The organism is Hydrocarboniphaga daqingensis (assembly GCF_900129825.1).
GTDB classification, from domain to species: Bacteria; Pseudomonadota; Gammaproteobacteria; order Nevskiales; family Nevskiaceae; genus Hydrocarboniphaga; species Hydrocarboniphaga daqingensis.
Genome location: NZ_FQWZ01000004.1, coordinates 262,650 through 317,115, shown reverse-complemented (window position 1 = coordinate 317,115; position 54,466 = coordinate 262,650). Strand labels below are relative to the sequence as shown.

Sequence of the window (54,466 nt, the reverse complement as noted above, 5' to 3'; positions counted from 1 at the left end):
AAACCCTGCTCGTATCTCAGAGGCCCTCACCCCTGCCCCTCTCCCGGTGGGAGAGGGGTTCCACATCAGAGGCCCTGCTTCAAGCTCGCTTCGATGTACGGATCGAGATGGCCGTCGAGCACCTTCTGCGTGTCGGCGATTTCCACGCCGGTGCGCAGGTCCTTGATCCGCGACTGGTCGAGCACGTAGGACCGGATCTGGCTGCCCCACTCGATATCGGCCTTGGCATCCTCGACCTTCTGCGCGGCCGCGTTGCGCTTCTGCAGTTCCTGCTCGTAGAGCTTGGCGCGCAGCATCTTCATCGCCTTGTCGCGGTTGGCGTGCTGGCTGCGCTGCGTCTGGCAGGCGACGACGATGCCGCTGGGCACGTGCTTGATCCGGATCGCCGACTCGGTCTTGTTGACGTGCTGGCCACCGGCACCGGAGCTGCGGAACGTATCCACTTCGAGGTCGGCCGGATTGATGTCGATCTGGATGTTGTCGTCGACTTCGGGCGACACGAACACGCCAGCGAAGCTGGTGTGACGACGATTGCCCGAGTCGAACGGCGACTTGCGCACCAGGCGATGGACGCCGGTCTCGGTGCGCAGCCAGCCGTAGGCATACGGACCTTCGACGCTGATGCTGGCGCCCTTGATGCCCGCCACTTCGCCGTCGGAGCGCTCCAGCAACTCGACCTTGAAGCCCTTGCCTTCGGCCCAGCGCATGTACATGCGCAGCAGCATCTCGGCCCAGTCCTGCGCCTCGGTACCGCCGGAGCCGGCCTGTACGTCGAGATAGGCGTTACTCCCGTCCTGCTCGCCAGAGAACATGCGCCGGAACTCCATCTGTTCGGCAATCGCGACGTAGCTGAGCACGTCGCGTTCGACGCCGGCATACAAGCTGGCGTCGTTCTCCATTTCGGCAAGCTCGAGCAGTTCCTCGGCGTCTGCCAGGCCGCGCGTGACCTTGTCGATCGGCTCGATCACATCGGCGAGCTTGGCGCGCTCGCGGCCTAGCTCCTGCGCGTAGGCCGGCTTGTTCCAGACGTCGGCACTTTCCAACTCGGCGTTGACCTCGACCAGCCGGTCCAGCTTGACGTCGTAGTCAAAGATAGCCCCGGAGCGCCGTAAAGCGCGCTCGCAGGGCCGTAATCTCACTTTTGATCTGATGGGGTTCCATTGAACCGGGCGCCACTTTGAAGGGCGCGCAGTATAGCGGCGCGCCTCCGCCACCTGCGAGGGGATCGTCTCTTTGCGTGGTTGAAGCGCCACCGGTCGCGTGCTACAAGCCGATAAAGACAGATGATCGGCCGCTCACCTCGGTCCAGATCGCTGCGAATCAACATCAATTCGACGTAAAAGGGAGAGCAACACGATGCTACGCAATTCGATGCTGGGCAGCCTGCTGGCACTGGGACTGATCGCGCCGGCCCAGGCGCAGGACGATGCACCGCCGCCGAGCTTCAGCTCGGTCAGCGAGGATGGCAGCACCAGCACCGCCAGCAGCGTGGCCAGCGATCCGATCGCGGGTCGCTTTTACCTGGCGCCGATGATGTCCTACGGCTTCGCCGACAACAGCCGCAACACCGACGACGGTTACGGCGGCACGCTGTCTCTGGGCAAGAAGTTCGGGGCAACGTTGGCCATCGAAGCGACCGGCTTCTATCACCGCTATAGCGACAACGTGCCCGGTGGCGACGAGACGATGGAGTCATTCGGCGGCGGTCTGGCCGCGCTGTTGTCGCCGCTGCCGGCGCTGCGCCAGCTGTATGCGATCGGCAGCGTGCAGTATGGCGTCACCAAGGAACTGCCCAACGCCGCCGACGACGAGTACGACTCGCTGCTGTACAGCGCCGGCCTCGGCTACCTGTTTCCGATTGCCGACAACGGCACCTCGCTGCGAATCGAAGCGCTGTATCGCTATGACGATTTCGACCGCGACGACGCCAATGGCGCCAAGCGCTTCGAGGACACCGTGGTCAATCTCGGCGTGTTGATTCCGCTCGGCGCCGCACCGCAGCCGGAAGTCAGCGCGGTCAACACGCAAGCCGAAGTGGTGCCGGTAATCGCCCCGGCCGATGGCGACGAGGACGGCGATGGCGTCGCCGACAGCCTCGACCGCTGCCCGGGCACGCCAGCCGGCACCGCCGTTGATGCCGACGGCTGCCCGCTGCCCAAGCCGGCCTGCCAGAAGCCGGAGCCCGGCCAGGCCATCACGCTCGAAGGCTGCTCAGCCGGCGACACGATCGTGCTGCAGGGCGTGACGTTCGACTTCAACCAGGCACGGCTGACGCCCAACGCCAAGGTGATCCTCGACGGCGTCGCCGACGCGCTGATCGCCAAAGCCGACATCAAGGTCGAAGTCGGCGGCCACACCGACGCTAAGGGCACCGACGACTACAACGTCAAGTTGTCGCAGCGGCGCGCCGAATCGGTCGTGCAGTACCTGGTCGGCCGCGGCGTCGATACGGCCCGGATGTCGTCGCAGGGCTATGGCGAGACGATGCCGGTTGCCGACAACGAGACCGACGAGGGTCGCGAGCTGAACCGGCGCGTCGAACTCAAGATCGTCCCGTAAGCGGTCCGCAAACGCGCTCGTGATTGACCCGGCGTGCCGGCGACGCGGATAATCCGCCGCCGGCCACGCCGGGCTTCGAATCGTGTCGGGGTATAGCGCAGTCTGGTAGCGCGCCTGCTTTGGGTGCAGGATGTCGGGAGTTCGAATCTCTCTACCCCGACCACTTTTCGACCGCTGCATCGGGCGCCGCAACGGCGCTTGCCAACCGCTGCTGTCTTTTGCATGTCACATCCGGCTGCTGCAATCGGCGTTTGTACTGCGCCTTGCCCCGCTTCGGTGAACGGCACGCCGTACCCCGTCCACCGCGACGACGGTTCACTTCTTCATCCTGCATGACTCCGACCATGACGCCTTTGTCCCGCGCTGCGGCGCTGCTGCTGTCTCTGTCCGCGGTTCTGGCCGCCTGCAGCAACGGCGACGATGCCAAAACCCAGGCTCCCCCGGCGCTCGGCGCCAACCGACTGACCGTGGTCGTTGCCGTCGTTGACAGCTTGATGCCGGACGAAATCACGGCGGCCACCCCCAACCTGCTGCAACTCAAGACCGAAGGAACGTTCTACGCCGAAAGCCGGGCTGTGTTTTCGGCCGAAACGATCCCGAATCACGTGGCGATGATGACCGGCGTGTATCCACAGCGCAGCGGCATCGCAACCAACAACTTTCTGGACTTCTACGACGCGCCGCAGCCGGTCGAGCGCGACTTGTCGCTGCCGGAAGAGCTGACCGCGAACACGTTATTTACCTGGGTCGACCGCCAGTGTCGCCGGACGGGCATCAACCCGCAGATCCGCACGGGCGCGACGCTGTCGAAGAAGTATCTGTTCGAGATCTTTCAGGGCGACGCCGCGAACGCCAACCGGCCCAACCGCAATGAGCGCGTGTTCAACGTCGCGCCCGACAACCTGTGGGACCCGACCACGAGCCCGGCCTACGTCGGACCCGGCTTCGAGTACACGCCAGACCCGCCGACCGGTCAGCAGGCGCTGGTGCAGTTGCCGGAGGCTGACCTTCTGTTCATCAATCTGGGCGACGTCGATCGCCTGGCGCATGCGTTCGGCAACATCGGCCGTCTGGCCGGACTTGCAGGCGCCGACGCGCAGATCGGTCGCTTGCGTCAGGCGCTCGAAGATCAAGGCCGCTGGCAGAACACGGTGATGATCATCGCCAGCGATCACGGCATGGACGTGGCACTGAACCCGCTGACCAATGGCATCACCACGCAACCGACGCTCGACGCGCTCGGCGCGTGTTTCGCTCCGATGCGCGCCGTGCAAAACGGCGGTAGTGACAGCTTGTACGTGCTGGATCGCAGTCTGCCGCTGGCGCAGCGCCAAGCCTCGCTGCGTGTCGCCCGCGCCTGCCTGACCGGTTCGCAGGACTGCGCTGCACTGTGCGCCGGCGCGTCGCGGCCTGCCAACGCGGATCAAATCGATGGTGCGTGGTACACCGTCGACGATGGCGCCGATCCGGCCGGCAAGATGCCGGCGTCGCTGCAGTCACAGCATCCGAATCTGGGGGACTTGGTGCTCGTGTCCAAGGAAGGCTTCAAGTTCAGCGAGCCCAATGCGCTGGGCAATCCGATCCCCGGCAACCACGGGCATCCAGCGACGTTTCACAACACGATGCTGATCAGCGGCGGCTCGCCCTGGGTCAAGAAGAACCAAGTCATTGCCGCGTCGCAGCCCAACCCCGGCCCGTTCGACCACTTGCCCGAACAGGCCGAGAACATCGACATCGCGCCGACCGTGGCCTGGTTGCTGGGGCTCAACATCAAGACCGGCGACTTTCCGGACGGCAAGGGCTTCGACGGCCGCGTGCTCAGCGAAGCCTTCACGATGTTCGACAGCCAATCTCAAGCCGCCGCGCCGACGCTGTGCGGCCGCTTCGACTGAGACGTCGGGCGCGAGCGGCGTTCAGGCCGCCGCTCGCTGCTCCAGCGGCGGTCCGGGCAGCAGTTTGGCGGTGACCTTGCCGCGCGTTACCGGTAGCTTGCTCAGCGCTGACGTCAACTCCTGCTTGAGGGTCAGCATTCGGGCACCCACGGCGCGCAAGTCAAGGTCGCTGCCGCGCAGTTTCGGGAAGTATTCTTTTTCTTCCTCCTTGACGTGGTGCTGGACATATTCCTTCAGCACCGTCACGTAAGCCTTGAACAACGCATCGCTCGGCTTCATGCCGTCGAGCCGCATCATCAGGCCCTTTAGGCTCGCGTGTTCGACGAACGCTTCGTCGACCAAGTCCTGATCGTCGCCGCGCAGCATGTCGCGGGACGCTGGGTACAGCAGCTTTTCTTCCAGCTCGGCATGGACCGTCAGTTCGCGACAGATCCGCGTCACGATTTCGGCTTGCTCGTCGGCGTGATCGGCTTCGTCGAATGCATCGAACAAGGCGTCGACGCGACGATGATCGTCAATCAGTAATTCAGTCGCGGGCGGCGGGTTGCTGCGGGTCGGCGTACTCATGGCGGGCTTCCTTGCTGGCTACAGAGTGAAACCCAGACTAATCAACGCGCCTGAACCACGCCTGTCACCCGGCGACAACCGCTCGTTGCCGATTACCTTCAGTTCGACAGGGCCTGGCCGATATCGAAGCGGGCACCGCTGATCGGTGGCCATCGAACCGCCACGAAGGCAATCCGATTCCACTCAATCAGACGAGACGATCTCAACATGATTCCCAGCAAATCCCATCCAAGCTGGGCGGCCTTGGTCAAGGGCGAGCTCAAGCCGCAGTTCAAAGTCTTCGCGGGCAACATGATGCTCAGCCAGTGCAGTCGCAAGCTCAAGCTCGACACCTCGCCCGAAGCACTTCGCGCCTGCATTGATGAAGCCCACAGCTTCTTCGTCAAGTACTCGGCCTTGTATGCCGAGGACCTGAACCGCCACTTCCGCTAGAACGGACCCTGGAGCACCGATATGTTGATGAAACCCGAAGACGTCGCCCGCCGCATCAATGCAGGTGCGACCCTGTTCCTGGCCGGGGACGAAGCCCTGCTCGCAGCCCTGCCACGCGGCAATTGGATCGGCGGCAGCAGCCCGTACTTCATGGATTCCAACGGCGGCAAGCACAGCCGCGATCTGATCTTCGTCCAAGAACAAAGCACCGCCGTCAGCGCGACGCAGATCCGCTGGTACGCTGCCGACGCACTCGCCGGCATCGCGGCCGACTCGCCCGGCAATGGCTACAGCTTGGTGATCATTCCTGCCACCAGTCCGGCCCACGTGCGCTACGCCGAAGATGCACCGGGATACAGCGGCTTGTTCATGAAGAACATCGTCGGCTGGATCGCCGGCGTTGATCTGAATGATCTGGGAAAAGTACTGCCGCGCGTCTTCGACGGAACCACAGGCGAGTCATCAAGCCAAGCCGCAGTGGTGCTGCATGCAACGCTGCCTGACAACAAGCTGGCATCGGTCGGTATCGTCAACTGCATGGAACAGGGCGACGGCGATCGACTGCAATTCGATCATGACGGCTTTTTCGTCGAGCAATGTCTCGTCAATGGCGAGCCGCACAACTTCGCGGAATACTTGGTGCAAACTCAGGCCGACACGCGGCTTCCACTGGTGGCCGACTATAACGGCGAAATGATCAACGTGAGCTTCCAGTCGGTCGAGGCCGACCACGGCAAGGTCACGCTGTATGCACCGGTATTTCGTGGCGTCGAGTATCGAATGGCACGGCCGATCGACAACTATGTCGCGCGCTTCATGTCGCAGATTCCAACGCAACTGACGCAGCCCGAGTTCTGCTGCAATTGCATCCTGAACTATCTATATTCCGAGTTGGAAGGAAAGAAGACCGGTACGCTGACAGGCCCGGTGACCTTCGGCGAGATCGCATATCAGCTGGTCAATCAGACGTTGGTCTATCTGACGATCAGCGATATCTGATCCCGTTGCGGCGAGCGCGACCTGCAAGGCGTCGCGCTCGTCGAACACGGTTGGCCTCGCACGAAATAGCATGAGCTTATTCCGGTTCGTCGATTGATTCATATGTCTTGTAGCGATCGAATCGACCCCGGCTTCTGTCTATTTGAATAGAGGCACAAGTTCTTTTCGCACGGCTTTTTAGATTTCTAGACTTCCCTCCATCGAGTGAAGGCGTCGTAACCGACGAGCCTCCACCGAGCAGCATCTACATCAACGGGGAACTCAATGAATCAGATAAAGGGCCGTGCGCCATTGCGCACGGCGTGGTCGCTTGCGCTGCTGTCACTGTGGGCGGCGCCGGGTTGGGTGCACGCGCAAGCCGAAGGATCGGCAGAAGCGGCAGCGCCGACGACGCCGGCTACAAACACCGAAGTCGCACAGGCTTCGACCGATGGAAGCGCGGCAGTTGCATCACGCAACATCGACGAAATCGTCGTCACCGCTCGTCGTCGCGAAGAAAAGCTGCAGGAAGTGCCGATCCCGGTATCGGTCGTCGACGGTGACCTGCTGGCCGACACGGGCTCATTCAACGTCAATCGGTTGAAGGAACTGGTGCCGACGGTGCAGTTCTATTCGACCAACCCACGCAACTCGGCGATCAATATCCGCGGCTTGGGTGCGCCGTTCGGCTTGACCAACGACGGCATCGAACAGGGCGTGGGTCTGTACATCGACGGTGTCTACTTTGCGCGCCCTGCCGCCGCGACGCTGGACTTCATCGACGTCTCTCAGATTGAAATCCTGCGCGGCCCGCAGGGCACGCTGTACGGCAAGAACACAACGGCTGGCGCGGTCAACGTCACCACCAAGAAGCCGAGCTTCACGCCGGGCAGTGATGTCGAGCTGACCTACGGCAACCTCGGTTTCATCCAGGCCAAGACCTCGATCACCGGGCCCATCACCGACAAGATCGCGGCGCGTCTGTCATTCGCCGGCACACAGCGTGACGGCGTGATCTACAACGTCGCCACCGAAGACGACGTCAATGATCTGAACAACCTTGGCGTCCGCGGCCAACTGCTCTACAACGTCAACGAAAACGTCGACGTGACCCTGGCTGCCGACCTGACGCGTCAACGTCCGGAAGGCTACACGCAGGTCGTCGCGGGCGTTGCACCGACGCGACGCGCTGCGAATCGGCAGTACGCGCAGATCGCCGCCGATTTGAACTACACGCCGCCGAGCTTCAATGCCTTCGATCGCTTGACCGATATCGATTCGCCATCGCGCTCGTACCAAGACCTGGGCGGCGTGTCGCTGACCGCCAACTGGAACACCAGCATCGGCACGCTGACCTCGATCAGCGCCTGGCGCTATTGGGATTGGGATCCGTCGAACGACCGTGACTTCATCGGCCTGCCGATCACCACCAAGTCGGCCGCAACCTCCGCACAGCGCCAGCTGTCGCAGGAAATCCGTCTGGCCGGCGACATCCGCGACAACCTGAACTACGTCGTCGGCGTTTACGGCTTCCGTCAGACCATCGACTCGGACCCGGTGCAGACCCAGGAGCAAGGCTCGGCCGCCGCGCGCTTCCTGCTGGCGCCGTCGGAAGATGCGCAGACGCCGGGCTTGCTCGACGGCTACGGCCAGCGCTCCTTCATTGAGTCGGCCACCGAAAGCGCGGCGATCTTCGGCCAGCTGGAATGGTCGATCACCGACAAGCTGCGCGTGCTGCCGGGATTGCGCTACAACTACGACCAGAAGGACGTCGACTATCGGAACGAAATCTACGGTGGCCTGCAGACCGACGACCCCGACCTGATCCGCTTGCAGCGCTCGATCCTAGCGCCGCAGGCCTACCAGGCTGATGTTGACGACACCAACCTGTCCGGCCAGATCACGTTGGCTTATCAGCTCAACGACAGCGTCAACACGTATGCCACTTACGCCAAGAGCTTCAAGTCGGTCGGCTTGAACACCGCCGGTGTGCCGAACAATGCTGCCGGCCAGCCGGCAACCGAAGCGGCGACGGTTGACCCTGAAGACGTGCAGCACTTCGAAGTCGGCATCAAGACCCAGCCGCTGCCGGGCGTGACCGCCAACTTCGCGGTGTTCAACACCGAGATCAAGGACTTCCAGGCGCAGGTCGTCAACGCCAGCGTCGGCGTGCTGCGCGGCTATCTGGCCAATGCCGACAAGGTGCGGGTCCGCGGTGTCGAGTTCGACGGCAATGCGCGCATCAATGAGTACTTCAGCCTGTACGCGGCCGGTGCCTACACCGACGGCGAGTACGTGTCGTTCAAGGACGCGCCGCCGCCGCTGGAACTGACCGGCGGCCCGCAGGTGGTCGACATCTCCGGCGAGCGCCTGCCCGGCATCTCCAAGTGGGCCGGTTCGGTCGGTGGCGAGTTCAAGTTCAACGGCAAGCTGCTTGGTCGCGAAGGCCAGTACTTCAGCGCGCTCGACGTCAGCTCCCGCTCGGACTTTTCGTCGAGCGCCACGCCCTCGGAGTTCCTCGACGTGCCAGGTTACACGCTGTACAACGCCCGACTCGGCTTCCGCGGCAACGAAAGCTGGGATGCGTTCTTCTGGGTCCGCAACCTGACCGACAAGGACTACTACGAACTGCTGTCGGCGGCACCGGGCGGATCGGGCCTGTTCGTCGGCCAGCCGGGCGACCCCCGCACGTTCGGCATCACGCTGCGCGCCTCGTTCTAGAACGATCCGTCGCGTGGCGTCACCACAAAGGGCCCTGCGGGGCCCTTTGTCATGGCCCCGCCGCTTCTCAGCTTATGCCGGTTGGTTATTTGGGAGGACGATCCTTGGGTCGTTATGCTTTAACGACGGGCCCACTCACCCGCCCATTCTGGAGACCGTTTTGAACCGTACTGCCCGATCGACTCGAAATCGAGTGATCGCGATCGTTCTCGCCGCTGGCGTCATCGGCTCCGCCCATAGTGCCGACGATGCGACGGCCGCCCCCTTCAAACCGATCGAATCGCGCGGCTACGGCACCCGCAACGAATCCGAGCCGCCGCGCTATGTGCGCCGCGCATCCGAAACCGGGTATGAATCGCTGAGCGATCTGGACTGGCTGCAGGTCGGCGCCGATTACCGGGCGCGCTTCGAGCTGCGCCACCATGACTACCGCAATGGCACCGACAGCGACCAACCGCTGCTGCTGCGCTCGCGGTTGTTCGTCGGCGTCGACCGGATCATCGATCCGCTGAGATTGGGCGTAGAGCTTCAGGATGCGCGCATCGTCAACAGTGATGCCCCGAATACGACGCGCGACATCGACAAGCTCGACATTCTGCAGGCCTATGCCGAGCTGTACGGTCGTGACTGGCTCGGCTCGGGTGAGCCCGTGCGGCTGCAGGTCGGACGCCTGGCTTTCGAGTATCTCGATCGGCGCCTGATCAGCCGCAACCCGTGGCGCAACACGACCAATAACTTCGAAGGCTTTCGCGCGGTTTTCGGCTCACACAACGGCATCGGCTGGCTCGATCTGCTCGCGGTCAAGCCGGTACTGCTCGACGCGGATGAGCCCGACAACGACGACAAGGGCCGCTGGTTCTACGCGGCCATCGGTTCGTACTCAGGCTGGCAGCAAGTAGTAACGCTGCAGCCGTTCGCGATGCTGCTCGAGGAGCATCGCAACGGCAGCACGCCGCTGGATCGCGACGTGTACACCTACGGCGTCCGTGGCTACGGCGTGTTTACATCAGGCTTCGACTACGACGCCACTTTTGCCGTGCAGGCAGGCCACAGTGCCGCGCTGGACACGCAAGCGCACGCCGGCGTCGTCGAAGTCGGCTACACCGATACGCGGCCGTGGAAGCCGCGTTATAGCGCATCGATCGGCTATGCCAGCGGCGATCGCGATCCCAATGACGACGAGAACAACCGCTTCAACCGGCTGTTCGGCTTCGGTCGGCCGTGGTCCGCCAACGACTATCACATCTGGGAAAACATCATCACGCCCAAGCTGCGTGTCGAAACCCGGCCCAGCCGCGACCTGCAGTGGGAAGCTGGCTACAGCGCGTTCTTCCTCGAATCGGACACCGATTCCTGGTCGGTGGCCTCGCGCCGCGATCGCACCGGGCAGAGCGGCGACTTCATCGGCCACGAAGCCGACACGCGGGTGCGTTGGCGCAGCAGCCCGTATCTCGAAATCATAGGCGGCTACACGCACTTTTTTCCGGGCGAGTTCACGCGCAACACCGGACCGGCACCAGACAGTGACTTCGTCTATCTGGAACTGAACTTCCAGCTGTTCAAGTAAACGCTGCCGTTACGCGGCGGCGACCCAGCGGCAGCTGGCGTAGCGCCTAGCAGCTTGCGGCGCGTAGAACCAGCCTTGGCGCTGCGTCGGGCGCAGGCTATCGTCGCCGCCCTCGCCTCGACCGCTGGTTCGCATGAACGCTGCTGCACACGCTGAACGCACCCGCCTGAACATCATCAAGTCGATCGCCGACGAGATCGGCGCGCAGCCGCGACAAGTGGAAGCTGCCGTCGACTTGCTCGACGAAGGCGCGACGGTCCCGTTCATCTCGCGGTATCGCAAGGAAGCCACCGGTGGCCTCGACGATACGCAGCTGCGCAAACTCGAAGAGCGCCTCGCGTATCTGCGCGAGTTGGAGGACCGTCGCGACGCGGTCATCGAGTCGATCCGCAGCCAGAACAAACTCACCGACGAGCTCGAAGCCAAGCTGCTCGCGGCCACGACCAAAGCCGAAGTCGAAGACCTGTATCTGCCGTACAAGCCCAAGCGGCGCACGCGCGGCGAGATCGCCCGTGAGCGCGGCCTGGAGCCGCTGGCCGATTTGCTGCTGGCTGACCGTCAGCAGGTGCCGGTCGAAGCGGCCGCCGCGTTCGTCGTCGGCGAGGTTGCCGATGCCAAGGCCGCACTCGAGGGCGCGCGTGACATCCTGATGGAGCGCTTCACCGAAGATGCAGCGCTGCTCGGCCGCTTGCGCCAGCACCTGCGCGAACGCGGCATGCTGCGCTCGCGCGTGTTCGACGACAAAAAAGAAGCCGGCGCGAAGTTTTCGGACTACTTCGACCACGCCGAGCCCTGGGCCAAGGTCGCCGGTCACCGTGCGCTGGCGATGATGCGTGGCCGCAATGAAGACGTGCTGATGCTGGATCTGGAGATCGACGCCGACGATCCGTCGCCGATCAAGCCGGTCGAGCAGATGATTGCCGAGACACTGTCGATCCGCGCCAACGGCGGTCCGGCCGATGCGTGGCTGCTCGATGTCGTGCGCTGGACCTGGCGCGTCAAGCTGCACACCAATTTGTCGGTCGACCTGATGATGGAACTGCGTCAGCGCGCCGAGAGCGAGGCGATCGACGTGTTCGCCCGCAACTTGAAGGACCTGCTGCTGGCGGCGCCGGCCGGCACGCGACCGACGCTGGGTCTGGATCCGGGCATCCGCACGGGCGTCAAAGTCGCCGCCGTCGATGCCACTGGCAAGCTGATCGATACGGCGGTGATCTATCCATTCCAGCCGCGCAATGACGTGCGCGGCGCGCAAGCCGAACTGGCGCGGCTGATCAAGCAGCATCGGATCGAGCTGATCGCGATCGGCAATGGCACCGCCAGCCGCGAGACCGAAAAGCTCGTCGCCGACTTGCTGCCCTTGCTGCCCGAGCCGCGGCCGCGCAGCGTCGTCGTCAGCGAAGCAGGCGCATCGGTGTATTCGGCGTCCGAAGTCGCGGCGACGGAATTCCCCACGCTGGACGTGACGCTGCGCGGCGCCGTGTCGATTGCGCGCCGCCTTCAGGACCCGCTTGCGGAGCTGGTGAAGATCACGCCCAAGTCGATCGGCGTCGGGCAGTACCAGCACGACGTCGATCAGTACCGGCTGGCGCGCTCACTCGATGCGGTCGTCGAGGACGCGGTCAATGCGGTCGGTGTCGACTTGAATACCGCATCGGCCTCGCTGCTGGCGCGCGTGTCGGGCCTGGGTCAGACGCTGGCCGAATCGATCGTTGCGTACCGCGATCAACACGGCCGCTTCCTGACACGCAAGCAGTTGCTCGACGTGTCGCGACTGGGTCCGAAGACGTTCGAACAGTGCGCCGGCTTTCTGCGGATTCGCGACGGCGCCGAGCCGCTTGATGCCTCGTCGGTCCATCCCGAGGCTTACGAGGTGGCGCGGCGCATCGTCCAGGCTTGCGGCCGCGACCTGCGCAGCCTGATGGGCGACGGTGCCGCACTCAAACAGCTCGACCCTCGCCGGTTCGTCGATGAGCGCTTCGGCTTGCCGACCGTGCGCGACATCCTCGGTGAGCTCGAAAAGCCGGGCCGCGATCCGCGCCCGGAGTTCCGCACCGCGAGCTTTGCCGAAGGCGTCAACGAAGTGGCCGACCTGAAACCCGGCATGGTGCTCGAAGGTACGGTGACCAACGTCGCCGCGTTCGGCGCCTTCGTCGACATCGGCGTGCATCAGGACGGCTTGGTGCACGTGTCGCAGCTGGCCGACCGCTTCGTCAAAGACCCGCACGAGGTCGTCAAGGCCGGCCAGATCGTCAAGGTTCGCGTCGTCGACGTCGACATCAAGCGCCAGCGGATCGCGTTGTCGATGAAGAAGGACGACGGCAGCACGGCCGGCGTTGTCGCCTCGCGCGGCGACGCCGGCCGCGCGCCCGAGCGCCGCGGCACGCGCCCGCCGGCCAAACCCGCCGCGCCGGTCGTGGGCTCGCTGGGGTCGGCACTGGCCGATGCGCTGAAACGCAAATAGAGTCCGCTGCGGGCCGGGTGACGGCCGGATCAGCGGAGGACATGATGACCATCTACAAGGCCGCCACGATGAGGGCCGCCATGCTGTTGTCGGGCGCTGCGGCTGGCTTGATGCCGGAAGCGGCCAAAGCGGCCGACGCACTGGCCGCATCCCAGCTCCAACAGTGTGCGCGCCAGGTCAGCCAGCTTCGACAGGATTCACCGGCGCTGACCGCGCAGAGCGAGGCCATCGAACGGGAGCGCGATGCGATCAACCGCCGCACGGCGGAGTTGGACGCCGAGGACGCGCGCATCGAGCGCGACAACCTCAAGGCCGGCCTCGACCTGCATCAGCGGCGCCTCGATAACCAGCAGCGCGCCAAGGCGCTCAATGCCCGGCTGGCGACCCTGGTGGCGCAGATTGATGCCTTGAACGCGCTGAAAGCCGACTACGACCAGCGCTGCTCCGATCGGCCTTACCGGCGAGCCGACTTGCTCGCGCTACCCGCCGAGCAGCAGGCGGCGATGCGCGCCGGGCTGGGAGACGTCCAAGTGCCGTACATCGACCGCTCGGGTGGTGACGCGGGCCGCCACTGACGCGCAGGCTGTCGTGCTTGCCGTTACAGCCCCCCAACGACGGAGAAAACCAATGATCAAAGTCAGCGTGCTCTACCCGGCCGGCGCCAGTAGCCGGTTCGACATGGATTACTACCTCGCCACGCACATCCCGCTGGTCGGTCAGCGCCTCGGTGCGGCGATGAAGAAGGCCGAGATCGACCAAGGCCTGGCCGGCGGCGCACCCGGCGCGCCGGCACCGTTCATGGCCGCGGCGCATATGTACTTCGACTCGGTCGAGGCGTTCCAGGGCGCATTCGGCCCGCATGCCGCGGAAATCATGGGCGATCTGCCCAACTTCACGAATGCGCAACCGGTGCTGCAGATCAGCCAGATCCGGCAGTAGCCCGGTCATCGAGCGGAGTCGGGGGCTGGTTGCCGGCGCGGTTATCGGCCCGGCTCCGGCTCGCTGCTGCGGGCCGCATCGAGCCGATTTGGGCAGAACGCAAAAAAACCTTTCCCATCCGCGATGTTTTGGCTATGATGCGCGCCCTCAACGGTGGCCGTAGCTCAGTTGGTAGAGTCCCAGATTGTGATTCTGGTTGTCGCGGGTTCGAGCCCCGTCGGTCACCCCAATCGAGGTCGAGGGGCATCAAGCAAGGGGTTGCTAGCTCAATGGTAGAGCAGCTGACTCTTAATCAGTAGGTTCGGGGTTCGAGTCCCTGGCAACCCACCACTTGCTTTGCCATGATGAGCCGGCTCTGCCGGCTTTTTTCATTTTGATCGCTTGTTCACTCCCTGCATCGCACTGCCCGAGGTTCAATGAGCGCCCAACTCATCGACGGCAAGTCGATCGCCGAATCCCTGCAGAGCGAGATCGCGGCCAAGGTCGAGGCCCGCGTCGCTGCTGGCCATCGCGCGCCGGCTCTGGCGACGCTGCTGGTCGGTGACGATCCCGCCTCCCACGTCTACGTGCGCAACAAGCGCAATGCCTGCGTCCGCACCGGCATCCGCTCGGTGCCGCTGCAGTTCGGCGCCGACATCAGCCAGCAGCAGTTGCTGGCCGAGATCGACCGCCTCAACGCCGACCCGGACATCGACGGCATTCTGGTGCAGCTGCCGCTGCCGGCGCAGATCGACACCACCACCGTGATCGAGCGCATCCGGCCCGACAAGGACGTCGACGGCTTTCATCCTTACAACCTGGGGCGCCTGGCACAGCGGCTGCCGGTGCTGCGCCCGTGCACGCCTTATGGCGTCATCGAGATGCTCAAGCGCAGCGGCGAGTCGTTCTACGGCCGCCGCGCCGTTGTCGTCGGTGCCAGCAACCACGTCGGACGCCCGATGGCGCTCGAACTGCTACTGGCAGGCGCGACGGCGACGATCTGTCACCGCTTCACGCGCGATCTGGCCGACGAAGTCGCCCGCGCCGAAATCGTCGTCGCGGCCGTCGGCAAGCCTGGTTTCATCCGCGGCCACTGGATCGCACCGGGCGCCACCGTGATCGACATCGGCATCAATCGCCTCGACAACGGCAGCTTGTGTGGCGATGTCGAGTTCGACGTGGCGCGCGAGCGCGCCGCCTGGATCACGCCGGTCCCCGGCGGCGTCGGACCGATGACGGTCTCGATGTTGATGCAGAACACGTTGACGGCTGCCGCCACCCGCTAGCAACTGCGACGGCCGCACTGCGGCACGGATGGCGTTCGCCGATTAGACTGCACAAGCGTTCACTTCGCAGCGCGCTAATGGATTTACCGCGTGTCAGATCAGCTTCAGGACCCCACATGGGAAGGGTCCCCAATTCCCGGTGCTCCGCATCGGCCCGGCATCTGCTTGAGCTTCGACGACGACCACGTCGACAGCTGGTGGCAATACCGCAGCCTGCTCGACGAGTTCGGCGTCAAGGCAACGTTTTTTGTCCGCGGCCTGGACCGAATGCATTCGGCCGAGCGTGACCTACTGTTGCAGTTGGCGCGCGACGGCCACGAGCTGGGCTCGCATGGCTATCGACATCGCAGCGTGACCCGGCACTACAACGCCGACCCCGCCCGCATCGACGAGTATCTCGCGCAGGAAGTGATTCCGGCGGCACGTGCGCTGCGTGAAGTCGGACTGCAGGCCGGCAGCTATGCGTTTCCGTACGGGCACCGCAGCGGCGAGTATGACGCTGCCGTGCTGCAGCACTTCTCGCACTTGCGCAGCATCGGCTACCGGCGTCGCTACCTGCCGCCGCACCGGCTGCGGACGATCTACCACCGTATCGGCAGCGGCGAGCCGCTACACCATGCACTCGGCCTGGACAATGCATACGCCAATGATGGGTTCCTGCACGCAACGATGCGCAAGGCGCAGTCGCAGGGCCTGGTGCTGTCGCTGTTCGCGCATCGCATCGCCGAATCCGACGAGGATTACGTGATCCGCCCGACCAAGCTGCGTGCCGCGCTGCAACTGGCTGCCTCGCTGCACCTGCCGTCGTACACGGTCAGCCAGCTGATTTGAAGCGCCGCCGCGCGGCGCACCGCCAGGTCGCGTGGACGAGATCAGTCCGCCGACGGTTTGAACAGGCGGCGGAACATCGTGCCGAGCAGCCCGAGCGTGTCGTTGTCGTGCCGCAGACGTCCGTCGCCGGCCCCATAAATACGCCGGACCAGATTCTGCTGCTGGTCCAGGTCGAGATCGACAAAGCGACAGCCAAGCACGCTGCGGCCGTCGACGACGCCGGCGCGGACGCGCAGCACACGGTAGCTCTCATGCGCAGCAAACCGCAGCGTAACGGGCGCCGTACTACTGCCGCTGTCGGGTAGCGCGATGTCCAGCGCCAGGCTGCAGCCGCCCAACGACAGGTCGCGCACTGCCACCGGCAAGGACGAGGAGCCCAGCACCAAATGCGCACGCTGATCGCCGGAATCGAAACGCTCTTGCGTCCGCTGCCGCGGCAGTTCGACGCAAGCCGCGGCGGTCATGCTCAGCACCAACACGTTGACGACGATCCAGAACAGGTTGACCAGTCGCGGCGCCGAGTCGAGCTCAGGCTGCACCTGCGGCATCAGCGCCAGCACCAGGCCCAGCAGATTCAGCGCCAGGAAGATCAGCACCGGCGTCAGCGCGCGCCAGTCGATCGTGATTTCGGTGCCGGTCAATCCTTTCGGCGTCACCGCGAACTTATGCTTCTTGTTCGATAACAGACCGGTAAATGTGGCGTGGATCGCGGCCGGCGCAATCAGCAACTGGGTGACGTCGTTGAGCACCGGCTGCAGCGACCCACGGGTGATCCAGGTCATGGCCGTCATGTGCAGCACAAGCCAAGGCAGCAGATAGACCATCATGCTCGGCATATCCGCCTGGATCACCAGCAGGCCGGTCAGCCAGTAGAACACCGGCGCCGCCATGAACAGGTAGCGCGTTGGGAACGACAGCGCCCAGTACATGAACGTGTCGAGCAGATGCACGCGGTCCATCAAGCGCAGACGATGCCGGCGCGACAACGGGTTGTAATGATCGCGAATGATCTGCATCAGGCCCAAGCACCAGCGGTGCCGCTGGACGATGTATTCGCCCAAGCCCTCGGGCGCCAGGCCGGTCGTCAGAGGCTCGTTGAGATACAGCGTCTCGTAGCCGGCCTCGCGCATCCGCATCGACATCAACATGTCTTCGGTGACGCTGTCCATCGGAAAGCCACCGATCGCATCGACTGCCGCCGTGCGGATCACCGACGAAGTACCGCAGCAGAACGCGGTGCCCCAACCGTCTCGGCCCGGCAGCAACTCGTCGAAAAAGAAGCGCTGCTCATCCGGCGCCATGCCCGACAGCGCCAGATTCATCTGGATCGGGTCGGGATTGAAGAAGTGCTGCGGCGTCTGGACGATGCCGGCATTATCGTTGAGCAGATGCAGCGCCAGACAGCGGCGGATGAAGCCCGGCGTGGCGACGAAATCAGCGTCGAGCACGCCCAAAAAATCCGGCTCAAACCCGGTCGCACGAATCGACGCCAGACCCGCGTTCATGTTGCCGGCTTTGGCGCCGGCATTGCCGACGCGCGTGGCATAGGAGACACCGGCAGCAGCGCAGTAGTCGCGCAACCAGTCGCGTTTGCCGTCGTCCAGGACCCAAACCTGCACATCGGGATAGTCCTGCACCAAGGCGCCGAGGATCGTCCGCTCGAGCACGACCAGCGGCTCGTTGTAGGTCGGTATCAGCAAGGCCACCTTGTACGCGGGTCGCGCCTTCAGCAGCGGCAGGCCTCGCTCGACTTCGGGCGTGCGGTTGGTGTGGCGCGATAGCGTGACGTAGGTGATCAAGGTCATCGCTACGCTGGCGAGTTCGAACAACAGAAACAGATAGGGCCAAAGACCGACGAACGACCATTCGAACGGAGGCAGGGTCTGGGTCAGCCGCCAGATCAGGTAGCGGGCCAGCAACACGGCCAGCAGGCCGAAGATCCACGGCCGCAGCTTGCGGTTCTCGTCACGGATGCGCGGCACCCAACGCGATTGACGCAAGCCGAACAAGGTCAGCAGCAGACCGATGACGAAGATCACCGGTGCCAGCACGCTGATCACGTCCACGATCAGCCGCCCTGGTTGCGAGGACCGCCGCGACGGAAATCGAGCTTGGCTTGCGCGCCGATCCGGCAGCCGAGCCGCGCGGCTTGATCGGGCCGCACGACGACACCGTAGCCGTCGGCACTCGAAGCACGGCCGAATGGGATCGCCATGCCTTGCACATTTTCAATCGTCGGGCCGGTCAGCGTGATCACCTTGCCGCTGAGTTCGATCCGCTCGCCGGTCTCGATGCGGACACTGGCGTCGACGGCTTGACCGACGAACACGCGCTGGAAGTCGCGACGGGTCAGCGTCGCGGTCAGAACGACTTCGGAACACAGCGCCACGGCGCCCAGCGCGCCGCCCGCTGCGATGAAGCTGTTGTCCGGCGTGCGCCGCCAGACCACGCCGTCGGACACCGTGATGCGCGCGTCGCGCTTTCGCTGCAAGGCATCACGACTGGATCGCTGACTCGCACGCAGCGTGTCGCGCAAGGCCGTCAGGCTTTGCCGGCGCGCCTTCTCGGTCGCCAGCAGCAGCGCCAGTTCCTGGGCACGCTGATCCGAGTACGTGCGGTCGGGCAGACCGTCGCTGATCTGCACGCCCTTGCCCAGCGCCTCGCGCGAGATGATCAGGCTCTGCACCTCGGCCTGCTGTGCGGCGAGGTCATTGCGCGCCGCCGTTACCCGAGTCTGCGCGATGATCATGTCGCGCACCGCCAGCGCACGCTCCGGCAGTTGCTGCAGCCGTGTCAGATCGTCGGTGGCCTGATCGAGCGCGGCGCGGCGCGCTTCGGCCAAGGCCTGGGCTTGCGCGATGCGCTGATCCAGAAAGCCGGTTTTGGCGCGGCCGAAATCCTGGGCGTAACGACGGAACTCGCGCTGCGACCGATCCAGCGCGTCGATCTTCAACTCCGCGTTGGCGAGATCCGCTTCGGTTTCGGCGAGCTTGTTGTCGATGTCGACGCTCGGAGCCTGATCGGCACGATCGTCTTCGACGCGCAGTTCGTATCCGGCTGGAACACGGCTACCGAGCGCCGGCAAGGCCACGGCCACTCGACCCGGGATCGGTGACGCCACGGTGGCCAGCGCCGCATTGACGTAGGCTTCGGTCGCCGTCGTCCGCCAGATGTTCTGGGCAAACGCGAACATCGCCAGCAACAGCAGGCCGATGCCACCGATCAGCTTGGGATTCAGGCGCAGTCGATCCCGCAACTGCGCCATCATGGAGTGCGCCGCATGGCGTGGCAGCAGCGAATGACCGGGCTCAGGCGGTCGGTTCCGGCTGGTGCTCGGCGGCAAACAATGCCGACTCGATCATCGCGCACAAGATGTGCACGATCAGGCCGTGCCCTTCCTGGATCCGCGGCGTGTGCGTCGACGGCATCGCCAGCACGTGATCGGCCAGTTCGTGGATGCGACCACCCTGCCCGCACAGCGCAACGCAGATCACGCCCTGGCTGCGCGCTTGCTCCATCGCCTTGAGCACGTTGCGCGAGTTGCCCGAGGTGCTCAAACCGACGAACACGTCGCCGGGACGCGCCAAGGCTTCGACCTGTCGCGAAAACAGCCGCTCGTAGCCGTAGTCGTTGCCGATCGCGGTCAGCGCCGAGGTGTCGGTGGTCAATGCGATCGCCGGCAAGCCCGGCCGGTCGAACTCGAAGCGGGCGACGAGTTCGGCCGAGAAATGCTGGGCATCGGCCGCGCTTCCGCCGTTGCCGGCGATCAGCAGCTTGTTGCCGGCGCGGTAGGCATCGACGCAGACCTGCGCCACGGTCGCGGTCGCCGACAACAACGCGCGGTCGGCGAGCATGCGCTGCTTGAACGCGGCCGAGTCGGCAACCAGCGCGGCGACGGTGGCATCGGTGATCGGCAGCGGCAGGCTCATCGTCGAAGGCGTCCTCGGCTTATGCCATGGATTGATCGGGGTCAACACGCAGTATACGGACGCGCCTCAGGCTGCACGCGGCTTGACGCTCGGCTTGAAAGGCCCCTCGCCGCGCCCACATACAGTGCAACTTGAAACATTCACGAGGACCGTGCTCATGCGCATGGACAAGCTGACCAACCGCTTCCAGCAAGCCTTGCAGGACGCACAGAGCCTGGCCGTCGGCCGGGATCATACCGCGATCGAACCGCTGCATCTGATGGCGGCGCTGCTCGATCAGGACGATTCCGGAACGGCGGCCTTGCTGCAGACGGCCGGTGTCGACGTGCCGGCGCTGCGCCGCCGCATCGCCTTGGCGATCGACGCGCTGCCGACGCTGAGCCAAGCCACCGGCGAGATCACCGTCGGGCCTGAACTGGCGCGACTGCTGAATCTGACCGACAAGCTGGCGCAGCAACGCAAAGACCCTTTCATCGCCAGCGAGCTGTTTCTGCTGGCCGCACTCGACGACAAGCTGGCGCTGGGCCGCGCGCTACGCGAGTCCGGCGCACGCAAGGACAGCCTAACCGCCGCGATCGACAAGCTGCGCGGTGGCGAACGCGTCGACTCGGCCAACGCCGAAGAGAACCGCAACTCGCTCGACAAGTACACGATCGATCTGACCGCGCGTGCACGCGACGGCAAGCTCGACCCGGTGATCGGCCGTGACGAGGAAATTCGCCGCGTGATCCAAGTGCTGAGCCGACGCACCAAGAACAATCCGACGCTGATCGGCGAACCCGGCGTGGGCAAGACCGCAATCGTCGAAGGCTTGGCACAGCGCATCATCAATGGCGAAGTGCCCGAGTCGCTGAAAGGCCGCCGCCTGCTGAGCCTGGACCTGGGCAGCTTGATCGCCGGTGCCAAGTTCCGCGGCGAGTTCGAGGAGCGCCTGAAGAGCGTGCTCGGCGATCTGGCCAAGACCGAAGGTAACGTGATCCTGTTCATCGACGAGATACATACGCTGGTCGGTGCCGGCAAGGCCGATGGCGCGATGGACGCCGGCAACATGCTCAAGCCGGCACTGGCGCGCGGCGAACTGCATTGCATCGGCGCCACCACGCTCGATGAATATCGCAAATACATCGAAAAAGACGCAGCGCTGGAACGGCGCTTCCAGAAGGTGCTGGTCGGCGAACCCAGCGTCGAAGACAGCATCGCCATCCTGCGCGGCTTGAAGGAACGCTACGAAGTCCATCACGGCGTCGACATCAGCGACGGCGCACTGATCGCGGCTGCCAAGCTCAGCCATCGCTACATCACAGACCGCAATCTGCCCGACAAGGCAATCGACTTGGTCGACGAAGCCGCGTCGCGAATCCGCATCGAGATCGATTCCAAGCCCGAAGCGCTCGACCGCCTGTACCGCCGGCTGATCCAGCTGAAGATCGAGCGCGAGGCGCTGAAGAAAGAAAAAGACGACGGCGCGCGCCGATCGCTGGCCGCTCTGGAAGAAGAGATCGCGCGCCAGGAGCGCGAATACAGCGACCTGGAAGAAACCTGGAAAGCCGAAAAGGCCAGCGTCACCGGGTCCGCCGGACTGCGCGAAGAACTGGAGCGACTCAAGCTCGAAGCCGACACCTCGCGTCGCAACGGCGATCTGGCGCGTGCGGCCGAGTTGCAGTACGGCCGCATTCCCGAGCTGGAAAAGCGTATTGCATCGAGTGCCGAGCCGGCACGGCAGCAGAAGTTCAAACTGCTGCGCAACAGCGTCACCGAGGAAGAAATCGGTGAAGTCGTGTCGCGCTGGACCGGCATCCCGGTATCGAAGCTGCTCGAAGGCGAGCGCGACAAGCTGCTACGGATGGAGCAGGCGCTGCACCAGCGCGTCGTCGGCCAGGACGAGGCCGTGACCGCCGTCAGCAACGCGATCCGTCGCTCGCGCGCTGGCCTGGCGGACCCGAACCGTCCGATCGGCTCGTTCCTGTTTCTGGGCCCGACCGGTGTCGGCAAGACCGAGTTGTGCAAGGCGCTGGCGAATTTCTTGTTCGACACGGAAGAGTCGATGGTGCGCATCGACATGAGCGAATACGGCGAGCGGCACAGCGTGGCACGCTTGATCGGCGCGCCGCCGGGCTATGTCGGCTATGAGGAAGGCGGCCAGCTGACCGAAGCGGTGCGGCGCCGGCCTTACTCGGTGATCCTGCTCGACGAAACCGAAAAGGCGCACCCGGAGGTGTTCAACATCCTGCTCCAGGTGCTCGACGACGGACGCCTGACCGACGGCCAGGGCCGCACGGTCGACTTCCGCAACGCCGTGATCGTGATGACCAGCAATCTCGGCTCGCAACTGATTCAGGACATGATGAGCACCGAGTCCGGCAGCAAGGACTACGCGGCGATCCGCGAGGCGGTGATGACCGTGGTCGGCCAGCATTTCCGCCCCGAATTCATCAACCGCATCGATGAAGCGGTCGTGTTCCATCCGCTGGGCTCGGCGCAGATCCGGTCGATCGCGCGCGTGCAGTCTCAGCATGTGGTCAAGCGGCTGGCCGAGCGCGGCATCGAGTTGGTGTTCAGCGACAACTCGCTCGACCGCCTTGCCGAGGCCGGTTACGACCCGATCTATGGCGCGCGGCCTCTGAAGCGCGCGATTCAAACCATGGTCGAAAACCCGCTCGCGCGACACATTCTGAACGGCGAGTTCGCCAACGGTGACCACGTCGAGGTCACCGTGCGTGACGGCAACCTGGAGTTTGCCAAAGCAGCCTGAGCCCGGGCGCGGCACTGGCCGACGCCTACCCAACAAAAAAGCCGCTGGCTCGCGCCAGCGGCTTTTTATCGGCGGTGAAGCCGCTCAGATCACGTTCGGCAGAAAGCGCAGGAACTGCATGCGCGCATTCTCGTTCTCGCGGAACTGGCCCAGCATCGTGTTGGTGACCATCGAGCTGTTCTGCTTCTCGACGCCGCGCATCAGCATGCACATGTGACGGGCTTCGACGACGACGGCCACACCCTTGGCGCCAGTGACTTCCTGCACGCAGCGGGCAACCTGCTCGGTCAGGTTCTCCTGAATCTGCAGGCGGCGCGCAAAGACATCGACGATGCGCGGGATCTTCGACAAGCCGATCACCTTGCCGGCCGGCAGATAGGCCACGTGCACCTTGCCGTAGAACGGCAGGATGTGGTGCTCGCAAAGCGAGTAGAACTCGATGTCGCGAACGATGACCATGTCGCGGTTGGCGGACTCGAACACCGCGCCGTTGAGCAGGGCCTGGATGTCCTGCGTGTAGCCCTGGGTCAGGAATTCGAACGCTTTGGCGGCGCGCTGCGGCGTGCCGACCAAGCCTTCGCGGTTGACGTCCTCGCCGACGCCGCGCAGCAGGTCACGGTAAAGCGGGGCGAGGTGATGCTCGCCACGGCTCAGCGAAATGCCGGCTGCCGGCTCGAACTCGTCGTCAACGGTGCCAGCAGAGAGGGGCGCAAAGTCATCCATCGCCTTGATTCCTGGTTTCGGGTTTAAGAGCTGCACATCCTACACCTACTTTCCATTCAAAACCTATACACTTCGATTACATTTTATTTCGCCTCGCTTTTGTATAGGCTGGGGCTTCGCTGTATGCCGTCACGCACCACCGTCAACGCCGATGCCCAAGACCGTCGTACCCGCCTCGACTCCCCCCGCCCCTGCGGCCCCTGCCGCGACCGCCGCGTCTGCCGTCACGGCCGGCCAGTACCGGATCGCAGCCGTCTCCATGCTGACCGGCATGCCGGTTCCGACGATCCGCATGTGGGAGCGCCGCTACAACGTCGTCACGCCCGCCCGCAGCGCCGCCAACGGCCGGCTCTACTCGAGAGCCGATATTGACCGGCTGATCCTGCTCAAGACCGCGGTCGACGCCGGGCACGCGATCGGCACGATCGCCACGCTCAGCGACGCCGAACTGCAGCAGCGACTCGGTTCGACGCCGAACGTTCGTCCGGTACGGGCTGCGGTACAGGCCTGTCAGGTGCTGGTCTGCGGCCGTGGCTTGGCCGACCGCCTGCAGATGGCGTGGGACCATCGCCAGGACGTAACACTGTCCGCGACGCTGCCGGCGATGCCGGGCGAGGGCTATGCCGACGCAGGCCATGCCGACGTGGTCATCGTCGATGCGCCGTCGCTGCAAGCCACCGCGATCCGCCACTTGCGCCAACTGCGCGTGTTGACGCGCGCGCGCCTGATGATTGTCGTGTACGGGTTTGCGACCAAGCAGACGCTGGCGCGTCTGGATCAGGAAAACATGATCGCGGTTCCGACGCCCGCGGATCCGGCACAGCTGGCGAGAATCTGTCTGTTAGGGATGGCGATTGATCTGCAGCCTGACAACGAGCGCGAGCGCCGACTGCTGCAACCGGCGGCGCCGCGCCGCTACGACGATGCGTTCCTCGTCAGCATGTCGCGGCTGTCGAGCACGATCCGCTGCGAGTGCCCGAATCATCTGGCCGATTTGCTCGGCAAGCTCAATGCATTCGAGCAGTACAGCCTCGAGTGCGAAAGCGCGACGAGCGCCGACGCCTCACTGCATGCGCTGCTGTATTCAGCGACCGCTCAATGCCGTGAAATGCTCGAGCGCGCGCTGTCGCACGTGCTCGAGCACGAAGGCATCCCGGAGCCGATCAGACCGCTTTGACCAGCGGCCGCACCGCGCTGAAACCACCGTCCAGCGACACGATCTGGCCGGTGGTCCAGCCGTCGGCATCGAGCAGGCGCATGGCCCAGTCGGCAGTTTCAGCCGCGCGACCCAGCCGCATCAGCGGGTACTGCACGGTGACGCCCTGACGCGCACGATCGCCGCGCGTAAAGCCTTCGGTCATCGGCGTTTCGGTCAGCCCGAGTGCGATACCGTTGACGCGCCAACCACGCGGCGCCCAGTCAGCAGCCAACGCACGCACCAGCCCTTCGACACCCGCTTTGGCGGCCGCCACGGCCGCGTGACTCGGCGTGCCCATCCGCGCCGCGACCGAACTGAACAGCACGCAGGCGCCACCGGGCGCGTCGCCGCGCGCCTTGCCATACGCCTGCAGCGTGTAGAAGGCCGAGTCGAGGTTCGCGGCCATCACCTGGCGCCACTGATCCTCGGTGCAGCGCTCGATGGCGCCCAGCCGCACGTTGCCGGCCGCATGGCAGAGCCGCGATGGCGCCTCGCCGAAATGCTCGGCAGCGGCAGCAAATGCATCGCGCGCGCCATCGGCTGTGCTGACGTCGGCCACGATGTCGAGCTGACGGTCGTCCGCGACGGCATCGCCGTCGACGCTGCGGCGCGACACGGCCGCCACACGCCAGCCCTGGGTGAGCGCAGCAGCGACCACGGCGCGGCCGATGCCGCCGCGCGCGCCCGTCACCAACAGCAGAGGTGACTCGGCACCGGGGTTCGCGTTCATCAGCGTCTCTCCTCGAAATAAAAAAGCCGGTGGGGTTACCGGCAATGCAGTTAGCATCTTGGAGCGACATCATCGTGAACAGATCAGGTTATGTAAAGCTTCTGTATACGATCACCCCTGATTCTGTAGAGCTTTTGTGTTAGCTTGCTGTCAGCCAAGCGATATCGCCCAGCCAACCGGAGTTACCCCATGCAGCCGACCACCACCCGCCGCGTTTTCCTAGGCCTCTGCGGCAGCGCCGCCCTCGCCGCCCTTCCGCTGTCGGCCTCTGCCGACGCCGCCAAGCTCGATGTCGCCGACCCGACCGCCAAGGCGCTGGGCTATGTCGAAAACGTCAGCTCACTCAAGGCCGCTGACGCGACCGCCGCCGGCGTCAAGCCGGGCAGTGTCTGCAGCAACTGCGCGCTGTACGCCAAGGCCCAAGAAAAGGCCGGCTACGCCCCTTGCGGCGCGTTCGGCGGCCGACTGGTCGCCGCCAAGGGCTGGTGCAAGGCCTACGCCCCAGCCTGAGCCGGCAGCCGACGCTGGCGAGACGCCCATTCGATGTGACGGGCGATCGCCGGCTCGGCCCGCAAGCGGTCCAGCGTATCGAGCCGGCGCGCCAGCGTCGGCTCGTCGTAGTGGTCGTGCAGAAAGTCGTGGCAACCACGGCATAGCCACAGCCCGCGCGAGCGCATCTCGGCCAAGCTGTAGCGGTCCCGGAACCAGCGTCGGTCGTGGACGCGACGCGGTATCAAATGATGGAACGTCAACGCCTGCGGTATCGCACAAAGCTGGCAGGCATCATCGGCCGGCTTGCCGGGACGGCGTCCCGCCGGCGATGGCACGGTCGGGTTCTCGATTTCGGGCTGGCGCGATCGGCGACTCATCTTGGGCATCCGGGACATCGGCGCGATGGACACCCTGTGTGTTCGACGCGCGCGGCCGATCAGATGAAGCGCGCGTCTTTCGCCGCAATGGGCCGCCAGCACGCGAACCGATCGCCGCGACGCTGATCAGCTGCGGCGGCGCACGTTGACCAATACGATGCCGGCCAGCACCAGCAGCGCGCCGCCGACGAATCGCGGATCCAGCGGCTCATCGAGCAGCAGCACGCCGAAGCCGACGCCGAACAGCGGCGTCAGGAACGAAAACGCCGACAGCCGCGACGCCAGGTAGTGCCGCAGCAACCAGAACCACGCCAGGAAGCTTAGAAACGCGACGATGACCGCCTGGAACAGCAGGCTGAGCCAGGCCACCGGCGTCATCACGATGCCCTGCCACTGCCCCATCAAGCCGCCGGCCGCGATCAGCAGCAGCGCACCGACCGCAAGCTGATACAGCAGCGTCTGGGTCGGCGGCGCTTCGGACAAGGACGAGCCGCGGATCAGCAGCGTCGTCGCGGCCCACATCAGGCCGGCGACGATGCCCAGCGCATCGCCGATCCACATCGACGAGTCCGCCAGCGGCGCCGCCAAGCCCCGCGAAAACGCCAGCGCGATGCCAGAAAATGCCAGCAGCACGCCGGCCCATTGCGGCCCGCGCAGCCGCTCGCCGGCGACGAAGGCGTGCAGACCCAGCGCCGTGAAGATCGGCGCCGTGTAGACAAACACCACCAGATGCGAGGCCGTGGTGTAGCCCAAGCCCAATCCGACCATCAGGAACTCGCCGGCGAACAGCGCACCGGCGCCGAGACCCGCCGCCAAACGGCCATCCCGCAGTGAGAACGGCTCGCGCCGCCACCGCATCAGGCCGACCAGCAGCAGCGCGGCGAGCGCCGAGCGCAAGCCGTTTTGCATCACCGGATGGATGGCGGGTGCGGCGAGCTTCATCGCGATCTGCTGAAAGCCCCAACAGGCGCACAGCAGCACCATCAAGCCGATGGCCAGGCCGTCGAGCGGCTTACGCATCGAGCGCAGGCCAGGCGCGCGCCTTGATATTGCTCGGGTCGTCGGCGGCAGCTGAGCGCACAGCGGACCTCGTCGAGATGGGTGGACCACAGCGGCATCGCGGCCATGGGCGACGCCCGCGTGCCGATGGACGCAGCGTGACGCGGACCTGTGCGACGCGGACAAAAAAAGACGCCCCGGAGGGCGTCTTTTGGCGACTGGTGGATGGTACAGGGATCGAACCTGTGGCCCCCGCCGTGTGAAGGCGATGCTCTACCGCTGAGCTAACCATCCAAGGGGCGCGAATGATAGAGCCCGCCCCCGACAGCGTCAACGCGAATCGCGGCGCTGCTGGAAGAACGCGCGCAGCATTGCCGCAGCCTCGGCTTCAAGCACGCCGCCGCACCACTGCACTCGATGGTTCAGCCGCGGCCGCGCAATCACGTCGTAGACGCTGTCGACCGCGCCAGCTTTATCGTCGCGCGCCGCGTAGACCAGCCGCGACACGCGCGCGTGGATGATCGCGCCCGCGCACATCAGACAGGGCTCCAGCGTTACGTACAGCGTCGTGCCGGCGAGCCGGTAATTGGCGAGCCGCTCGCCGCCGCGGCGCAGCGCCAGCATCTCGGCATGGGCCGAGGCGTCATTCAGCGAGATCGGCAGATTCCAGCCTTCGGCCAGCAGCTCGCCGTCAGCAGAGACCAACACCGCACCGACCGGGACCTCGCCAGCCTGCGCGGCCCGTTCGGCGACGGCCAGCGCCTGACGCATCCAGCGCTCGTCATCGGGCTGCAGCGCGCACGGCGGGTTGTCCGGCCACGGCAACTCGGCCGCAATGGCCTCGGCCACCGCCTCGGGATCGTCCAGCACCTGGGCACCACCGAAGCACAGCTGCAGGTAACCCTGCCCGGCCAGCCACGCGGAACGCGCAGCGCGGGCAGCGGCGTCGACATCACCCGGCCGGTCACCCTCGATGTCGATCACCAGCGGCGGCGCATGGCACACATAGCTGGCCCGATACGGCCCCAGCACGTCATCGCGGCGAAAACGCAGCGAGGGCAAGCGCCGACGCAGCCACGGCCACAGACGCAATTCAGCCTCGGTCGGGCGGCGGCGCGGTGCGGCGGGGGTGGCAGGCAGATCCACGTATCCAGGGCGTAATGGCAACGAGCGCGACACGGTAACAAAGGCGCTCGCCTAACGCGTCGCAATCTACGCCGGGATCGACGCTGTCCGCTACGGTCCGCGGCGCCGTTGCGCGGCTGCAGGTACGACTCGACATTGACCAAGCTCGGCGACTACCGAACTCCGAGTGGAGCCGCCTCAGCGTTGAGACGTGCCAAGAGCACCGGATGCCACGGTTTAACTGACGGTCGGCAAGGGGCGCGAGGCGATCCGCATTGCCTCGTCGAACGTCAGGCCAAGATTGTAGAGAGCGACCGCTGCGGTCCGGTCCGGGATGTCGGCGCCACCGAGCCCCAGCTGCGTTATCAATGTCGCGGATGCCCCCGCGAGCTCTAACTCTACGGCGATGGCGCCGAGCACGGTCCCGCCGATGGCAATAAAGGCCATCATGGGATCGGGCAATTTGAAGCGCCCTTGAACTGCGCCTTTTTGAATATCACGGCGCAGTCGCACGCCCAGACCGCGTGACAGCACCCGCACCGTATGGCCCTCCCGGACCAGAAACCGTCCCCACAAGGGCTCTCTACGAGCACGAAGGATGGTGTGACGCACGCAAATCGCGATCACCTCGGCAGGGTCCTCGATATGGCTGACGAGACCCTCGAGTGCATCTCCAAACCCCTCGAAAACCGAGTCCATCAGGACGGCGTAGATCGCCTCCTTGGAGTCGAAGTGGTTGTAGAAGGATCCGAAACCAACATCCGCAGCCTCGGTGATTTCGTTGATCGCCACGGCATCCATGCCTCGCTCGGCCATCAGTCGAAAAGCGGCCTCAAGCAGTTTTTCGCGCGTCTCGCGCTTGCGCCGCGCGCCGCGCGACTCGCGTTCGACCTGATTTGGACCGACATCGACCACCGAAGCGAGGACGGCAGAAGTCTTGGACGGAGCCTTGGGAGGACGGGGGGCCGATTTACTCACGACGAGGGGCTGTGCAGTTCGGGTACGCGCCAGCATAGACGCATTCATCTTTATTGATAAACTTATCAGTCTTGAGTAATGTCTCATTCATAGCGCTTCCTACCCGTTCGTTGTGGAGGACTTCATGAGCTTCGCCATCACCCCCAATCGCCATCTCACGCCCGACGAAGTACACCGCTACCGCGAAGACGGGGTTGTCATGATCAAGGGAGCCATCGACCCCAACTGGCTGAAGCTCATTGAGACCGGCGTCGACAAGGCAAGAGCCAACATGTCGGCGCAAGGACGCTTCATGTCCCGCAAGACGAGCGGCTACCAGATGGACACGTTCCTCTGGAAACGCGCGGACGAAATCCGCGACGCCATCTACTACGGCCCCTTCGCGCACTGGGCCAAGCAGTTGATGGGATCGGAGCAGGTGCGGTTTTTCTACGACCAGATGTTCGTCAAGGAGCCAGGCGCCGATGCGCCGACACCTTGGCACCAAGATTTGTCGTTCTGGCCGATACGGGGTGAGCAGATCACGTCATTCTGGATTCCGCTGGATCGGGTCACACGCGAGAGCAGCGGCCTTATGTACGTGCGCGGATCACACAAGTGGCCGCAGCGCTTCAAGGCCGTCTCACCGGATTACGTCGCCGCGATCATCGACGAGACGATGGACGACATACCGGACATCAACTCCAACCCGGACCAATACGACTTGCTCGACTGGGAGATGGAACCGGGCGACATCTTGATGTTCCATCCGCTAACGCTGCATGGCAGCTATGGCAATCACCATCGCACCCGACGGCGCCGCGCGCTGGCACTGCGCTGGACGGGCGATGACGTGGTGTGGGCTCCCAAGTCCAAGCGCATGCCAGTGCATTACCGACACGACTCGGTGGTCGGAGGCTCGCTCAGCGGCGCCGCTTTCCCGCGGATACTGCCCGAGCACGTCCCGGCCGAGCGCGAAATGCGGCGGTTTCCGGAGTCGCCGAGCAAAGCACAGCTGATGGTGTCGCTGTGGCACAACGTTACAGCTGCGGCGCGGCTGAAGTTGCGCGCCGAGCCGCTTCGACTTCAGCAAACGTGGACAACACCGCCTGCGGCACTGCGCAGCCCATCGAATGACGTCCGCCGCTCCTGATTCGAACAAGGAGCGCCGTGAAGCTCATCAAGTACCTGTCGGTCGCACTGATTCCACTGCTGGCCTATCTGCTGTTCTGGCCGGTGCCGATAACACCCAAGCCGTGGACACCGCCACCGCCATCCAGAACCTATCCCTACAACGACGAACTCAAAGGGATTGAAAAGCTGGCAGTCGGCTTCGGCATCGGGCCCGAGGGCCTGTCGTTCGACTCACGGGGCCGCATCTATGCCGGCTTCGACGACGGTCGCGTCGTGCGCTTTGCTGCCGACGGCAGCGCGGCCGAAGTGCTGGGCAATACGGGGGGCCGCCCATGGGGCACCCGCGCGGAACCGGACGGCAGCAGCGTGCTCGTTGCCGATGCCGTAAAGGGCCTGCTGCGCATCGCCGGCGGCGCCGTCGACGTGTTGGCAACACAGGCAGACGGCGTGCCGTTCAAGTTGACCGACGATCTGGATCGAGGCGCGGACGGCACGATCTATTTCAGCGATGCCTCGTCCAAGTACGGGCTGCCGATGATGATGGCGGACGTGTTCGAGCATGGGAATTACGGCCGGCTGCTGCGCTTGGACCCCGACGCGACCGACGCCCGCGTGTTGATGGATGGCCTGCATGTGGCCAACGGAGTCGCGGTCAGCCCGGATGGCGATTACCTGCTGGTTTCGGAAACGCTGCAGTACCGGGTGATGCGCTATTGGCTCAAGGGCGAGAAGGCCGGCACGAGCGAGCCCTTCATCGAGAATCTACCCGGCTTTCCGGACAACATCAGCTACAACGGACGTGATGGCTTCTGGCTAGCCCTGTACGCGCCGCGCGATCCGGCTCTCGACTTCGCGTTGTCGCATCCCTGGCTGCTGAAGCTGGTCTACCGAATTCCACCGATGCTCCGACCGAAGCCGGCGAAGCATGCCTGGGTCCTGAAACTCGACCCGACCGGCAAGGTCGTCGCCGACCTGCAGTTCAACGGTGACGGCGCATACGCGCCGATCACCAGCATCCGGGAAATGGGGCCGTACCTGTATTTCGGCAGCATCGAGTATCCCGCGATCGGACGCATGCCGATTCCATCCGCGTTGCTGCCGCAACAAACGAATCGCGCCTTCGAGACCGAACCTTCGGCAGCTGGCTCATCGGAAATTCAACAACGCCATGACTGAGCTCCGCACCGCCCAGCCGGCTCGTCACCCGCATCCGACCGTGAGAGCCAGCTCGCTGGCTTACCTGATTTTCGAGCGGCCGAATCTCGACGAGGCCGAGCACTTCCTTACCGACTTTGGTCTGGTGCCCACCAAGCGCACTGACGACGTCTTGTATTTGCGCGCTGCCGCGAGCGCGCCGTACTGCTATCGCGTGCATCGTGCGAAACAAGCCCGATTCGTCGGGATGGGCTTTGCGATCAGCCGTCGTGCCGACCTTGAGAAGCTCGCCACGCTTCCCGGTGTCAGTGCGATCGAAGCAGCCCCACATCCCGGCGGCGGCGATCGCGTGGTGCTGACCGACCCTTCCGGATTCAGGGTCGAAGCCATTCAGGGTCAGACGCCGGCAGAGGAACTACTGCACCGTCGCCCATTGCCCTTCAATTCCGCGGGCGCATCGCTGCGCATTAACGAAACGCAACGACCCGCACCCAAGCCGCCCGATGTGATCAGGCTCGGTCATGTGGTCATCGAAGTCGCCGACTACCAGGCCACCAGTGCTTGGTACACCCAGCACCTGGGCCTGATTCCCAGCGACGTGCAGGTGCTGCCCGATGGCTCACCAGCCGTGACCTTCTTCCGACTCGATCTCGGCGACACGCCCACCGACCACCACAGCCTGGCAATGGCTCAGGGCTTCATGCCGCGCTACAGCCACAGTGCCTTCGAGGTCGTGGACGCCGATGCCGTCGGTATGGGCCAGCGAGTGCTCCGTGAGATGGGATGGCAACACGCCTGGGGCATGGGTCGCCACATCCTCGGCAGCCAGATCTTCGACTACTGGAACGATCCGTGGGGAGCCAAGCACGAACATTACTGCGACGGCGATTTGTTCACGTCGGATCGCCCGATGGGTGTACATGCGGTAAGCCGCAGCGCGATGGCGCAGTGGGGTCAGCCGATGCCGGCGAGTTTCACCAAGCCCAAGTTCACGCTGCGCGCCATCGCGGCGCTGATTAACAACCTCCGGCACAGCCCCGATCTCAGCATCAGCAAACTGATCACGCTGGCCAAGCTGTTTGGCTGAAGGTCCAGCGATCAGCGCCAAGCACACCAATGAGGCGCGACGCCGCTTGCTTCAGGCTGGCGCCGCAACGCTGGTGGTCGCAGGCAGCGGTATCGCGCCCGGCGACTGTGATGCGGCACCACCTCACATCGCCGCTCCGAAGCCCGTCCTGCGGCCCGATTTCACTCAACGAGTTCACTCAATGCCTCTGAACATCATCCGCTTCGAGCATCAAGGCCGCCCCCAGTGGGGCGTGATCCGCGGCAGCCGGATCACGCCGGTGCCGGGTGACTTTCCAACCACCGGTGATTTCGTCCGCAGCACATCGCTGACGGAGCTTGCCAAGCTCGACGGCGGTGTGGCGCTGGAGCTGTCCGCGGTGAGGCTACTCTCGCCGGTGACGCAGAATCAGCAGTTCGTGTGCCAAGGGGCCAACTACCGCCAGCACATGATCGAGTCGGGTATGGATCCCGATGCGAAGCAATACAACATGATCTTTACCAAGGCACAGAGCTGCATCGTGGCGGCCGACGCCGAGGTGATCAAGCCGCGCGGTGTTCACTTCCTCGACTACGAAATCGAACTTGGCCTGATCCTGCGCAAGGCGATACATGCTGCGGTAACGGTCACCGATGCAAACCTGCATGAGTTTGTCGCAGGCGCCGTGATCGTCAACGATTACTCGGCGCGTGATGTTCAGATTCCGCAGATGCAGTTCTACAAGGGCAAGTCCTTCCGCACATTTGGCCCGATCGGGCCTTGGCTGACACTGCTGGATGCGTCGGACATCAGCAAACTGAAGAACCTGCAATTGCAGCTGAAGGTGAACGGACAGCTTCGACAGAACGACAACACAGCCAACCTGGTCTACGGCCCTGCCGAGACGCTCACCGAGTTGTCTGCGGTACACGACTTCGAGCCCGGCGATCTTCTCTCCACCGGTACGCCTGCGGGATGTGCGCTATCCATTCCCTCACCATTGAAGCAAAAGATCGGCGCGCTGCTGCCCGACAAGAAAAAGTGGGAGATTTTTCTCAGCGTCCAATCGAAGAGAACCCAGTATCTAAAGCCTGGCGATATTGTGGAGGCCAGCATCCACTCGCCGGATCGCAGCATCGATCTCGGTCTGCAGCGCAACCGCATCGTTGCCGGCAGCTGACGTCATGCAAGGTATCGCCAACATTCGTGACGTCGAGGCAGCCGAAAGCCGAGGCTTGCCCCCAGATCTGCCGGCCAGCACCTACGAGATGATCATGGAGGGTGCCAGCCTCAACCCACAGGCGCCGGCACTGAGCTTCTTCCTGACCACGGACGAACACCGCCAACCTGAGACCTGGACTTATCAAGAACTGCTGGCGCGTATCACGCAGACGGCGAACTTCTTTCACGATATCGGAGTGAAGAAGGACAGCGTCATCGCCTTCGTGCTACCCAACTTGCCAGAAACGCATTTCGTGATCTGGGGCGGACAGGCGACGGGTATCGTCGCTGCGCTGAATCCGCTGCTGGAAGGTCCGGCGATCGCTGCTCTTCTGAAGGCCGTCAATGCCTCGGTGCTGGTGACGCTCGCGCCTTTCCCAGGCACGGATCTCTGGTCGAAGCTGCAGCCGCAGTTGCCGGGCATCAAGTCGCTGAAGCACCTGGTTCTGGTGAACTTGCCGGATAGAGTACGCGGGCTCAAGCACGTTGCAGCACGTTTCATGCAGCGCCGCGAGACTGCGCGCCTGCACGGCCGCAAAGGCATCAGTGGCGTCGTGCCGCGCCCGATCGAGATCCATGACTTCGATCACAGCATCCGCGTGCAGGCCTCACATCAACTGAATAGCCGGCGCCGCTTCTCGGCCGAGGACGAGTCTTCGTATTTCTGCACCGGCGGCACAACCGGGCTACCCAAGATCGCAATGCGCTGCCACGGCAATGAAGTCGCCAATGCCTGGAGTGCGGCGCAATTCCTGGGCGATGGCATCGGTGCCGGCAAGGTGGTGTTCTGCGGCCTGCCGCTTTTCCACGTCAACGGCGTGCTGGTGACCGGGCTGTTGCCGTTTTCCAGAGGCGCGCATGTGATCCTCGGAACGCCGCAGGGCTATCGCGGTGAAGGTGTGGTCAAGCGATTCTGGGAAATTGTCGAGTCCCACCGCATCAATTTTTTCAGCGGTGTGCCGACGCTCTACGCCGCGTTGCTACAGGTACCCGTCGGTAGCCGTGACATCGGAAGTCTGGAGTATGGACTCTGCGGCGCAGCACCGATGCCGACCGAGGTTTTCCGCCAGTTCCAGGAACGTACCGGCCTGAAGATCCTGGAAGGCTACGGCCTGACCGAGGCGACCTGTGTAAGCAGCGTGAATCCGCCACTGGGCGAGCGGCGCATCGGCTCCATCGGCCTGCGCGTTCCAGGCCAGCAGATGAAAGCCGTACTGCTAGATGAGCATGGCGCCTATCAGCGCGACTGCGCGCTTGGCGAAGTCGGCGTGCTCGTGGTTTCGGGCGCCAATGTCTTCATCGGCTATCGGATTCCCGAACAAAACAAGGGCCTTTGGATCGATTGTGGCGATGGCGCTCGCTGGCTCAATACCGGTGACTTGGCACGCCGAGACGAGCAAGGCTACTTCTGGCTCACAGGCCGAAAAAAAGAACTGATCATCCGCGGTGGTCACAACATCGATCCTCTGATCATTGAGGATCCGTTACACCGCCATCCTGCGGTGGAAATCGCCGCTGCAGTCGGCCGGCCCGATGCGCATGCGGGTGAGTTGCCGGTGGCCTACGTCCAACTCAAGGTCGGTGCGACCGCAACGGAAAGCGAACTCGCAGAGTTTCTCAAAACGGAAATCGCCGAGCGCGCTGCTTTACCAAAGCAAGTCAGGATCATCGACAAGATGCCGCTGACCGGCGTGGGAAAGATTTTCAAGCCCGCGTTGAAAAACCAAGAAATCCGAGAAGCACTCGAAGTCGCTTTGCGCGAGGCCCAGGTGTCATTCCGCGACGTTGCAGTCGGCGAGGACCTCCAATCCAAAAGTCTGGTTGTGACGGTACGCCTTGAATCCGGGACCCCCGAGGACGCGGCGCGCGCCGTACTGGGCCGTTTTTCCTTCCCATTCAATCTAGGTTGAGACCGGCTATGGATAAACCAACTGCGGGACTCAAGCGTACCGCCGTGGTCAGCGGCGGCTCCTCTGGTATCGGCAAGGCGATGGTCGCTCGTCTTCATGCGCAAGGATGGACGGTGCACGCTTGCGGCCGCGACACCGACAAGTTGCTGACGCTGGCCAAAGAGCTGCCCGGCGTGAGAACCGCAGTCTGCGATGTAAGTGATCGTCTGGCGGTTCGCGCGTTCGCCAGAGACGTCGCTGCGATGTCGCCCTCCGTGGACTTGCTCGTCAGCAACGCAGGGGGCCTGCGCGAGATCGACTTCACGCACAGCGATCTTTCGAGCACGGACCTGTCCGCCGAACTGCGCAGCAACACCGAAGGCGCAATCAACCTGATCGCCGAATTCCTGCCGGGCCTGCGCGGAGCCCTCCGCGCATCGATTCTGATCGTGAGCTCCGGATACGGGCTCGCACCGGCGACACGCGCACCCGTCTATTCAGCATCGAAGGCAGCTTTGCACAGTCTGTCGAAATCGCTTCGTCGCCAATTCGCGCCACTCGGCATTAGCGTGACCGAGCTGCTCCCACCGGTCGTCGATACACCCGCAACCGCCCACCATGATGGGCCGAAGCTATCGGCCGCACAGGTAGCCGCGCAGGCCTTGCAGGGTGCTCTGAACGCGCGTGAAGAAGTCCGGCCCGGTTCGGTGCGCTTTCTACCTGTTCTGCTGCGCATCGCGCCCGCTCTGGCCGAGCGCATCGTGGCCAAGACTTGAGCGTTCGAATGGCACCCACCATTCCGCATACCGTCGATGTGCTGATCGTCGGCTACGGCCCGGTCGGCGCCGCGTTAGCGGCGCTCCTTGGCCGCTACGGTGTGCGTACGCTGGTCGTCGACAAGGCGGCCGACATCCTGATGGCGCCGCGTGCCATCGCGCTCGACAACGAGGCGCTGCGGATTCTGCAGATGGCCGGACTGCCGGAGGACGCGTTCGAGAAGATCGCGATTCCTTACGTGCGGATGCTCTGCCCCCACGTGGGGGAGTTCGGACGCGTCAACACCAGCGGCAGCATCGACGGGCATCCCAAGTTGGTGACGTTCTACCAGCCCGATCTCGAACGGGCGCTGCGCCATAAGGCCGAAAGCTTTGACTGCATATCGGCGATGAGCGGCACTGAGATGCTGGATTTCATTGAGGAGCCTAAGGGCATTCGCGTCGCACTCAGGCTCGCGGATGGCAGCGAAGCGACGGTTCACGCGCGCTATCTGATTGGCGCCGACGGCGCTGGATCGCGGGTTCGCAAGGCCATCGGCCAGGAGTTCCATGGCAAGACCTACGCCGAGGATTGGCTCATCGTCGACGCCCAGAACGTTCCCGGCGCGTTCGACCACGTCGAGTTCATTTGCGATTACAAGCGTCCGACACCTCACATGGTCGCGCCGGGCGGCCGCATCCGCTGGGAGTTCATGCTGCTGCCGGGCGAGACGTCCGAGACGATGGAGAAGGACGAGACCATCGCGCGACTGCTGGCACCGTGGGCCAACGCAGGCGATGTCAGGATCGAGCGCAAAGCGGTGTACCGATTCCATGCGAGATCCTGCGAGCGTTACAGCAAAGGCCGTGTGTTTCTCGTCGGCGATGCTGCGCACATCACACCGCCGTTTGTGGGTCAGGGGCTTGTTGCCGGACTGCGCGATGCTGCCAACCTGGCCTGGAAGCTCGCCTGGGTAGTGAAGGGCCGCGCCGCGCCCGCCATCCTGGATTCCTACGATCAGGAACGTCGGCCACATGCCCGCAAGATGATCGCGCTGGCCAAGCTGATGGGTAGGCTGGTCATGCCGAGCAGCCAGCCGATGGCGATCCTGATCCACGGCGCGATGGCACTGCTTCGGCGGATTCCGCCGCTGCGAACATTCCTCGACGAACTGGGTGTCAAGCCGAAGAATCAATTCGACGAAGGACTGTTCGTAAAGGGCCACGCACGATTGCGTCGCGGCGGACTCCTACCGCAGGGCCTGGTTCGGTCCGCCAATGGCGAGGTCGCACTGAGCGACGACGCATTCGGTGCCGACCTCTCGCTGGTGGGCTTCGGGCTCCCTGCAGAAACTCAATTGAAAGCCGAGACGCTCGAACTGTGGACGCGTCGAGGTGGCCGAGTCGTGCAGATCTGTCAGCGCGGTGAGACGGTTCATCGCAGCGGTCGAGCCTTCGAGGATATGGACAACCACCTCGTTCCTGGCGGCGCGCCGTACGGCTGGTGCGCCGTGGTGCGACCGGACCGAACGATCCTCCACGACGGACCCATCGGCGAGGCCGATCGCATTGTCCGTGAGTCGCTGGCACTGCTCGACAAGCTTTGATCACGAGCGGCTCTGACCGATAACGAGCGCTGTTTCAAATAAAAATTACGAGGAGAGCGACATGACTCATGGCGCAAGAGCTGCGGGAGGATGGGCTTCAGGAACACTCTTATGCCTGGCCGTCAGCGCATTGAGCTTGAATCGCGCTCACGCCGCCACGTATGGAATTCCGATCGGCGATACCAGGATCGACGCCGTTCTCAATACCAGCATCACGACGGGTGCCGGTATCCGCGTCGAAGGTCGTAGCGACGACCTCATTGGCAAAAGCAATCTCAATCCTCAGCTCTGCTCGGGCCCCAACGGGGCCTATCAGTCGTGCCAGGGCTTATTCAAGAACCAGATCTTTCCTGCGCAGCGACTGGTCACTGCGCCGGGTGCGGCATCGATGAACAGTGATGACGGCAATCTGAACTACGACAAGGGCGACCTGTTTTCGGCGGTCACCAAGGTCACTTCAGATCTGAATGTGACCTTCGGTGACTTCGGGTTCTTCACACGGATCTTGTACTTCTACGATGCCGTCAACGAAAACTTCACTGAACATCACCCGAACCGCATCACGCCGGACAACCGCCTGGAGGTAGGACGGCGTACGTCGGCGCTGCCAATCGGGCTGCCAGAGGATCCGTCGGCACTGCTAACGAACCCAGCAGCCCTATTCACGGGCTTGATCGCAGGCAGGCCTTGGGGGCAGCCGACCGATGATGGCGGACGGCTGTCCTACGGCCCTGGCGGTGTCGTCCGCAACAAGCGCAGCGATGGACCGACCTTGCGCCAGATTGGAACCGATCTGCAACTGCTCGATGCCGTGTTCTACGGCAATGTCGAACTTTGGAACGAGCGCGAGCTGACGCTGAAAATCGGACGGCAACTCGTTAACTGGGGCGAAAGCACCACCTTGGTCCTCAACAGCATCAACCAGGCCAATCCGGTCAATGCAAACAACTTCAACCGCATTGGCAAAACGGTCGAAGAGGTCTACACGCCGGTGAATATGGTGTACGGCAGCTTTGAGCCAGTCACGAACTTGAGCATTGAGGCGTTCTATCAGCTGGAGTGGAAGCCGGTCGAGATCGCCGCGCCAGGCAGCTATTTCTCTGACCTCGACATTGGAACCTACAACGCGGTCGGCAGCGTCAATCTCAGTACCGGCGGCATCGCCGAAGATCCAAGCCGAATCGGGATGCCACTAGATTCGCCGGTATCCGGTTTGAGCAACACCACCGGCAGCATCCTCCGGGTACCCGACGACGATCCGCGCACCGCCAGACAGTTCGGGGTGGCATTGCAGTACTACTTCGAAAACATCGGCAGTGGTATGCAGGCCGGTGTCTACTACATGAACTATCACTCGCGCCTACCGATCGCGAGCTTTTACGCGACCCATCCCAGTTGCGCCAGACGCGAGGGCAATCCGTTGAACATGGACGCCACCGACTTACTCAGCTTTCTGGCCGCCTGTCCCGACATCCCATTCCTGCATTCGCTCACTCACCCTGGTGAGTCGGCCTCTTATGCAACCGATAGTGCAGCACCGCTGGACTCGGCAAGGATCCAGCTCGTTTATCCGGAAGACATCCAACTATTTGGTATCAGCTTCAACACCACGGTCGGCGATTACTCGATCCAGGGTGAAGTGGCCTACCGACCCAATCTGCCACTGCAGATCGATCTGCAGGATCTCGGGTTCGCGGCGCTCGGCCCTACGCTGACACGCTGTCATGATCCGTCGCTCGGATGCGCCGGGTCCGCCCAACTCGCGAACCTCGGCATCGGCTTCGACGCAAGTGGAAACTCGACAAACTACGGCAGCAGCAATTTCACCGACGCCAGTGGCAACAACCCCTATCCAGACATCATCAATGTCGGCATCGGCCACGTGCCGGGCTCAGCGCGTGCGTATCCGAACTTCGTGATCCCGTATCGGGGCGGCACTGTGGGTGAGAACACTCCGTGCTTGGCAGACATGAGTGAGACTGACTACCGTCCCGGCGCTGATTGCTACATCCGCGGCTACGAGCGCCAATCGGTCTATCAATTCAACTTCAGTACGACACGCGTGCTATCGCCCGACAACTGGTTCCATGCTGACCAGATCATCGTTGTCGGCGAATGGGGTGCCGAGTGGGTGCCCCATCTTCCGCCGCTTGATCAACTGCAGTTCGAGGCGCCGGGCACCCATTACTCCGCCAGCGCCGGCGCAGACGGCTCAGGCGCTGATGGATCGCGCCAGGCCTGTTCGGCGAATCCGAGCTGTACCGTGGGAGCCGATGGCCTGCGCTTCAACCAACATCAGCAGGATCTCAGCTTATACCCGGACCCGTTTTCCTGGGGTTACCGGCTCATCGGCATCTTTAGTTACGAGAGCGTGCTTCCAAACATCAGCCTTCGACCGATACTGACCTGGGCGCATGATGTCGGCGGAACCGCACCGGGGCCCGGCGGCAACTTCGTCAAGGGCCGGATGCAGTCCGACAGCCTGCTCGAAACCCGCTACCGCGACTTCTTCTCCGTCACGATTGGGTACACAAGATTCATGGGCGGAGGTAGCGCCAATCTCGTACGTGATCGCGACTACGTACAAGCGTTCTTCCGGTACCAGTTCTAGTCAGCCGGTGCTCGGCGCGCTTCCCGCCGATCGAGATACGGCACGCAGCCGTCGGCGGCGTATCGCCGCCGCAGATCAGCGACGCAGAATCACTCCCACTCGATCGTCGCAGGCGGCTTGCCGCTAACGTCGTAGACCACGCGCGAGACGCCGGCGATTTCGTTAACGATGCGGCGCGACACGACGTCGAGCAGGTCGTATGGCAGATGCGCCCAGTGCGCGGTCATGAAGTCGATCGTCTCGACCGCGCGCAGCGCGATCACCGGCTCGTAGCGACGGCCGTCGCCGGTGACGCCGACCGACTTGATCGGCAGAAACACCGCGAAAGCCTGGCTGGTCTTGTCGTACCAGCCGCTTTTGCGCAGCTCTTCGATGAAGATGTGGTCGGCCAGCCGCAGCGTGTCAGCCGCCGCCTTGGTGACCTCGCCGAGAATGCGCACGCCCAAGCCCGGGCCGGGGAACGGATGGCGGTAGACCATCTCGTGTGGCAGGCCCAGTTCGACGCCGATCCGCCGCACTTCGTCCTTGAACAGCTCGCGCAGCGGTTCGACCAGCTTGAGCTTCATCCGCTCGGGCAAGCCACCGACGTTATGGTGGCTCTTGATCACATGCGCCTTGCCGGTCTTGCTGCCAGCCGACTCGATCACGTCAGGGTAGATCGTGCCCTGCGCCAGAAACTGCACGTTGTCGATCTTGGCTGACTCTTCGTCGAACACGTCGATGAACAGCTTGCCGATGATCTTGCGCTTGGCCTCCGGGTCGCTGACGCCGGCGAGCGCGCCGAGGAAGCGCGCTTCGGCATCGACGCGGATCACCTTGACGCCCAGATGGTCGGCGAAGATCTTCATCACCTGATCGCCTTCGCAATGGCGCAGCAGGCCATGGTCGACGAACACGCAGGTCAGCTGCGGGCCGATGGCCTTGTGCAGCAGCGCGGCGACCACTGACGAGTCGACACCGCCCGACAAGCCGAGCAGCACATGGCCATCGCCGACCTGTTCACGAACGCGAGCAATCGCGTCGTCGATGATGTTGCCGGGCTTCCAAGCATCGGAGCAGCCGCAGATCTCATGGACAAACCGCGCATACAGCCGCGTGCCCTGGCGCGTGTGCGTGACTTCGGGATGAAACTGCACGCCGTAATAGCGGCGGGTTTCGTCGGCCATGCCGGCCAGCGGCAGGTCCGGCGTCGAGGCGATCGCCTTGAAGCCTTCGGGCAATTGCACGACGCGATCGCCATGCGACATCCACACGTCGAGCAGGCCATGGCCCTGTTCGTTGACGCGGTCTTCGATGTCACGCAGCAACGCGCTGTGGCCGCGCGCGCGGATCTCGGCGTAGCCGAACTCCTTTTGATCGTGCGGCTCGACGACGCCACCGAAGGTATGCGCCATCACTTGCATGCCGTAGCAGATGCCGAGCACCGGCACGCCCAGTTCCCAGACCGCGCCCGGGACGCGCGGCGAACCCGGCTCGGTGACCGACTCCGGACTGCCCGACAGGATCACGCCCTTGGGCGCAAACGCGCGGATCGTCGCATCGTCGATGTCCCAGGGGTGCAGCTCGCAGTAGACGCCCAGTTCGCGGACACGGCGCGCGATCAGCTGGGTCAGCTGCGAGCCGAAGTCGAGGATCAGGATGCGATCGGCGTGGATGTTGATGTCGGCGGCGGCAGTCACGTCGATGGCCTTGCTCAGCTTTGCGTGCGGTAGTTCGGGGCTTCCTTGGTGATCGTCACGTCGTGGACGTGGCTCTCCTTGATGCCGGCCGAGGTGATCTTGACGAAGCGCGTCTTGGTGCGCATTTCTTCGATGCTCATGCAGCCGGTGTAGCCCATGCTGGCACGCAGACCGCCGATCATCTGATGCACGATCGCCGTCATCGGGCCCTTGTACGGCACGCGACCCTCAATGCCTTCCGGCACCAGCTTTTCGACTTCGGACGTGGTGTCCTGGAAGTAGCGGTCCTTGGAACCCTGCGCCTGGCTCATCGCGCCCATCGAGCCCATGCCGCGATACGCCTTGTATGAGCGGCCCTGGTACAGCTCGACATCGCCGGGCGCTTCTTCGGTGCCGGCCAGCATCGAGCCGACCATGACCGCATAGGCACCCGAGGCGATCGCCTTGGCGAAGTCGCCGGAATAGCGTACGCCGCCGTCGGAAATCAGCGGTATGCCGGTGCCGCGCAGCGCATCGGCCACGCTCATCACGGCGCTGACCTGCGGCACGCCGACGCCGGCGACAACGCGCGTCGTGCAGATCGAACCGGGGCCGATGCCGACCTTGACCGCGTCGGCGCCGGCTTCCACCAGCGCCAATGCCGCATCGCCGGTGGCGATGTTGCCGCCGATCACCTGCAGGTCGGGGTAGCGCGTCTTGATCGCGCGGACGCGGTCGAGCACGCCCTTGGAATGGCCATGCGCGGTATCGACGACGACAACATCGACGCCGGCTTCGACCAGTGCCGCGATCCGGTCGTCGGTGTCGCCGCCGGTGCCGACCGCAGCGCCGACACGCAAGCGGCCGCGCTCATCCTTGCAGGCACTGGGGAAGTCGCTGGACTTCTGGATGTCCTTGACCGTGATCATGCCGCGCAACTGGAACAGATCGTTGATGACCAGCACCTTCTCGATGCGATGCTGGTGCAGCTTGGAAACGACTTCTTCCTTGCTTGCGCCTTCCTTGACCGTCACCAGACGATCCTGCGGCGTCATGATGCTCGATACCGGCTGATCGAAGCGCGTTTCGAAGCGCAGGTCGCGGCTGGTGACGATGCCAACCAACCGGTCACCCTCGACCACCGGCACGCCGCTGAAGCGATGCGCGCGGGTCAGTGCCAGCACTTCGCCGATCGTCATCGAGGGCCGCACGGTGACCGGGTCGACGATGACGCCGGCTTCGAACTTCTTGACCGCCAGCACTTCGGCCGCCTGGCGGGCGATCGTCATGTTCTTGTGGATGATGCCGATGCCGCCTTCCTGCGCGAGCGCGATGGCGAGCTTGGCTTCGGTCACCGTGTCCATCGCCGAGGACATCAGCGGGATGTTCAGCGTGATGCGCGAGGTCAGAGGGGTACGCAAATCGACCTGTCGCGGCAGCACTTCGGAATAAGCGGGCTGCAGCAGCACGTCATCGAAAGTCAGCGCTTCCAGATCGATGCGGGAGTCTTGGGAATGACGTGACATATAACGGCTCCGGCAAAGCCATATTATACGCGCTCAATCCCCCGCTTTTCTTGCCGGAACCCAGCCCCCCGATGGCGACAGCGCAGCAGACGGTCTACGCGGTATCCGAACTGAGCGAGATGCTGCGCGGCCTGGTCGAAGACTCGCTGCCGTCGCTATGGGTCGAAGGCGAGATCAGCAATCTGGCGCGTCCGGCATCGGGCCATTGGTACTTCACGCTCAAGGACAGCGGCGCCCAGCTGCGCTGCGTGATGTTCCGCAAGGCCAATTACCTTGTACGGCCGCAGCCGCGCGACGGCGATCAAGTGCGCGTGCGCGCCCAGGCCAGCGTCTACGTCGCGCGCGGCGACCTGCAGTTGATCTGCGAAGCGATGGAGCCGGCCGGCCAGGGTGCATTACTGCTGGCCTACGAACGGCTCAAGGCCCGCTTGCAGGCCGAAGGCCTGTTCGACGCCGCGATCAAGCGGCCGATTCCGCCGGTTCCGCGCGCGATTGGCCTGATCACCTCGGCCAGCGGCGCGGCCGTGCAGGACGTTTTGACCGCGCTATCGCGACGCTTTCCGCTGACGACCGTGCATCTGCTGCCGGTCCCTGTGCAGGGCGCCGAAGCGGCGCCGGCGATCGTCAAGGCCCTGCAGCACCTGCCGGTGCGCGCACCGGCGGTCGAGTTGATCCTGCTGGTGCGTGGCGGCGGCTCGCTCGAAGACCTGTGGGCATTCAACGAAGAGGCCGTGGCCCGCGCAATACGCGCCTGCCGCGTACCGGTCATCAGCGGCATTGGCCACGAAGTGGACTTTACGATTGCCGACTTTGCGGCCGACTTGCGCGCGCCGACGCCGACCGCCGCTGCCGAGCTGGCCAGCCCGGACATCGCCGACTGGCGGCGTCGCATTGATCAACTCGGGCAAGCGCTGGCGCGCTTGCAGCGGCAGGCGCAGCAGCAGTCCGCACTGCGATTGCAGCGCGCCAACCAGCGCTTGATCGCGCTGCATCCAGGGCGGCGCCTGCAGGATCGCGCACAACGGCTGGACGAACTCGAGAGTCGCTTGCAGCGCGCGTTGCGCCAGCACCTGGATCTGCGTCGCGCACGATGGTCGGCACTGCAGGCGCGGCTGCTGGCGACGCGTCCGCAGCTGCGCATCAACCAGGCGCGCAGCGAATGCCTGCGGCTCCAGACGCGCTTGCAGCAGGCGACGGTGTTGCAGCTGCGCTCGCGACGCGACCGGCTCGATCAGATCGAAGCACTGCTGGCCAGCTTCAATCCGCAGGCGGTCCTACAGCGAGGCTATGCGATTGCGCGTGACGCCGATGGCCGGGTACTGATGGATGCCGATGCAGTGACCGCTGGCACGGCCGTCGACTTGCAGCTGGCGCGCGGTCGGCTGCGGCTGGTCAAGCCCGCCGACTAAGTCGGCGGGCTCGCGGCATCAGGGTGCTGGCGCCGGGGTGACGACAACCGTCGTGGTCTGCGCCGGCAAGGCCGTCGCCGGCTGCACCGCCGAGGCCAGCGTTGCCTGCAGCGTCAGCGGCGTATCGACGGTGACGCGGTCAACCGTCGGCGGCACAGCGAACACACCCAAGCCCGCGGTTTCACTGAAACCGGCGCTGCTGATCACGGTCAGCAGCGGCGAAGCAACCGTCGTCGACACGGCCGGGTTGGTCACAAACCAGCTCACGTAGCGGGTGATGTCCTGCGTGCGCGCGCCGCCGTCGTAGACGCCGGTCACGTTGAACTGCGGGCTGCTGAACTGCTCGACGCGCGCATCGGTCGGCGTGATGTTGAACGCGGTCAGCGTCGCGGCCACCGGCGTGAAGCTCAGGCTGTTGCTGGTCGATGTGGCCGCTTCCAACTCGTCGGTGATATCACCGTCGGCGTTGCGGTCGAATGCGCAGCAGGCTGCCGACACCTCGACCGGAGCACCGGCCGTCAGCGCCGTGATGAAGTTGCGGTTGGCGATGATCCGCGTCGTCGCGGTGGTATCCGTCGTCGTGTTGACCGTGTACGCCGATTGCGTGGTCAGATCCTGTTCCGGCCCGTCGCCGAAATCCGCGAGCACCTTCACGCGCTCGTTGGTCGGCACGATGATGTCGCCGGAGAACCCCGGCTCATGCTGCATCACCAAACTCGTCACCGGCGCGACGCTGACCGTCGACGACAAGGTGCGGTTGCAGATCGGAAGCGTCACGTTCAGCGTCAGTGGACCACCGGGCGACAGCGCTCGCACCACCGGACCGGTCAGATCAAAGCTCGCCGTCGCGATCGTATCGTCCGGCGTCGCGAAAGCCACGGTCTGAGCAAAGGCGGTCACGTCCTGCTTGATGCCATCGAGCAGCGCCGTGACGCGGAAAAAGCCCTGGGAATTGGGCGCCATCCGCAAGCTTGCCGGTTCGAGTACCACGTTCTGCGGCGTCTTGACCGTCACGTCGATCGTTGCGCTCAGATCAAGATAGCGCGCCGTGATCACCGCATTGCCGGCTGCCACCGGGATCACCGTGCCGACCGGATAGAACGAGTCGGTCGTACCGGGAAACACGATATCGCCGTTGCTGACCGTGGCCACCGCGGTGTTCGATGACGACCACGTTGCGCGGGGGGTGAAGTTGCCGAAGCTGCCGTCGCGCGTAAACAGGCCAAACAGCGTCAGCCCGCCGGTTCCGCATTCGAACACGGTGGCGCCGCCAAAGTTGCCGGTCTTCAGGTCGTCGAACGTCAGCGAGGCATCATCCGACGACACCAGCACCAGCGACTGCAGCGAGTTGCCGTCACCCACGCCGGAACAGGCGCCAAGCAACAGGGTCGTCAGGCCAACGAGCAGCGTCAGCGCGCGGCGTTTCATCATCGACATTCTGCGAAATCCTCAAGGCGCCTGCGACGAGCCGCAGGCGTGTGGTTCAGACGGCGCCGGGCGTGGCGCTCTTGGGCTGGACCGTGGAACGGATCGACAGTTCACGCAACTGGCGGGCATCGACGCCACCGGGCGCCTTCGTCATCGGGTCGTGAGCGGTCTGGGTCTTCGGGAACGCGATCACTTCGCGGATCGACTGCGCGCCCGACATCAGCATGATCAGCCGGTCCAGGCCCAGCGCGATACCACCGTGCGGCGGCGCGCCGTAGGACAGCGCTTCGAGCAGGAAGCCGAACTTCTCCTGCTGCTCCTCGGGCGTGATGCCCAACAGGTCAAACACGGCCTGCTGCACGTCGGCGCGATGAATGCGGACGCTGCCGCCGCCGATTTCGATGCCATTGAGCACGATGTCGTAGCCCTGGCTGAGGATCGTGCCGGGGTTGTTGCGGACTTCCTGCGCATCGAACTGCTTGGGCGCCGTGAACGGATGGTGCAGCGACACCCAGCGGCCGTCGTCGGCCTCGAACATCGGCCAGTCGACAACCCACAGCGCGGCCCAGCCGCCCGCGGTGATGCCGAGGTCGTTGCCGACTTTCAGGCGCAGCGCGCCCAGCGCGTCGCAGACCACTTTGAACTTGTCAGCACCGAAGAACAGGATGTCGCCATCGACGGCGCCGGTGCGTTCCAAAATGCCGGTCAGTGCCGCGTCTGAAAGATTCTTGACGATCGGCGACTGCAGGCCGTCACGACCCTTGGCCTTGTCGTTGACCTTGATCCACGCCAGACCGCGAGCACCGTACTGGGTGACGAACTGCGTGTAGCCGTCGATCTGACCGCGGCTGAGCTTCTCGCCGCCGCCGGGCACGCGCAGCACGGCGACGCGGCAGGCCGGGTCCTTGGCCGGGTTGGCGAACACCTTGAAGTCGGAGTCCGCGACCAGGTCCTTGATCTCGACCAGCTCCAGCGGATTGCGCAGATCGGGCTTGTCGGAGCCGTAGCGGCCCATTGCCTCGGCGTAGCTCATGTGCGGCAACGTGCCGAGGTCGACGTTCATGACCTCGCTGAAAATCATCTTCACCATGTTTTCGATCATTTCCATGATCTCGAACATGGTCATGAAGCTGGTTTCGACGTCGAGCTGGGTGAATTCGGGCTGACGGTCGGCGCGCAGATCTTCATCGCGGAAGCAACGCGCGATCTGGTAGTAGCGGTCCAGGCCCGACACCATCAGCAGCTGCTTGAACAGCTGCGGCGACTGCGGCAGCGCAAAGAAGCTGCCCGGGTGGGTGCGCGACGGCACCAGATAATCGCGGGCGCCTTCGGGCGTGGCGCGGGTCAGGATCGGCGTTTCGACGTCGATGAAGCCGTTGGCATCCATGAAGTTGCGGATGCGGCGGATCACGTCGTGGCGCAGGCGCAGATTCTTCTGCATGGCCGGACGACGCAGGTCGATGTAGCGATACGTCAGTCGCGTGTCCTCGCCGACGCTGTCATCGTCGATCTGGAACGGCGGCGTCTCGGACCGGTTCAGCAGCTCGATCTGCTTGCCTAGCAATTCGACCTTGCCCGAGGACAGATTGGCGTTTTCGGTGCCCTGCGGGCGCGGACGGACGCGGCCGGTGATCTTGACCACGTACTCCGACCGCAGGCGATCGGCCTGGGCGAAGGCCTCGGCCGCATCCGGGTCGAACACGCACTGCAGGATGCCCTCACGGTCGCGCAGGTCGATGAAGATCACGCCACCGTGATCGCGGCGGCGATGGACCCAGCCGCAAACGGTGACGGTGTCGCCCGTCAGGGCTTCGGTGACCTGACCGCAGTAGTGAGAACGCATCATTATTTTTAAGGGGTTTTATTCAGACGGGGGCGCCGCGAGGCCGGCATTGTACGGGCACAACCGGCTGCGGTCGAAGCCGGAGCAACGGTCCCGCGCCCCGGCGTTCGGCGGGACGCGGGTCGTTGCGGGGTCAGGTCGTGCTGCTGGGGCCGCTCGACGACGGCGCCGGGCTGGCAGCGGCGGGCGCTGCGGGGGCAGGCGCGGAGGCCGGCGCAGCGTCGGTCTTGGCTGCCGGCGTGGCGCCCGCCTTGCTGGCGCCTGCCGCAACACCGGCGACCGGCGCGATCGCACCACCGCTCTCGCCATCGCCGCCGGCAACGTTCTTCTTACCGTCGGTCTTGAAGTCGGTTTCGTACCAGCCGCCGCCCTTCAAGCGAAAGGCGGCCGCCGAAATCTGCTTGGTCAGCTCGGGCTTGCCGCACACCGGGCAGATCGTCGCCGGCGGATCGGACATCCGGTGGTTGATCTCGGACTGCGTCTGGCAGGCATTGCAGAAATATTCGTAAATCGGCATTCGGACTCTCGTATGGCTCCCGGACGGCGCAGCAGTCGGGGCGGGTCGATCATTTTCAAGGGCGGGGCCGCGCAGGTCCAGCGCGGCAGCGGCATCAGTCGAACTCGACTCCACCGACGCCGCGACGCACGACGAAACCGGCATTCTGCAAGTCGCCGATGATCTGCTCGACGTGTACCGGGTCCTGCGCCTCGATCATCAGCTCGAGGCTTGCGTTCTTGGCGTGCGTGCCGGCGTGCAGGCGCTGGTGATGGACCTGAACGATGTTGCCGCCACTTTCGCCGACGCGCCCCGCGACGCGCGCCAGGAAGCCAGGGCGGTCCTCGATGTCGATCGTCAGGCTGACCAGCCGCGATTCATGAACCAGCTGCCGCAGCAGCACCGAGGCCAGCAGCCGCGAATCGATGTTGCCACCGCAGATCACCAGGCCCACCTTGCGGCCGGCGAAGCGCGCCGGGTCGCTGAGCAGCGCCGCCAGGCCGGTGGCGCCAGCGCCCTCGGCGATCACCTTTTCGATCGTGGCCAACAGCCCAACCGCGCGCTCGATCGGCGCCTCGTCGACCCGCATCAGGTCGGCGACCTGCTCACGGATGATCGCCAGCGTCAGCTGGCCGATATTGCGCACCGCGATGCCCTCGGCAATCGTCTGGCCGCCCTTGACCAACGAAGGATCGCCCTGCAGTGCGGCGTAGGCCGACGGGTAACCAGCCGATTCGACGCCGACCACGCGCAACTCGGGCTTGATGCCATGCGCGGCGATGGCCATGCCCGAAATCAGCCCGCCGCCGCCGATCGGGACCACCAGCGTGTCGAGCTCGGGCACCGTGGCCAGCATCTCCAGCGCGACCGTGCCCTGGCCGGCGATGATCTTGGCGTCGTCATACGGATGGACCAGCGTCATGCCGCGGCGACCGATCAGCTCGGCTTCGAGGAAGGCCTGCGACTCGGCCAGATTCTCACCGTGCAGAATCACTTCGCCGCCCAGTTCGCGCGTGTTCTTGACCTTGGTGAACGGCGTGTTGACCGGCATCACGATGACGCTTTTGATACCCAGCCGGGTGGCGTGATAGGCCACACCCTGCGCATGGTTGCCGGCCGACATCGCCGCGACGCCGGCCGCACGCTCGGCCTCGCTGAGGCTGGCCAGCTTGTTCAGCGCGCCGCGCTCCTTGAAGGAGGCGGTGAACTGAAAGTTCTCGAACTTGAGCCAGACCTCGGCGCCAGTGATCCGCGACAGCACTCGCGAATGACGGCACGGCGTGTTGATCACCTGCCCTGCCAGCGTGTCGGCGGCGCGCAAGATGTCGCCAAACTGGACGGACTCAACAACGGGGGCGTTCATCGGGGCGGCGTGGTCCTGGGTGGGGTCGACGGGGCTTCGGGCGCTCGGCGGCCCGAACCAACGACACGGTTGCCTTCCAGCTGAACACTGCGCGTGCCCGTGCCGTCTCGGTCGCCACGATAAACCCAGCGCTCGCGCGGCGCACCGTCGCCGACTTGCGGAATCACCTGATCGGGCGCGCCCCAGGCTTGCCGCACCTGCGCGGCACTCATGCCAGCGACGACCCGACCCTCGACCACCGCCTGCCGGATGCGCTGGTCCAGCGCGGCGGCGCGATGGTGCTCGGCGAGCCAGCGGGCATCCAGCGCCTGACGACGTTCGTGCTCGCGCTGCAGGCGTTGATCATGGCGGGCCGCCAAGTCTGGCGCCGGGTTGGCTGCGATCGTCGGCGGCGTGCGCGACGGCACGGGCTGCGCCTGGGCGTCACAACGCGTGTCGGTATAAAGCGGCGCGCCGCCGTCCTGCCGAGCGCAGCGATAAATCTCGCCGGCGGTCGGCGCCGCCGGGACGAGCGCCAGCAGCGAACCGGTCAGGGCTAGGGCTAGTGACCGCCATCGATTGCGGTAGACCGGGGCTTCAAAATCGGAACAGTGACCACGACGCGGCGTCTCTGCAGCGTTCATCCGAAGGCTCCGGTCTGATATGACCTGCCGGATTATGCTGGCGGCTCGTTCACCGGACCGTAATATAATGCTCACTCTTTCCCAGTGGTCCGCGCGCCCTACATGAAGGCCATCGTTCTCAGTGCCGGCCAAGGCAGCCGCCTGCTCCCGCTAACGGTCAGCAAGCCCAAATGCCTGATCGACTTTTCCGGGCGCAGCTTGCTGGAGTGGCAACTCGAAGCACTGCACTGCGGCGGCGTGACTGAAGTCGTCGTCGTGACCGGCTTTGCCGCCGATCAAGTCGAAACGATGTTGGCGCTCCGCACGCCGGTGGGCCTCAAGGTGCGCACCGTCTTCAACCCGTTCTACAAAGTCGCCGACAACCTGGCGACGTGCTGGCTGGTGCGCCAGGAAATGGCGGGTCCCTGCCTGGTGCTCAACGGCGACACGCTGGTCGAGCCGTCGATCGTCCGCCAGCTGATCGAGGCGCCGGCATCGGCGATCACGGTCACGGTCGACCGTAAATCGCAATACGACGCCGACGACATGAAGGTCTGCGCGACGGGCCGCCGGCTGACGGCGATCGGCAAGACGCTCGATGCCGAAAGCGTCGACGCCGAGTCAATCGGCTTTCTGCGTTTTTCACCCGAAGGCGCCGCTCGTTTCATCGAGCAGATCGAGCAGGTGATGCGCACCGCCGATGGCGTCAAGCTCTGGTACCTGTCGGCGATCAACGCGCTGGCACAGGCCGGCGTTGACGTGCAGATCGAATCGATCGAAGGCCTGCAATGGGGCGAAGTCGACTTTCATCCCGATGTGGCCCGAGCCCGCACGATCACTGCTGCCTGGGCGGCGCGTTGGCTACCTCAGGTGCCGGTACGCCCGGCCGCTGGGGCCTGACAACGGGCATCTGCCCGCGCTGGCACCGGCACGAAGGTCCAACCGCAACAGCCCTTCCGCGCAGCGGTGCCGCGACGCGCCTAACGTAATCCGGCATCGTCGTCGGGCCGCTGATCGCTTGAAGCGCCATCACGACGCGACCCGTTCCATCGCTTCGGCCTCTGCTCGCCGTTGTGAGTCCGCGTCGAGTTCAGCAGCCCGAAGCGGCGCTGATTTCAGGCCAGCGTCAGCAGCCAGCGCGCGCCGCGAGCAGCCCGCGCACTAGATCCAGATCGGACGGCTTGTCGACATCGACGGCAGCCAAGCCAAACGGCATATCGACGATCGCCAAGCGTGCGCCGGCCATGCGTCCGAGCCGTGACAGCGCCTGCTGCCGACCGAGCCACCCCAGCAGATAGCGCAGCGCCGTACCCCAGCCGAGGCGCGACACCATCTTCAGCGGCTGCTTGCGTTCGGCTTCGAACGCGCGCCACACCCGGGCCACACCAGCGGCAGCGGGAGTCGCGAAATAAAAAAGGTTGCAGCCGGAGTAGCGGCCCTCGCGAAAGCGCAGCCAGGTCCGGCGCGTCGTCGGCAATGCGGCCAGAACCGCGTCGCTACCGGCCAGCGCCGCGCACACGTCCGCCGGAGCGCGCTGCGCGGCGTCGAGGAAGTAGCGTACCCACTCAGGTTCGAGCAGCGCGTGATCGGCCGTGGTCACCAGCAGCGGGGTGTCGAACTGCTGCAAGGCCAGCATCACGCTGGCGCTCGGGCTGCCGGCCGCATCGACGACCTGCAACTCGCAGGCGCCGGCAGCGGCGCGCAGCGAGGTCGATTCACGCAGCGCCTGCGGAATCTCGATGACGACGACGATCCGCCCGATCGCCTCGACCGCGGCCAGCGCGGACACGACGCGTTCGAGCATCGGCGTGCCGGCGATGTCGATCAGCGCCTTGTGACGAACACCCGCGTAGACCGCCAGCGGATCATCCGGCCCGCGCGAGCCGGCCAGCACGACAGCCGTCAGGCTCACAGCGGCTTCTCGTACAAGCGGTAGGTCTTGTAGATGCGTCCGCCCACGGTTTCGATCATCTTGCGCATCGGTTTGTTGTCTTCGAGGATCCACGACATCTCGATCTGGCGGAAGCCGCGCTCCAATGCGCGCTTGCGCATCGCCTCGACCAGCAGAAATGGAATCACGGCCGAGCCCAGCGTCGTCGCGGTGCTGCGGCGCACGCCCATCAACGGCACGCGCCCGCCGCTGACGCCACTGACTTTGAGCCGCCACAGCAAGCGCGCCCAATTGAACGGCAGCAGTTTGCCGTTGAAGCCGCGGATCGCCTCGTTCAAGTCGGGCAAGGTCACACCGAAGCCGACCGGCTTGCCATCGAGTTCGGCGATCGGAACCAGCTGTGGATCAAGCAGCGGCTTGAGCGCCTTGGCCAAGTGATCGACTTCGGCAGGCGTATACGGCACGAACCCCCAGTTACCGCTCCAGGCGTCGTTGAAGATGTCGGTGATGATCTCGATGTCGTCGCGATAGCGGCGCATGTTCATCGGCCGCACGGTGAAGCGCTGCTGATCGCGATCGACCCAGCGCTGCAGCAGCGGCGGCACCGGCTGCGTGATGTCGTAGATGTACGCGTACAAGTCGCGGATCTTGCGATAGCCCAGCGCTTCGATGCGTGCGCCGGCGTAGCGCGCGTCGTGCCCCATCAGCAACATCGGCGGCGTCTCGAAGCCGCTGACCAGCAAGCCGGTTTCCTCGTTGATCGACAAATTGAACGGGCCGAGCAGCTTGCGGCAGCCGCGTTCGCGCAGCCAGGCCTCGGCGGTGGCGAACAGCGAGGCGAACACGACGGCGTCGTCCTCGCCGCAGATCAGGCCGAAATGGCCGGCCTGTTCCTGCTGGTACGTCGGCGCCAGCTCGTCGATCTGCGCGCTGATACGGCCGACATCGCGGCCGTCGCGCGTGGCGATCCAGAACTGGGTTTTCGCATGCGCAAAGTACGGGTTATGCCGGGGCGAAAACGCTTCGGCGCGTTCGAGCTCCAGCGGCGCGATGAATTGCGGATCGCCCGCTTGCACGCGAGCGGGTACGCGAATGAAGCGCTTCATCTGCGCGGACGTCTGGACGGCTTCGATCTGCAGCATGGGGAGCCTGGAAAGAGGTAACGGGAAACGCGCCGCAGCGCGCTAGAGACGGTCGTAGCGATACAGCCAAGCCAAGCCCAGCGCACCGAACAGCAGCAGCGGCAGGCCGGCGGCCACAGCGGCCGGCAGGCGACCGCCCTGCCCCAGCGACCCGAGCAAGCCACTGACCAGCGTCATGCCCAGGCCGGCGCCGA

At 64.5% G+C, this 54,466-nt stretch carries 45 protein-coding genes, 4 tRNA genes and 1 pseudogene (1 of these 50 running past the window's edge); 27 read left to right on the top strand and 23 right to left on the bottom strand.

Features of this window, described 5'->3' with window-relative positions:
• Positions 1–65: 65 nt before the first annotated feature.
• A protein-coding gene (gene prfB / locus BUB09_RS09980) for a peptide chain release factor 2 (protein WP_217650281.1) occupies positions 66–1,161 on the bottom strand; the annotation gives its coding sequence in 2 pieces (ribosomal slippage) (positions 66–1,088 and positions 1,090–1,161; 1,095 coding nt in all).
• Positions 1,162–1,356: 195 nt separating this feature from the next.
• On the opposite strand from prfB, the gene BUB09_RS09975 reads away from it, so the two are divergent.
• From BUB09_RS09975 to BUB09_RS09965, 3 genes are all read left to right on the top strand, one after another.
• Entirely contained in the window at positions 1,357–2,559 is a 1,203-nt protein-coding gene (locus BUB09_RS09975; RefSeq protein ID WP_072897170.1) for an OmpA family protein, read from the top strand.
• A gap of 86 nt (positions 2,560–2,645) precedes the next feature.
• A tRNA-Pro gene (locus BUB09_RS09970) sits at positions 2,646–2,722 on the top strand.
• 181 nt (positions 2,723–2,903) lie between these two features.
• Positions 2,904–4,451, top strand: coding sequence for an alkaline phosphatase family protein (locus BUB09_RS09965; RefSeq protein WP_072897168.1), 1,548 nt, complete (start codon positions 2,904–2,906; stop codon positions 4,449–4,451).
• Between the two features lie 21 nt (positions 4,452–4,472).
• Here the strand turns inward: BUB09_RS09965 and BUB09_RS09960 are convergent, their stop codons facing one another.
• Complete coding sequence (locus tag BUB09_RS09960) at positions 4,473–5,018, bottom strand: hemerythrin domain-containing protein (RefSeq protein WP_072897166.1); 546 nt, start codon at positions 5,016–5,018, stop codon at positions 4,473–4,475.
• A gap of 207 nt (positions 5,019–5,225) precedes the next feature.
• Between BUB09_RS09960 and BUB09_RS09955 the strand changes: the two genes are divergently transcribed.
• The 11 genes from BUB09_RS09955 to BUB09_RS09905 all read left to right on the top strand — a co-directional run bounded on the left by BUB09_RS09955 (position 5,226) and on the right by BUB09_RS09905 (position 16,215).
• Positions 5,226–5,450, top strand: a complete 225-nt coding sequence (locus tag BUB09_RS09955; RefSeq protein WP_072897164.1) for a hypothetical protein — start codon at positions 5,226–5,228, stop codon at positions 5,448–5,450.
• Positions 5,451–5,471: 21 nt separating this feature from the next.
• On the top strand, positions 5,472–6,449 hold the full coding sequence (locus BUB09_RS09950; RefSeq protein ID WP_072897162.1) for a DUF6976 family protein: 978 nt from the start codon (positions 5,472–5,474) through the stop codon (positions 6,447–6,449).
• A gap of 264 nt (positions 6,450–6,713) precedes the next feature.
• Positions 6,714–9,149: a TonB-dependent receptor gene (locus BUB09_RS09945; RefSeq protein WP_072897160.1), complete on the top strand. Its 2,436-nt coding sequence runs from the start codon at positions 6,714–6,716 to the stop codon at positions 9,147–9,149.
• 193 nt (positions 9,150–9,342) lie between these two features.
• The gene (locus BUB09_RS09940; RefSeq protein ID WP_175550164.1) at positions 9,343–10,716 is read left to right on the top strand and encodes an alginate export family protein; all 1,374 of its coding nucleotides are present in this window, start codon (positions 9,343–9,345) and stop codon (positions 10,714–10,716) included.
• Positions 10,717–10,849: 133 nt separating this feature from the next.
• Positions 10,850–13,180: a Tex family protein gene (locus BUB09_RS09935; protein ID WP_072897156.1), complete on the top strand. Its 2,331-nt coding sequence runs from the start codon at positions 10,850–10,852 to the stop codon at positions 13,178–13,180.
• A 44-nt stretch (positions 13,181–13,224) separates the two neighbouring features.
• Positions 13,225–13,755: a hypothetical protein gene (locus BUB09_RS09930; RefSeq protein ID WP_139250232.1), complete on the top strand. Its 531-nt coding sequence runs from the start codon at positions 13,225–13,227 to the stop codon at positions 13,753–13,755.
• Positions 13,756–13,807: 52 nt separating this feature from the next.
• Positions 13,808–14,119, top strand: a complete 312-nt coding sequence (locus BUB09_RS09925; protein ID WP_072897152.1) for an EthD family reductase — start codon at positions 13,808–13,810, stop codon at positions 14,117–14,119.
• A 153-nt stretch (positions 14,120–14,272) separates the two neighbouring features.
• Positions 14,273–14,348: transfer RNA gene (locus BUB09_RS09920), tRNA-His, on the top strand.
• Positions 14,349–14,374: 26 nt separating this feature from the next.
• Positions 14,375–14,449, top strand: a tRNA-Lys gene (locus BUB09_RS09915).
• Between the two features lie 86 nt (positions 14,450–14,535).
• Positions 14,536–15,384 (top strand): bifunctional methylenetetrahydrofolate dehydrogenase/methenyltetrahydrofolate cyclohydrolase FolD, encoded by an 849-nt coding sequence (gene folD, locus BUB09_RS09910; RefSeq protein ID WP_072897150.1) that lies wholly within the window; start codon positions 14,536–14,538, stop codon positions 15,382–15,384.
• 90 nt (positions 15,385–15,474) lie between these two features.
• On the top strand, positions 15,475–16,215 hold the full coding sequence (locus BUB09_RS09905) for a polysaccharide deacetylase family protein (protein ID WP_072897149.1): 741 nt from the start codon (positions 15,475–15,477) through the stop codon (positions 16,213–16,215).
• Positions 16,216–16,256: 41 nt separating this feature from the next.
• Here BUB09_RS09905 and BUB09_RS09900 read toward each other — a convergent pair whose 3' ends face one another.
• From BUB09_RS09900 to BUB09_RS09890, 3 genes are read right to left on the bottom strand one after another with little or no spacing between them, the layout of a single operon-like run.
• Positions 16,257–18,281, bottom strand: a complete 2,025-nt coding sequence (locus BUB09_RS09900; RefSeq protein ID WP_072897147.1) for a glycosyltransferase — start codon at positions 18,279–18,281, stop codon at positions 16,257–16,259.
• 2 nt (positions 18,282–18,283) lie between these two features.
• Positions 18,284–19,483: an HlyD family secretion protein gene (locus BUB09_RS09895; RefSeq protein ID WP_072897146.1), complete on the bottom strand. Its 1,200-nt coding sequence runs from the start codon at positions 19,481–19,483 to the stop codon at positions 18,284–18,286.
• Between the two features lie 40 nt (positions 19,484–19,523).
• Positions 19,524–20,144, bottom strand: a complete 621-nt coding sequence (locus tag BUB09_RS09890; protein ID WP_072897144.1) for a D-sedoheptulose 7-phosphate isomerase — start codon at positions 20,142–20,144, stop codon at positions 19,524–19,526.
• A 157-nt stretch (positions 20,145–20,301) separates the two neighbouring features.
• Here BUB09_RS09890 and clpB point away from each other — a divergent pair, with 157 nt between their 5' ends.
• Positions 20,302–22,896, top strand: coding sequence for an ATP-dependent chaperone ClpB (gene clpB, locus BUB09_RS09885; protein ID WP_072897142.1), 2,595 nt, complete (start codon positions 20,302–20,304; stop codon positions 22,894–22,896).
• 84 nt (positions 22,897–22,980) lie between these two features.
• Here the strand turns inward: clpB and folE are convergent, their stop codons facing one another.
• On the bottom strand, positions 22,981–23,619 hold the full coding sequence (folE, locus tag BUB09_RS09880) for a GTP cyclohydrolase I FolE (RefSeq protein WP_084083325.1): 639 nt from the start codon (positions 23,617–23,619) through the stop codon (positions 22,981–22,983).
• Positions 23,620–23,770: 151 nt separating this feature from the next.
• Between folE and BUB09_RS09875 the strand changes: the two genes are divergently transcribed.
• Positions 23,771–24,796, top strand: coding sequence for a MerR family transcriptional regulator (locus BUB09_RS09875; RefSeq protein ID WP_175550163.1), 1,026 nt, complete (start codon positions 23,771–23,773; stop codon positions 24,794–24,796).
• Here BUB09_RS09875 and BUB09_RS09870 read toward each other — a convergent pair.
• Entirely contained in the window at positions 24,783–25,547 is a 765-nt protein-coding gene (locus BUB09_RS09870; protein WP_072897138.1) for an SDR family NAD(P)-dependent oxidoreductase, read from the bottom strand. The two genes, BUB09_RS09875 and BUB09_RS09870, sit on opposite strands and share 14 nt — an antisense overlap.
• Positions 25,548–25,736: 189 nt before the next feature.
• Here BUB09_RS09870 and BUB09_RS09865 point away from each other — a divergent pair, with 189 nt between their 5' ends.
• The gene (locus tag BUB09_RS09865; protein WP_072897137.1) at positions 25,737–26,057 is read left to right on the top strand and encodes a high-potential iron-sulfur protein; all 321 of its coding nucleotides are present in this window, start codon (positions 25,737–25,739) and stop codon (positions 26,055–26,057) included.
• On the opposite strand, the gene BUB09_RS09860 is transcribed toward BUB09_RS09865, so the two are convergent.
• The 6 genes and pseudogenes from BUB09_RS09860 to BUB09_RS09840 form a co-directional block, all read right to left on the bottom strand.
• A complete protein-coding gene (locus BUB09_RS09860) occupies positions 26,042–26,416 on the bottom strand; it encodes a hypothetical protein (protein ID WP_217650279.1) in 375 nt (124 codons plus the stop codon). The two genes, BUB09_RS09865 and BUB09_RS09860, sit on opposite strands and share 16 nt — an antisense overlap.
• Before the next feature lie 126 nt (positions 26,417–26,542).
• Positions 26,543–27,436, bottom strand: a complete 894-nt coding sequence (locus BUB09_RS09855; RefSeq protein WP_072897135.1) for a DMT family transporter — start codon at positions 27,434–27,436, stop codon at positions 26,543–26,545.
• A 198-nt stretch (positions 27,437–27,634) separates the two neighbouring features.
• A tRNA-Val gene (locus tag BUB09_RS09850) sits at positions 27,635–27,709 on the bottom strand.
• A 36-nt stretch (positions 27,710–27,745) separates the two neighbouring features.
• A complete protein-coding gene (gene tadA, locus BUB09_RS17660) occupies positions 27,746–28,210 on the bottom strand; it encodes a tRNA adenosine(34) deaminase TadA (RefSeq protein ID WP_366486306.1) in 465 nt (154 codons plus the stop codon).
• 39 nt (positions 28,211–28,249) lie between these two features.
• A pseudogene (locus tag BUB09_RS17655) lies at positions 28,250–28,561 on the bottom strand (DUF559 domain-containing protein); the annotation flags it as partial.
• A gap of 216 nt (positions 28,562–28,777) precedes the next feature.
• On the bottom strand, positions 28,778–29,554 hold the full coding sequence (locus BUB09_RS09840) for a TetR/AcrR family transcriptional regulator (RefSeq protein ID WP_084083322.1): 777 nt from the start codon (positions 29,552–29,554) through the stop codon (positions 28,778–28,780).
• Between the two features lie 88 nt (positions 29,555–29,642).
• Between BUB09_RS09840 and BUB09_RS09835 the strand changes: the two genes are divergently transcribed.
• The 8 genes from BUB09_RS09835 to BUB09_RS09800 all read left to right on the top strand — a co-directional run bounded on the left by BUB09_RS09835 (position 29,643) and on the right by BUB09_RS09800 (position 40,914).
• The gene (locus BUB09_RS09835) at positions 29,643–30,650 is read left to right on the top strand and encodes a phytanoyl-CoA dioxygenase family protein (RefSeq protein ID WP_072897133.1); all 1,008 of its coding nucleotides are present in this window, start codon (positions 29,643–29,645) and stop codon (positions 30,648–30,650) included.
• Between the two features lie 17 nt (positions 30,651–30,667).
• Positions 30,668–31,807, top strand: coding sequence for an SMP-30/gluconolactonase/LRE family protein (locus BUB09_RS09830; protein ID WP_072897131.1), 1,140 nt, complete (start codon positions 30,668–30,670; stop codon positions 31,805–31,807).
• Positions 31,800–32,873, top strand: a complete 1,074-nt coding sequence (locus BUB09_RS09825) for a VOC family protein (RefSeq protein WP_072897129.1) — start codon at positions 31,800–31,802, stop codon at positions 32,871–32,873. The genes BUB09_RS09830 and BUB09_RS09825 overlap by 8 nt, the downstream gene beginning before the upstream one ends.
• Positions 32,874–33,054: 181 nt before the next feature.
• On the top strand, positions 33,055–34,011 hold the full coding sequence (locus BUB09_RS09820) for a fumarylacetoacetate hydrolase family protein (protein ID WP_072897127.1): 957 nt from the start codon (positions 33,055–33,057) through the stop codon (positions 34,009–34,011).
• Between the two features lie 4 nt (positions 34,012–34,015).
• A complete protein-coding gene (locus BUB09_RS09815; protein ID WP_072897472.1) occupies positions 34,016–35,962 on the top strand; it encodes an acyl-CoA synthetase in 1,947 nt (648 codons plus the stop codon).
• An 8-nt stretch (positions 35,963–35,970) separates the two neighbouring features.
• Positions 35,971–36,717, top strand: a complete 747-nt coding sequence (locus tag BUB09_RS09810) for an SDR family NAD(P)-dependent oxidoreductase (RefSeq protein ID WP_072897125.1) — start codon at positions 35,971–35,973, stop codon at positions 36,715–36,717.
• An 8-nt stretch (positions 36,718–36,725) separates the two neighbouring features.
• Positions 36,726–38,303, top strand: a complete 1,578-nt coding sequence (locus BUB09_RS09805) for a bifunctional 3-(3-hydroxy-phenyl)propionate/3-hydroxycinnamic acid hydroxylase (protein WP_072897123.1) — start codon at positions 36,726–36,728, stop codon at positions 38,301–38,303.
• 61 nt (positions 38,304–38,364) lie between these two features.
• The gene (locus BUB09_RS09800) at positions 38,365–40,914 is read left to right on the top strand and encodes a DUF1302 domain-containing protein (RefSeq protein WP_084083321.1); all 2,550 of its coding nucleotides are present in this window, start codon (positions 38,365–38,367) and stop codon (positions 40,912–40,914) included.
• Positions 40,915–41,003: 89 nt separating this feature from the next.
• Here BUB09_RS09800 and guaA read toward each other — a convergent pair whose 3' ends face one another.
• Together guaA and guaB are read right to left on the bottom strand one after the other, a co-directional pair.
• Positions 41,004–42,575: a glutamine-hydrolyzing GMP synthase gene (gene guaA, locus BUB09_RS09795; protein ID WP_072897470.1), complete on the bottom strand. Its 1,572-nt coding sequence runs from the start codon at positions 42,573–42,575 to the stop codon at positions 41,004–41,006.
• Positions 42,576–42,607: 32 nt separating this feature from the next.
• A complete protein-coding gene (gene guaB / locus BUB09_RS09790) occupies positions 42,608–44,098 on the bottom strand; it encodes an IMP dehydrogenase (RefSeq protein WP_072897119.1) in 1,491 nt (496 codons plus the stop codon).
• Between the two features lie 71 nt (positions 44,099–44,169).
• On the opposite strand from guaB, the gene xseA reads away from it, so the two are divergent.
• Entirely contained in the window at positions 44,170–45,507 is a 1,338-nt protein-coding gene (gene xseA, locus BUB09_RS09785; RefSeq protein WP_072897117.1) for an exodeoxyribonuclease VII large subunit, read from the top strand.
• A gap of 18 nt (positions 45,508–45,525) precedes the next feature.
• On the opposite strand, the gene BUB09_RS09780 is transcribed toward xseA, so the two are convergent.
• The 5 genes from BUB09_RS09780 to BUB09_RS09760 form a co-directional block, all read right to left on the bottom strand.
• A complete protein-coding gene (locus BUB09_RS09780) occupies positions 45,526–46,944 on the bottom strand; it encodes a hypothetical protein (RefSeq protein ID WP_072897115.1) in 1,419 nt (472 codons plus the stop codon).
• 46 nt (positions 46,945–46,990) lie between these two features.
• A complete protein-coding gene (gene aspS / locus BUB09_RS09775) occupies positions 46,991–48,781 on the bottom strand; it encodes an aspartate--tRNA ligase (RefSeq protein WP_072897113.1) in 1,791 nt (596 codons plus the stop codon).
• 130 nt (positions 48,782–48,911) lie between these two features.
• The gene (locus tag BUB09_RS09770) at positions 48,912–49,295 is read right to left on the bottom strand and encodes an FmdB family zinc ribbon protein (protein ID WP_072897112.1); all 384 of its coding nucleotides are present in this window, start codon (positions 49,293–49,295) and stop codon (positions 48,912–48,914) included.
• A 94-nt stretch (positions 49,296–49,389) separates the two neighbouring features.
• Complete coding sequence (locus BUB09_RS09765) at positions 49,390–50,637, bottom strand: threonine ammonia-lyase (RefSeq protein ID WP_072897109.1); 1,248 nt, start codon at positions 50,635–50,637, stop codon at positions 49,390–49,392.
• The gene (locus BUB09_RS09760; RefSeq protein ID WP_072897108.1) at positions 50,634–51,260 is read right to left on the bottom strand and encodes a DUF4124 domain-containing protein; all 627 of its coding nucleotides are present in this window, start codon (positions 51,258–51,260) and stop codon (positions 50,634–50,636) included. The genes BUB09_RS09765 and BUB09_RS09760 overlap by 4 nt, the downstream gene beginning before the upstream one ends.
• A gap of 102 nt (positions 51,261–51,362) precedes the next feature.
• Here BUB09_RS09760 and BUB09_RS09755 point away from each other — a divergent pair, with 102 nt between their 5' ends.
• A complete protein-coding gene (locus BUB09_RS09755; protein WP_072897106.1) occupies positions 51,363–52,139 on the top strand; it encodes a phosphocholine cytidylyltransferase family protein in 777 nt (258 codons plus the stop codon).
• Positions 52,140–52,365: 226 nt separating this feature from the next.
• On the opposite strand, the gene BUB09_RS09750 is transcribed toward BUB09_RS09755, so the two are convergent.
• The 3 genes in view from BUB09_RS09750 to BUB09_RS09740 are tightly spaced (at most 42 nt apart) and all read right to left on the bottom strand, a layout consistent with a single transcriptional unit that may run on beyond the window.
• Positions 52,366–53,151 (bottom strand): nucleotidyltransferase family protein, encoded by a 786-nt coding sequence (locus tag BUB09_RS09750; protein ID WP_072897103.1) that lies wholly within the window; start codon positions 53,149–53,151, stop codon positions 52,366–52,368.
• Positions 53,148–54,272, bottom strand: a complete 1,125-nt coding sequence (locus tag BUB09_RS09745; protein WP_072897102.1) for a GNAT family N-acetyltransferase — start codon at positions 54,270–54,272, stop codon at positions 53,148–53,150. The genes BUB09_RS09750 and BUB09_RS09745 overlap by 4 nt, the downstream gene beginning before the upstream one ends.
• A gap of 42 nt (positions 54,273–54,314) precedes the next feature.
• Positions 54,315–54,466: the 3' end of an LptF/LptG family permease gene (locus BUB09_RS09740; RefSeq protein WP_072897100.1), read on the bottom strand. Its footprint extends 937 nt past the window's final position; 152 of the gene's 1,089 nt are visible here — the last part of the coding sequence; its start codon lies beyond the right edge, outside the window; it ends in the stop codon at positions 54,315–54,317.

Coding starts and splice junctions, on each gene's coding strand:
- BUB09_RS09855 (WP_072897135.1), bottom strand. CDS start 27,436: ATGCGTAAGCCGCTCGACGGCCTGGCCATCGGCTTGATGGTGCTGCTG.
- BUB09_RS09745 (WP_072897102.1), bottom strand. CDS start 54,272: ATGCTGCAGATCGAAGCCGTCCAGACGTCCGCGCAGATGAAGCGCTTC.
- BUB09_RS09825 (WP_072897129.1), top strand. CDS start 31,800: ATGACTGAGCTCCGCACCGCCCAGCCGGCTCGTCACCCGCATCCGACC.
- BUB09_RS09960 (WP_072897166.1), bottom strand. CDS start 5,018: ATGAGTACGCCGACCCGCAGCAACCCGCCGCCCGCGACTGAATTACTG.
- BUB09_RS09950 (WP_072897162.1), top strand. CDS start 5,472: ATGTTGATGAAACCCGAAGACGTCGCCCGCCGCATCAATGCAGGTGCG.
- BUB09_RS09875 (WP_175550163.1), top strand. CDS start 23,771: ATGCCCAAGACCGTCGTACCCGCCTCGACTCCCCCCGCCCCTGCGGCC.
- BUB09_RS09965 (WP_072897168.1), top strand. CDS start 2,904: ATGACGCCTTTGTCCCGCGCTGCGGCGCTGCTGCTGTCTCTGTCCGCG.
- BUB09_RS09865 (WP_072897137.1), top strand. CDS start 25,737: ATGCAGCCGACCACCACCCGCCGCGTTTTCCTAGGCCTCTGCGGCAGC.
- folD (WP_072897150.1), top strand. CDS start 14,536: ATGAGCGCCCAACTCATCGACGGCAAGTCGATCGCCGAATCCCTGCAG.
- BUB09_RS09955 (WP_072897164.1), top strand. CDS start 5,226: ATGATTCCCAGCAAATCCCATCCAAGCTGGGCGGCCTTGGTCAAGGGC.
- BUB09_RS09870 (WP_072897138.1), bottom strand. CDS start 25,547: ATGAACGCGAACCCCGGTGCCGAGTCACCTCTGCTGTTGGTGACGGGC.
- aspS (WP_072897113.1), bottom strand. CDS start 48,781: ATGATGCGTTCTCACTACTGCGGTCAGGTCACCGAAGCCCTGACGGGC.
- BUB09_RS09810 (WP_072897125.1), top strand. CDS start 35,971: ATGGATAAACCAACTGCGGGACTCAAGCGTACCGCCGTGGTCAGCGGC.
- BUB09_RS09800 (WP_084083321.1), top strand. CDS start 38,365: ATGACTCATGGCGCAAGAGCTGCGGGAGGATGGGCTTCAGGAACACTC.
- BUB09_RS09820 (WP_072897127.1), top strand. CDS start 33,055: ATGCCTCTGAACATCATCCGCTTCGAGCATCAAGGCCGCCCCCAGTGG.
- BUB09_RS09975 (WP_072897170.1), top strand. CDS start 1,357: ATGCTACGCAATTCGATGCTGGGCAGCCTGCTGGCACTGGGACTGATC.
- BUB09_RS09815 (WP_072897472.1), top strand. CDS start 34,016: ATGCAAGGTATCGCCAACATTCGTGACGTCGAGGCAGCCGAAAGCCGA.
- folE (WP_084083325.1), bottom strand. CDS start 23,619: ATGGATGACTTTGCGCCCCTCTCTGCTGGCACCGTTGACGACGAGTTC.
- BUB09_RS09755 (WP_072897106.1), top strand. CDS start 51,363: ATGAAGGCCATCGTTCTCAGTGCCGGCCAAGGCAGCCGCCTGCTCCCG.
- BUB09_RS09945 (WP_072897160.1), top strand. CDS start 6,714: ATGAATCAGATAAAGGGCCGTGCGCCATTGCGCACGGCGTGGTCGCTT.
- BUB09_RS09780 (WP_072897115.1), bottom strand. CDS start 46,944: ATGTCGATGATGAAACGCCGCGCGCTGACGCTGCTCGTTGGCCTGACG.
- BUB09_RS09760 (WP_072897108.1), bottom strand. CDS start 51,260: ATGAACGCTGCAGAGACGCCGCGTCGTGGTCACTGTTCCGATTTTGAA.
- clpB (WP_072897142.1), top strand. CDS start 20,302: ATGCGCATGGACAAGCTGACCAACCGCTTCCAGCAAGCCTTGCAGGAC.
- BUB09_RS09930 (WP_139250232.1), top strand. CDS start 13,225: ATGACCATCTACAAGGCCGCCACGATGAGGGCCGCCATGCTGTTGTCG.
- xseA (WP_072897117.1), top strand. CDS start 44,170: ATGGCGACAGCGCAGCAGACGGTCTACGCGGTATCCGAACTGAGCGAG.
- BUB09_RS09890 (WP_072897144.1), bottom strand. CDS start 20,144: ATGAGCCTGCCGCTGCCGATCACCGATGCCACCGTCGCCGCGCTGGTT.
- BUB09_RS09765 (WP_072897109.1), bottom strand. CDS start 50,637: ATGAACGCCCCCGTTGTTGAGTCCGTCCAGTTTGGCGACATCTTGCGC.
- BUB09_RS09805 (WP_072897123.1), top strand. CDS start 36,726: ATGGCACCCACCATTCCGCATACCGTCGATGTGCTGATCGTCGGCTAC.
- guaB (WP_072897119.1), bottom strand. CDS start 44,098: ATGTCACGTCATTCCCAAGACTCCCGCATCGATCTGGAAGCGCTGACT.
- BUB09_RS09840 (WP_084083322.1), bottom strand. CDS start 29,554: ATGCTGGCGCGTACCCGAACTGCACAGCCCCTCGTCGTGAGTAAATCG.
- BUB09_RS09935 (WP_072897156.1), top strand. CDS start 10,850: ATGAACGCTGCTGCACACGCTGAACGCACCCGCCTGAACATCATCAAG.
- BUB09_RS09860 (WP_217650279.1), bottom strand. CDS start 26,416: ATGAGTCGCCGATCGCGCCAGCCCGAAATCGAGAACCCGACCGTGCCA.
- BUB09_RS09895 (WP_072897146.1), bottom strand. CDS start 19,483: ATGATGGCGCAGTTGCGGGATCGACTGCGCCTGAATCCCAAGCTGATC.
- BUB09_RS09925 (WP_072897152.1), top strand. CDS start 13,808: ATGATCAAAGTCAGCGTGCTCTACCCGGCCGGCGCCAGTAGCCGGTTC.
- BUB09_RS09835 (WP_072897133.1), top strand. CDS start 29,643: ATGAGCTTCGCCATCACCCCCAATCGCCATCTCACGCCCGACGAAGTA.
- BUB09_RS09770 (WP_072897112.1), bottom strand. CDS start 49,295: ATGCCGATTTACGAATATTTCTGCAATGCCTGCCAGACGCAGTCCGAG.